Source organism: Achromobacter deleyi (assembly GCF_902859705.1).
GTDB lineage: Bacteria > Pseudomonadota > Gammaproteobacteria > Burkholderiales > Burkholderiaceae_B > Achromobacter > Achromobacter deleyi.
In genome coordinates this window covers 166,959-224,629 of the sequence record NZ_CADIJO010000008.1, presented here as the reverse complement: position 1 = coordinate 224,629, position 57,671 = coordinate 166,959, and the positions used below count along the sequence as shown (strand labels likewise).

General features: G+C 67.5%; 46 protein-coding genes and 1 riboswitch (2 of these 47 cut by a window edge). Of the genes, 24 read left to right on the top strand and 22 right to left on the bottom strand.

Translation table 11 applies throughout. The features are described from left to right. Together HV798_RS14435 and HV798_RS14430 are read left to right on the top strand one after the other, a co-directional pair. Nucleotides 1-285 carry the end of a thiolase family protein gene (locus HV798_RS14435; RefSeq protein WP_175192058.1) on the top strand. 870 nt of this gene lie to the left of the window's left edge, so only the last 285 of its 1,155 coding nucleotides appear in the window; its start codon lies beyond the left edge, outside the window; the stop codon is at nt 283-285. Beyond that, nucleotides 282-923 carry a TetR/AcrR family transcriptional regulator gene (locus HV798_RS14430; protein WP_025136011.1) on the top strand — a complete coding sequence of 214 codons (642 nt, stop codon included), beginning with the start codon at nt 282-284 and terminating at the stop codon, nt 921-923. The genes HV798_RS14435 and HV798_RS14430 overlap by 4 nt, the downstream gene beginning before the upstream one ends. 12 nt (nt 924-935) lie before the next feature. Here HV798_RS14430 and HV798_RS14425 read toward each other — a convergent pair whose 3' ends face one another. Both HV798_RS14425 and HV798_RS14420 read right to left on the bottom strand, forming a co-directional pair. After that, nucleotides 936-1,742, bottom strand: coding sequence for a YggS family pyridoxal phosphate-dependent enzyme (locus tag HV798_RS14425; RefSeq protein WP_175192059.1), 807 nt, complete (start codon nt 1,740-1,742; stop codon nt 936-938). After that, entirely contained in the window at nt 1,742-2,992 is a 1,251-nt protein-coding gene (locus HV798_RS14420; protein ID WP_175192060.1) for a benzoate/H(+) symporter BenE family transporter, read from the bottom strand. Before HV798_RS14420 ends, HV798_RS14425 begins: the two co-directional genes overlap by 1 nt. 195 nt (nt 2,993-3,187) lie before the next feature. Between HV798_RS14420 and pdxR the strand changes: the two genes are divergently transcribed. Next, nucleotides 3,188-4,687 (top strand): MocR-like pyridoxine biosynthesis transcription factor PdxR, encoded by a 1,500-nt coding sequence (pdxR, locus tag HV798_RS14415; RefSeq protein WP_175192061.1) that lies wholly within the window; start codon nt 3,188-3,190, stop codon nt 4,685-4,687. 27 nt (nt 4,688-4,714) lie between these two features. Here pdxR and HV798_RS14410 read toward each other — a convergent pair whose 3' ends face one another. From HV798_RS14410 to prfB, 4 genes are all read right to left on the bottom strand, one after another. Beyond that, entirely contained in the window at nt 4,715-5,038 is a 324-nt protein-coding gene (locus HV798_RS14410) for a preprotein translocase subunit TatB (RefSeq protein WP_175192062.1), read from the bottom strand. Nucleotides 5,039-5,053: 15 nt separating this feature from the next. Next, complete coding sequence (gene lysS, locus HV798_RS14405; protein WP_025136016.1) at nt 5,054-6,577, bottom strand: lysine--tRNA ligase; 1,524 nt, start codon at nt 6,575-6,577, stop codon at nt 5,054-5,056. A 9-nt stretch (nt 6,578-6,586) separates the two neighbouring features. Further along, entirely contained in the window at nt 6,587-7,342 is a 756-nt protein-coding gene (locus tag HV798_RS14400) for an SDR family oxidoreductase (protein ID WP_175192063.1), read from the bottom strand. A gap of 42 nt (nt 7,343-7,384) precedes the next feature. Then, a protein-coding gene (prfB, locus tag HV798_RS14395; RefSeq protein WP_175192064.1) for a peptide chain release factor 2 occupies nt 7,385-8,489 on the bottom strand; the annotation gives its coding sequence in 2 pieces (ribosomal slippage) (nt 7,385-8,407 and nt 8,409-8,489; 1,104 coding nt in all). 265 nt (nt 8,490-8,754) lie between these two features. Between prfB and HV798_RS14390 the strand changes: the two genes are divergently transcribed. Then, nucleotides 8,755-10,065 (top strand): MFS transporter, encoded by a 1,311-nt coding sequence (locus HV798_RS14390; protein ID WP_175192065.1) that lies wholly within the window; start codon nt 8,755-8,757, stop codon nt 10,063-10,065. A gap of 240 nt (nt 10,066-10,305) precedes the next feature. Here the strand turns inward: HV798_RS14390 and recJ are convergent, their stop codons facing one another. Together recJ and HV798_RS14380 are read right to left on the bottom strand one after the other, a co-directional pair. Further along, complete coding sequence (recJ, locus tag HV798_RS14385) at nt 10,306-12,006, bottom strand: single-stranded-DNA-specific exonuclease RecJ (RefSeq protein ID WP_175192066.1); 1,701 nt, start codon at nt 12,004-12,006, stop codon at nt 10,306-10,308. Continuing rightward, nucleotides 11,988-12,929 carry a hypothetical protein gene (locus tag HV798_RS14380; RefSeq protein WP_175192067.1) on the bottom strand — a complete coding sequence of 314 codons (942 nt, stop codon included), beginning with the start codon at nt 12,927-12,929 and terminating at the stop codon, nt 11,988-11,990. Before HV798_RS14380 ends, recJ begins: the two co-directional genes overlap by 19 nt. A 178-nt stretch (nt 12,930-13,107) precedes the next feature. Between HV798_RS14380 and HV798_RS14375 the strand changes: the two genes are divergently transcribed. From HV798_RS14375 to HV798_RS14360, 4 genes are all read left to right on the top strand, one after another. Then, a complete protein-coding gene (locus tag HV798_RS14375) occupies nt 13,108-14,340 on the top strand; it encodes a lipoprotein-releasing ABC transporter permease subunit (RefSeq protein ID WP_246288815.1) in 1,233 nt (410 codons plus the stop codon). Then, on the top strand, nt 14,333-15,016 hold the full coding sequence (locus HV798_RS14370) for an ABC transporter ATP-binding protein (protein ID WP_025136023.1): 684 nt from the start codon (nt 14,333-14,335) through the stop codon (nt 15,014-15,016). Before HV798_RS14375 ends, HV798_RS14370 begins: the two co-directional genes overlap by 8 nt. A gap of 67 nt (nt 15,017-15,083) precedes the next feature. After that, nucleotides 15,084-15,902, top strand: a complete 819-nt coding sequence (locus HV798_RS14365; RefSeq protein ID WP_175192069.1) for a TatD family hydrolase — start codon at nt 15,084-15,086, stop codon at nt 15,900-15,902. A 206-nt stretch (nt 15,903-16,108) separates the two neighbouring features. Then, the gene (locus tag HV798_RS14360) at nt 16,109-18,361 is read left to right on the top strand and encodes a TonB-dependent receptor (RefSeq protein WP_175192070.1); all 2,253 of its coding nucleotides are present in this window, start codon (nt 16,109-16,111) and stop codon (nt 18,359-18,361) included. A 15-nt stretch (nt 18,362-18,376) separates the two neighbouring features. Here the strand turns inward: HV798_RS14360 and HV798_RS14355 are convergent, their stop codons facing one another. Both HV798_RS14355 and HV798_RS14350 read right to left on the bottom strand, forming a co-directional pair. Further along, nucleotides 18,377-19,771, bottom strand: a complete 1,395-nt coding sequence (locus HV798_RS14355) for an ATP-binding protein (protein WP_175192071.1) — start codon at nt 19,769-19,771, stop codon at nt 18,377-18,379. Then, nucleotides 19,772-20,467, bottom strand: a complete 696-nt coding sequence (locus HV798_RS14350; RefSeq protein WP_175192226.1) for a response regulator transcription factor — start codon at nt 20,465-20,467, stop codon at nt 19,772-19,774. A 229-nt stretch (nt 20,468-20,696) separates the two neighbouring features. Between HV798_RS14350 and HV798_RS14345 the strand changes: the two genes are divergently transcribed. From HV798_RS14345 to HV798_RS14325, 5 genes are all read left to right on the top strand, one after another. Beyond that, on the top strand, nt 20,697-22,718 hold the full coding sequence (locus HV798_RS14345; protein ID WP_175192072.1) for a ligand-gated channel protein: 2,022 nt from the start codon (nt 20,697-20,699) through the stop codon (nt 22,716-22,718). A 67-nt stretch (nt 22,719-22,785) separates the two neighbouring features. Then, a complete protein-coding gene (locus HV798_RS14340) occupies nt 22,786-23,739 on the top strand; it encodes a siderophore ABC transporter substrate-binding protein (protein WP_175192073.1) in 954 nt (317 codons plus the stop codon). 30 nt (nt 23,740-23,769) lie between these two features. Then, nucleotides 23,770-24,759: an ABC transporter permease gene (locus HV798_RS14335; RefSeq protein ID WP_175192074.1), complete on the top strand. Its 990-nt coding sequence runs from the start codon at nt 23,770-23,772 to the stop codon at nt 24,757-24,759. Between the two features lie 28 nt (nt 24,760-24,787). Further along, on the top strand, nt 24,788-25,747 hold the full coding sequence (locus tag HV798_RS14330) for an iron chelate uptake ABC transporter family permease subunit (RefSeq protein WP_484456032.1): 960 nt from the start codon (nt 24,788-24,790) through the stop codon (nt 25,745-25,747). Beyond that, nucleotides 25,744-26,502 carry an iron ABC transporter ATP-binding protein gene (locus tag HV798_RS14325; protein ID WP_175192076.1) on the top strand — a complete coding sequence of 253 codons (759 nt, stop codon included), beginning with the start codon at nt 25,744-25,746 and terminating at the stop codon, nt 26,500-26,502. Before HV798_RS14330 ends, HV798_RS14325 begins: the two co-directional genes overlap by 4 nt. Before the next feature lie 52 nt (nt 26,503-26,554). Here HV798_RS14325 and HV798_RS14320 read toward each other — a convergent pair whose 3' ends face one another. After that, nucleotides 26,555-28,666: a 5'-nucleotidase C-terminal domain-containing protein gene (locus tag HV798_RS14320; protein ID WP_175192077.1), complete on the bottom strand. Its 2,112-nt coding sequence runs from the start codon at nt 28,664-28,666 to the stop codon at nt 26,555-26,557. A gap of 249 nt (nt 28,667-28,915) precedes the next feature. On the opposite strand from HV798_RS14320, the gene HV798_RS14315 reads away from it, so the two are divergent. Continuing rightward, a complete protein-coding gene (locus HV798_RS14315; RefSeq protein WP_025136034.1) occupies nt 28,916-31,024 on the top strand; it encodes a TonB-dependent receptor in 2,109 nt (702 codons plus the stop codon). 111 nt (nt 31,025-31,135) lie between these two features. On the opposite strand, the gene thiM is transcribed toward HV798_RS14315, so the two are convergent. Further along, nucleotides 31,136-31,951, bottom strand: a complete 816-nt coding sequence (gene thiM / locus HV798_RS14310) for a hydroxyethylthiazole kinase (RefSeq protein WP_175192078.1) — start codon at nt 31,949-31,951, stop codon at nt 31,136-31,138. Between the two features lie 72 nt (nt 31,952-32,023). Beyond that, nucleotides 32,024-32,163: riboswitch (TPP riboswitch) on the bottom strand. A 234-nt stretch (nt 32,164-32,397) separates the two neighbouring features. Between thiM and HV798_RS14305 the strand changes: the two genes are divergently transcribed. Continuing rightward, nucleotides 32,398-34,773, top strand: coding sequence for a DNA internalization-related competence protein ComEC/Rec2 (locus HV798_RS14305; protein ID WP_246288813.1), 2,376 nt, complete (start codon nt 32,398-32,400; stop codon nt 34,771-34,773). Nucleotides 34,774-34,873: 100 nt separating this feature from the next. Here HV798_RS14305 and HV798_RS14300 read toward each other — a convergent pair whose 3' ends face one another. Both HV798_RS14300 and HV798_RS14295 read right to left on the bottom strand, forming a co-directional pair. Next, a complete protein-coding gene (locus tag HV798_RS14300; protein ID WP_175192080.1) occupies nt 34,874-35,749 on the bottom strand; it encodes an energy transducer TonB in 876 nt (291 codons plus the stop codon). 200 nt (nt 35,750-35,949) lie between these two features. Then, entirely contained in the window at nt 35,950-36,837 is an 888-nt protein-coding gene (locus HV798_RS14295) for a LysR family transcriptional regulator (protein WP_025136041.1), read from the bottom strand. A 145-nt stretch (nt 36,838-36,982) separates the two neighbouring features. Here HV798_RS14295 and HV798_RS14290 point away from each other — a divergent pair, with 145 nt between their 5' ends. Then, nucleotides 36,983-38,590, top strand: a complete 1,608-nt coding sequence (locus tag HV798_RS14290; RefSeq protein ID WP_175192081.1) for a GMC family oxidoreductase — start codon at nt 36,983-36,985, stop codon at nt 38,588-38,590. Between the two features lie 64 nt (nt 38,591-38,654). Here HV798_RS14290 and cfa read toward each other — a convergent pair whose 3' ends face one another. Both cfa and HV798_RS14280 read right to left on the bottom strand, forming a co-directional pair. Beyond that, the gene (cfa, locus tag HV798_RS14285; RefSeq protein ID WP_175192082.1) at nt 38,655-39,830 is read right to left on the bottom strand and encodes a cyclopropane fatty acyl phospholipid synthase; all 1,176 of its coding nucleotides are present in this window, start codon (nt 39,828-39,830) and stop codon (nt 38,655-38,657) included. A 131-nt stretch (nt 39,831-39,961) separates the two neighbouring features. Then, nucleotides 39,962-40,516 carry a hypothetical protein gene (locus HV798_RS14280; protein ID WP_175192083.1) on the bottom strand — a complete coding sequence of 185 codons (555 nt, stop codon included), beginning with the start codon at nt 40,514-40,516 and terminating at the stop codon, nt 39,962-39,964. Between the two features lie 231 nt (nt 40,517-40,747). Here HV798_RS14280 and HV798_RS14275 point away from each other — a divergent pair, with 231 nt between their 5' ends. From HV798_RS14275 to greB, 4 genes are all read left to right on the top strand, one after another. Further along, nucleotides 40,748-41,290 (top strand): AAA family ATPase, encoded by a 543-nt coding sequence (locus HV798_RS14275; RefSeq protein ID WP_175192084.1) that lies wholly within the window; start codon nt 40,748-40,750, stop codon nt 41,288-41,290. Between the two features lie 59 nt (nt 41,291-41,349). Further along, nucleotides 41,350-42,282, top strand: coding sequence for an alpha/beta fold hydrolase (locus HV798_RS14270; RefSeq protein ID WP_175192085.1), 933 nt, complete (start codon nt 41,350-41,352; stop codon nt 42,280-42,282). Nucleotides 42,283-42,410: 128 nt separating this feature from the next. Continuing rightward, nucleotides 42,411-43,256: a 3',5'-nucleoside bisphosphate phosphatase gene (locus HV798_RS14265; RefSeq protein ID WP_175192086.1), complete on the top strand. Its 846-nt coding sequence runs from the start codon at nt 42,411-42,413 to the stop codon at nt 43,254-43,256. A 100-nt stretch (nt 43,257-43,356) separates the two neighbouring features. Next, complete coding sequence (gene greB, locus HV798_RS14260; RefSeq protein WP_025136048.1) at nt 43,357-43,908, top strand: transcription elongation factor GreB; 552 nt, start codon at nt 43,357-43,359, stop codon at nt 43,906-43,908. A gap of 206 nt (nt 43,909-44,114) precedes the next feature. Here greB and HV798_RS14255 read toward each other — a convergent pair whose 3' ends face one another. The 3 genes from HV798_RS14255 to HV798_RS14245 all read right to left on the bottom strand — a co-directional run bounded on the left by HV798_RS14255 (nt 44,115) and on the right by HV798_RS14245 (nt 47,072). Continuing rightward, nucleotides 44,115-45,143 carry a DctP family TRAP transporter solute-binding subunit gene (locus HV798_RS14255; RefSeq protein ID WP_025136049.1) on the bottom strand — a complete coding sequence of 343 codons (1,029 nt, stop codon included), beginning with the start codon at nt 45,141-45,143 and terminating at the stop codon, nt 44,115-44,117. A gap of 82 nt (nt 45,144-45,225) precedes the next feature. Continuing rightward, nucleotides 45,226-46,524: a TRAP transporter large permease gene (locus HV798_RS14250; RefSeq protein ID WP_025136050.1), complete on the bottom strand. Its 1,299-nt coding sequence runs from the start codon at nt 46,522-46,524 to the stop codon at nt 45,226-45,228. Next, on the bottom strand, nt 46,521-47,072 hold the full coding sequence (locus HV798_RS14245; protein ID WP_175192087.1) for a TRAP transporter small permease: 552 nt from the start codon (nt 47,070-47,072) through the stop codon (nt 46,521-46,523). The genes HV798_RS14250 and HV798_RS14245 overlap by 4 nt, the downstream gene beginning before the upstream one ends. Before the next feature lie 364 nt (nt 47,073-47,436). Here HV798_RS14245 and purL point away from each other — a divergent pair, with 364 nt between their 5' ends. Together purL and HV798_RS14235 are read left to right on the top strand one after the other, a co-directional pair. Further along, nucleotides 47,437-51,486 carry a phosphoribosylformylglycinamidine synthase gene (gene purL, locus HV798_RS14240; RefSeq protein WP_175192088.1) on the top strand — a complete coding sequence of 1,350 codons (4,050 nt, stop codon included), beginning with the start codon at nt 47,437-47,439 and terminating at the stop codon, nt 51,484-51,486. 258 nt (nt 51,487-51,744) lie between these two features. Then, nucleotides 51,745-53,370, top strand: a complete 1,626-nt coding sequence (locus tag HV798_RS14235) for a methyl-accepting chemotaxis protein (protein WP_175192089.1) — start codon at nt 51,745-51,747, stop codon at nt 53,368-53,370. A 25-nt stretch (nt 53,371-53,395) separates the two neighbouring features. On the opposite strand, the gene HV798_RS14230 is transcribed toward HV798_RS14235, so the two are convergent. Both HV798_RS14230 and HV798_RS14225 read right to left on the bottom strand, forming a co-directional pair. Beyond that, nucleotides 53,396-54,037 (bottom strand): substrate binding domain-containing protein, encoded by a 642-nt coding sequence (locus HV798_RS14230; RefSeq protein ID WP_175192090.1) that lies wholly within the window; start codon nt 54,035-54,037, stop codon nt 53,396-53,398. 27 nt (nt 54,038-54,064) lie between these two features. Next, entirely contained in the window at nt 54,065-54,838 is a 774-nt protein-coding gene (locus HV798_RS14225) for a MipA/OmpV family protein (protein ID WP_175192091.1), read from the bottom strand. Nucleotides 54,839-54,980: 142 nt separating this feature from the next. On the opposite strand from HV798_RS14225, the gene HV798_RS14220 reads away from it, so the two are divergent. Beyond that, nucleotides 54,981-55,649: a response regulator transcription factor gene (locus HV798_RS14220; RefSeq protein ID WP_175192092.1), complete on the top strand. Its 669-nt coding sequence runs from the start codon at nt 54,981-54,983 to the stop codon at nt 55,647-55,649. After that, on the top strand, nt 55,646-57,019 hold the full coding sequence (locus tag HV798_RS14215) for an ATP-binding protein (RefSeq protein ID WP_175192093.1): 1,374 nt from the start codon (nt 55,646-55,648) through the stop codon (nt 57,017-57,019). Before HV798_RS14220 ends, HV798_RS14215 begins: the two co-directional genes overlap by 4 nt. Before the next feature lie 122 nt (nt 57,020-57,141). Here HV798_RS14215 and HV798_RS14210 read toward each other — a convergent pair whose 3' ends face one another. Further along, nucleotides 57,142-57,671 carry the 3' portion of a Bug family tripartite tricarboxylate transporter substrate binding protein gene (locus HV798_RS14210; protein ID WP_175192094.1) on the bottom strand. It continues 457 nt past the right edge of the window, so 530 of the gene's 987 nt are visible here — the last part of the coding sequence; its start codon lies beyond the right edge, outside the window; the stop codon is at nt 57,142-57,144.

The window sequence follows — 57,671 nt, the reverse complement described above, 5'->3', positions numbered from 1 at the left end:
GCGTTGGCGCGTGCCGGCCTGCGCCTGCAGGACATGGACTGGATCGAGATCAACGAGGCCTTTGCCAGCGTGGTGCTGGCGTGGCAGCGTAGCCTGGATGCCGACCCGGCGCGCGTGAATCCGTGGGGCGGCGCCATCGCCCACGGCCATCCGCTGGGCGCGACGGGCGCGGGCCTGATGGCCAAGATGTTGGCGGGGCTGCGCGCCACGGGTGGCCAGTTCGGCCTGCAGGTCATGTGCATCGGCCATGGCATGGCGACCGCGACGGTGATCGAACGCTTATGAGCCGGCCAGCCAGGGACGTACCGGCCAGCCACGAGGACGGGGCGGAATCGCTGCGCCGCGACGAGGTGATCCTGACGGCCGGACGCCTCTTTCGCCAGCACGGCTACGAACGCACGACGGTGCGCGAACTGGCGCGGGCCGTGGGTTTGCAGTCGGGCAGCCTGTTCCATCATTTCCGCAGCAAAGAAGAAATCCTGGTGGCGGTGATGAACAACGGCATCCAGGAAGTGCTGGATGGTGGCCGCCAGGCGCTGGATCACTACCAGGCGCCAGCCGACCGTCTGGCGGCGCTGTTCCGGGTGCATATGTGGAGCATGCTGCACGGCGCCGGGGGCGACGCGATGAACGCGCTGGTGTACGAATGGCGCAGCCTGTCGGCGCCCAGCCAGGCCAGCGTCAAGGGCTTGAGCGACCGCTATGAAGCGATGTGGCAGCAGGTGGTGGCGGCGGCGGTGGCGGCGGGCCTGCTGCGGGGCGACGCCCGGGTGATCAAGCGTTGCGTGCTGGGCGCCATGAATCTGACGGTGCAGTGGTACAAGCCGGACGGCCGGCTGGCGCCCGCCGCGTTCATCGACGAAATGCTGGTGGCCAGCCTGCCGGGCCTGCCGCCAGAAGCTGGCCGCTGGCCCTTGGGCTAAGGGGCGGTTCGGCTATTCGCCGGTGGGCCAGTAGTGGCTGTCCGGCAAGGCGCGGGCGCCGAAGATGGCCTGGCCCACGCGCACCACGGTGGCGCCTTCTTCGATGGCGATTTCGAAGTCGCCCGACATGCCCATGGACAGCTCGTCCAGCGCGATGCCCGCGGGCGCGTCCTGGCGCAATTGCTCGCGCAGGCTGCGCAGCAGCACGAAACACTGGCGTACCCGCACAGCTTCGCTGGAGAACAGCGCCAGCGTCATCAACCCGCGCACGCGCAGCGCGGTGAATGCCGGCATGGCGCGGACAAAGGCGGCGGCCTCTTCGGGGGGAAGGCCGTACTTGCTGGGTTCGCCGGACGTGTTGACCTGCACGAACACATCCAGCGAACGGCCTTCGGCCTGCAGGCGGCGGTCCAGCGCCTCGGCTACGCGCAGGCTGTCCAGGGCCTGGAACTCGCTCGCGAAACGGGCGACCACCTTGGCCTTGTTGGTCTGCAGATGGCCGATGACGGACCAGCGCAGGTCGGTCAGGTCGGTGGTGGCTTCCCATTTGCGCAGGGCTTCCTGCACCTTGTTTTCGCCCAGCAGCCGGCAGCCCGCGGCGTAGGCCAGCCGGATGCGGGATTCGTCCATGGTCTTGCTGACGGGCAATAGACGCACGTCGCGCGGGTCGCGGCCGGCGCGCTCGCAGGCGGCCTGGATGCGTGCGTGCACGGCAGCGAGGTTGTGGCGGAAGTCTTCGACGGTCAGCGCCTGCGGATAGCGGCCGTGCTGATCATGGCGAGTTTGTGTGTCGTCGGTGGGGGGCAGGTCAGGTTGCATTACTTCACCATGTCCTTGGCGGCCGCGGGGGCGGCGATGGATGTGTCAGTGTAGCGGGTGCGCGTCGGCAGGCGGCCGTTGAGCAGGGCGTGGGCGGCCAGACCGATGAGCAGGCCCCAGAACGCGCCGCCGATGCCGAACAGTTTGATGTTGGCCGCGGCGGCCAGGAAGGTGATCAGCGAGGCCTCGCGCGTCTTGGCATCGGCCAGCGCGCCGGCCAGGCTGGCGCCGATGGTGCCCAGCAAGGCCAGGCCGGCCAGCGTGGTGATGAAGGTGGCGGGCAACGCCATGAAGACCGCCGCCAGCGTGACCCCGAAGACGCCGACGACGATGTAGAACACGCCCGCCGCGATGCCGGCAACCCAGCGCCGGGACGGGTCTTCGTGGGATTCCCGGCCGGTGCAGATGGCGGCCGTGATCGCGGCCAGATTGAAGGCGTGTGACCCGAAGGGCGCCATCAGCAGCGACCCCAGGCCCGTGACCGTGACAATGCCGTTGGCGCGGGTCTTGAAGCCGTCGTTGCGCAGCACCAGCATGCCGGGCATGTACTGGCCCGTCAGCGTAATCAGGAACAGCGGCAGGGCGACGCTGAGCGCGGCATTGAGCGAGAAGGCGGGCGAGGTGTAGACGGGCGCGGCCAGCGTCAGTGTCAGGGCAGACAGGTCGACGCGGTTCTGCAGCAGCAGCAGGGCCAGGCCCGACACCAGGATGCCGACCACGGCGTAGCGGGCAGTGAAGCGCTTGAGCACCACATAGGCCAGGATCAGCCAGCCTGCCAGCAAGGGGTCCAGGCTGATGCCGCCGAAGGCGCCGATACCAAACGGCAGCAGGATGCCGGCCAGGAGGCCCGCCGCCACGCCGGGAGGAATCAGGCGGATGAGTTTCTCGAAGCAGCCGGACAGGCCCAGCACGACGAAGGCGGCAGCAGAGATCAGGTAGGCGCCCACGGCTTCGGCGTATGGCGTGGTGGCCAGGGCCGTGACCAGGAAGGCGGCGGCGGGCGTGGACCAGGCGGTGATGATGGGTTCGCGCGTGGCCCAGCTGAGCAGGATGCCTGTGACGCCCACACCGATGGAAATGGACCAGACCCACGAGGCGGTGTGGGCCGGGTCCAGGCCGGCCGCCTTGGCGGCCTGGAATACCAGAATGAACGTGCCGCCGTAGTTGACGATGACCGAGATGAGGCCGGCGATGACGGGATGCAGAAGGTCGCGCCATTGCAGGGCGGGGCGAGAGACGGGGGAATACATGGCGTAGGGGCCGGCCTGGAGAGGGGAAGGTTGGAGGGAAAGTCGTTTTATAGCGCCGTAATGGACTACTGAAGCCCTATGCTTCTTTAGATACCACCAGACCACTTTTTCCGGCTGTCCACATTGCGGCCGATGTTTCTGTCCCCTAGAATGGCCTGCCGCGACACTTCATTGCGCGGCTTTCAGGCAGACCGCATGAGCAAGGCATTCGAACTGGAAACCCTGAAGATCCGCATGGCCGATGCGGATCTTCAATGGCTGGACCTGCACCAGCGCATCCAGCGTGCGCTGGGGGCGTTGATCCTGGACGGAGCGCTGGGCGCGGGCGTGAAGCTGCCCGCGACGCGTACGCTGGCCCAGTCGCTGGGCGTGGCGCGGGACACGGTCGAAAATGCCTACGTGCAGCTGCACCGCGACGGCTTCATTTCCCGTCGCAAGGGCTCGGGCAGCTACGTGTCCGCCACTCTTGGCGCGGACCTGCGCGGGGCGGCCGGCCGGCGCGCCAAGGCCCCGCCGCGTGCAGCCACGGTGGCCTCGCCTGGGGAAGGCCTGAGCCGGCGAGGCCGTTCGATCTTCGATAGCGGCGGCGTGGCCGACCAGCAGGCGATCCAGCCGTTCGCCACCGGGCTGCCCGAGACGCGGACGTTTCCCACCGAGGTCTGGGAGCGACTGCAACGCCAGGTGCTCAAGGAGCATCGCGGCCATGTGTTGCTGCATGGCGATCCGCAGGGGGCCGAGCCGCTGCGCAAGGCGATTGCCACATATCTGAATCTGGAACGCGGCGCCAAGGTGACGGCGCGCCAGATCGTGGTGCTGAGCAGCACGCGCCAGGCGCTGTTCCTGTGCGCGCAACTGCTGGCCGACGCCGGCAAGCCGATTCTGCTGGAGAACCCCGGCTACTTTGGCGCGCGCAAGGCGTTCGAATTCGCCGAGGCCCGCATCGTGCCGATCGACGTGGACGCGCAGGGCATTCGCACGGACTTGCTGCGCGCCGACCGCAGCGGCGCCGCCTGCGTCTACGTGACGCCGTCGCATCAATACCCCACCGGGGCGACGCTGTCGCTGGCGCGCCGGCTGGAACTGACCCGCTGGGCCGGTGAAACCGGCAAGTGGATCATCGAAGACGACTACGACAGCGAATTTCACTACGACGGCTTGCCGACCGCCTGCGTGCAGGGCCTGGACAAGCACGGCCGCACGATCTATCTCGGCACGTTCAGCAAGACGCTGTTTCCGGGCTTGCGGATGGGGTACATGGCGTTGCCCGAGGAATTGGTGGACGCCTTCAGCCGCGCGCGCAGCATCGTCGACGGGCACACGCCGCAGATCCTGCAACTGACTTTGGCGCGCTTCATGGACGATGGGCACTACAACTCGCATGTGCGCGCCATGCGCAAGCTGTATGCGGCGCGGCGCGAGGTCATGCTGGACGCCGTGGCGCGCCACTTGCAGGGGGTGGCGCGGGCGGTGCGGCCCGAAGGGGGATTGCAGATTCCCTGCCTGCTGGAACCGGGCTGGTCCGAGGTGGACACGATCCGCCGGGCGGCCGCGGCCGGCGTGGCGTTGCCGGGGCTGAGCCGCCTGTATGCGGGGCCGGTGCAACAGCAGGGGTGGCTGCTGGGCTACGCGTCGCTGAGCGCCCACGAAATCGAGACGGCCATGCGGCGCCTGGCCGGGGCCTTGCGCCGCGCGTAGCGGCTTTTGGGAAGGAGATGCGCCGCGTCAGCCGCGGCGCTTGAGGAAGGCGCCGACGCCGCAGGCGATGGCGATGGCCAGCAGGGCGCCGGCAATGGTGAGCAGGAAGTCGGCTTCGCCGTGATAGCCGCCGCCGGTGACGCCACCGGCGACGCTGCCCATCCAGATCACCGCGGTGATCAGCGCGCCCGACAGGCCCAGCGCGGCGGCCAGGCACAGGGCAATGAACAGCGGCGAGCGGCGCACGGGCGCCGGGCCGGCGGCATAGCCGCCACGGCCGCGCCGCGGCTGCATCACCATGTAGAACAGCGCGGCCACGACCGCGGCCAGCATCAGGATCTTGAAGATCATGATGCGGCGCGCGTTTTAGTCTTCACGGCGCAGGTGCGGGAAGAGGATGACGTCGCGGATGCTGGGGCTGTCGGTCAGCAGCATGACCAGGCGGTCGATGCCGATGCCGCAGCCGCCCGTGGGGGGCATGCCGTATTCCAGCGCACGGATGTAGTCGGCGTCGTAGTACATCGCTTCTTCGTCGCCGGCGTCCTTGGCCTCGACCTGCGAGCGGAAACGTTCGGCCTGGTCTTCGGGGTCGTTCAGTTCGGAGAAGCCGTTGGCGATTTCGCGGCCCGTCATGAACAGCTCGAAGCGCTCGGTGATGCCTTCACGCGAGTCGGAGGCGCGCGCCAGCGGCGAGACTTCGACCGGGTAGTCGATGATGTAGGTGGGGTTCCAGAGCTTGGCTTCGGCGGTTTCCTCGAACAGCGCCAGCTGCAGCGCGCCCAGGCCGGCGCGTGCCAGGACCGGGCCGTCGGCGTCGACGCCGAACTTCTTGAGCTCGGTGCGCACGAAGGCGGGGTCGTCCAGTTGGGCCTGGGTGTAGCCGGGCGCGTACTTGAGGATGGCTTCGCAGATGGTCAGGCGGTCGAACGGCTTGGAAAGGTCCAGCTCACGTTCCTGGTAGGTCAGCACGGCGCTGCCGGTGGCCGAGATGGCGGCCTGGCGGATCAGTTCTTCGGTGAAGTCCATGAGCCAGCGGTAGTCCGCGAAGGCTGCATAGAATTCCATCATCGTGAATTCCGGATTGTGGCGCGGGCTGACGCCTTCATTGCGGAAGTTGCGGTTGACTTCGAACACGCGTTCGAAGCCGCCGACGATGAGGCGCTTGAGGTAAAGCTCGGGCGCGATGCGCAGGAACATTTCCATGTCCAGCGCGTTGTGGTGCGTGACGAACGGCTTGGCCGCCGCGCCGCCCGGAATCGGGTGCAGCATCGGCGTTTCGACTTCCAGGAAGCCGGCGTTCAGCATGAACTGGCGGATGCTGCCCACGGCCTTGCTGCGCGCTTCGAACGTGCGGCGCGTGGCGTCGGTCATGATGAGATCGACGTAGCGCTGGCGGTAGCGCAGTTCCTGGTCGGCCACGCCGTGGAACTTGTCCGGCAGCGGACGCAGCGACTTGGACAGCAGGCGCGCCGTGGCGGCGTGCACCGACAGTTCGCCCTTGTTGGTCTTGAAGACCGACCCTTCGATCGCGATGATGTCGCCGATATCCCATTGCTTGAACGCGGCGTAGTTGTCTTCGCCCAGCGTGCCGCGGTCCAGGTAGATCTGGATGCGGCCGGTGCTGTCTTGCAGGGTGGCGAAGCTGGCCTTGCCCATGACGCGCTTGAGCATCATGCGGCCGGCAACCTTGACGGTGACGGCGGCGGCGGCCAGGGCTTCCTGTTCCTCGCCGTCGTACTTGTCGTGCAGGGCGGCGGCGCGGGCGTCGGGAACGAAATCGTTGGGATACGCGACCCCGGTTTCGCGCAGTTTGGCCAGCTTGGCGCGCCGTTCGGCGATCAAGCGGTTTTCATCCTGGGCGGTTGCCGGAGCGGTCGTGTGGTCGGTCATGGTCGGGGATCAGTCGTAATTGCGGATGTCGTCGATTTCGGTGGTGCCGAAATCGTCGCGGTCCAGGTAGGCGAGGATGCGGGAGGCCACGTTGGCGGGCGAGGACAGCTTGCCGGTGGCGTGGAAGTCCTGGAACTTGGCCAGCGCCGGGAAGGCGTCGGGATCGCTGGCGCGGATGGCGGCCTGCATGTCGGTGTCGACGATGCCGGGGGCCAGCGCGACGATGCGCGCGCCGCCTTCGCCCTGTTCCTGCTTGACCACGCGCGAGTACATGTCGAGCGCGGCCTTGGTGGCGCAGTACACGCCCCAGCCGGCGTTGGGATTGCGGCCCGCGCCGGACGAGATGTTGAGCACGCGGCGGTCGGCGGCAAGGTCTTCGACGGCAGCCAGAAAGCGCGCGGTCAGCAGCATCACGGCCGTGACGTTCAGGTTGAAGGCGGCGGCGATGGCCGGGCCGTCGATCAGCGCGTCGGTGCCGGACACGGGGTGCACGGTGCCGGCGTTGTTGATCAGCAGGTAGCGGCGCGCGTCGCGCGGCAGGGCGCCACAGATGCGCTGGGCGGCGGCATCGGCCGCAGCCAGGTCGGAGAGGTCCACGGACAGCTGTTCCAGCTGCACGTCCTGCGAGCGGGCGTAGGCGGCCAGCTCGGGGTCTTCGCGGCGCGCCAGGGTAAAGAGGCGCGTGCCCGGTTTGACCAGGCCGCGCGCCATGGCGGCGCCGATGCCGCGCGAAGCGCCGGTGAGAATTGCGATGGTGTCAGACATTCGTGGACCCTCTGGGTGCGGTGGGCGGAACTAGCGGGAAACTCAGACGCCTTGCTTCAGGCTGGCCTGGATGAAGGGATCCAGGTCGCCGTCCAGCACTTTCTGCGTGTTCGAGATTTCGACGTTGGTGCGCAGGTCCTTGATGCGGCTCTGGTCCAGCACGTAGGAACGGATCTGGTGGCCCCAGCCCACATCGGTCTTGGAGTCTTCCAGCTTCTGCTGTTCGGCCATGCGGTTGCGCATTTCCAGCTCGTAGAGCTTGGATTTGAGCATCTGCATGGCTTCGGCGCGGTTGCGGTGCTGCGAGCGGTCGTTCTGGCACTGCACCACGATGCCGGTGGGCATGTGAGTCAGGCGCACGGCCGAGTCGGTCTTGTTGATGTGCTGGCCGCCCGCGCCGGACGCGCGGTAGGTGTCCACGCGCAGGTCGGCGGGGTTCACTTCGACTTCGAAGGAATCGTCGACTTCGGGGTAGACGAACACGCTGGCAAACGACGTATGGCGGCCGCCCGACGAGTCGAACGGGCTCTTGCGCACCAGGCGATGCACGCCGGTTTCGGTGCGCAGGTAGCCAAAGGCGTATTCGCCTTCGATCTTGATCGTGGCGGACTTGATGCCGGCGACTTCGCCTTCGGATTCTTCAAGGATCTCGGCCTTGAAGCCCTTGCGTTCGGCGTACTTGAGGTACTGGCGCAGCAGCATCGAGGCCCAGTCCTGCGCTTCCGTGCCGCCCGCGCCCGCCTGGATGTCCAGGAAGCAGTTCAGGGGATCGGCCGGATTGGAGAACATGCGGCGGAATTCGAGGCTTTCCAGTTTTTCCTGGAAGGCGTCGGCGTCCGATTCGATGGATTCCAGCGTGGCGTCGTCGTTGTCGGCGGCGGCCAGTTCGAACAGTTCGTTCGAGTCGGCCAGGCCCGTGCCCAGGCCGGTCAGCGTTTCCACGACGTCTTCGAGGGCTTTCTTTTCACGGCCCAGGTCCTGGGCGTGCTTGGGGTCGTTCCAGACGGCCGGGTCTTCGAGCTCGGCGTTTACGACTTGCAGGCGTTCAGTTTTGGCATCGTAGTCAAAGATACCTCCGTAGAGCCTGTTCGCGCTCCGCGTAGTCGGCGAGGCGGGCTGCGAGCTGGTTCTGACGTTCGGCTTCCATGATGATCCTGTCTGATGACTTTTGTGCGAAACCTGGCATTTTACCGTGGATGGAGCCGGCTTGCGGGCCGGGGGGGCAAGAAAGGGGACGGATTGGTCGGAAATGCCTTCTAGGGGTTTGCGCGCAGAGCGGCGAGTTGTTCAGTTTTTTGTCAACTGCGGGATTCTAGGCTTGGTGGCCGGCCCATACGTCCCCTGCCCGGGGAACGGGACCGCGCAAGATGCCGGCGACCAGCCGGCCTATCCCGTTAGAGGAGGAGACGTTGATGGAACACACTATGGCCCCCGGGGTCTCGCCGGCGATCCCGGCGGCTGAGGAGGACCGGATCTACCGCAAGGTGGGGTGGCGGCTGGTGCCGCTTTTGGTGGTTTGCTATGTCGTGGCCTACCTGGACCGCGTCAATGTGGGCTTTGCCAAACTGCAGATGCTGCAGGAGCTTCAATTCAGCGAGACGGTCTACGGCCTGGGCGCAGGGATATTCTTCATCGGCTATTTCCTGTTCGAGATTCCCAGCAACATCATTCTTCATAAAGTGGGCGCGCGCGTCTGGATCGCGCGGATCATGATCACGTGGGGCATCATTTCGGCCTGCATGATGTTCGTGACCAGCGTGCACATGTTCTATTTCCTGCGCTTTCTGCTGGGCGCGGCCGAAGCCGGGTTCTTCCCGGGCATCATCCTCTACCTGACCTACTGGTATCCCGCCGCCCGCCGCGGCCGCATCACGACCTTCTTCATGACGGCCGTGCCGATGTCCGGACTGATCGGCGGCCCGATCTCGGGCTGGATCATGAGCACCTTCCATGGCGACCACGGCCTGTCCGGGTGGCAATGGCTGTTCCTGCTCGAAGGCATTCCGTCGGTGATCATCGGCGTGCTGGTGCTGATCTACCTGGACGACCGCATCAACAAGGCCAAGTGGCTGACCGCCAACGAAAAGGCCGTGCTGATCCGCAATATCGCGGCCGAAGAACAGAACAAGGAAGATCCGCCGATCCGCGCCGCGCTGACCCGTCCGCGGGTGTGGGCGATGGCACTGATCTACTTCTCGTTCGTGATGGGGCTGTACGGGGTGGGGTTCTGGATGCCGACGCTGATCAAGAGCACCGGCGTGCAAAGCCCGCTGGCGATCGGCCTGTTGACCGCGGTGCCGAACCTGTTCGCGGTGATCGGCATGATCCTGATCGCGCGCAACTCGGACCGCAACCGCGAACGCCGCTGGCACGTGGCGATTCCGGCGCTGTTCGGCGCGCTGGGCCTGCTGTTCTCGGCCATCTGGAGCGGCAACACGGTGCTGGCGATCCTGGCGCTGACGGTGGCCAACATCGGCATCTGCACGGTGCTGCCGCTGTTCTGGAGCCTGCCGACCGCCTTGCTGGGCGGCACCGCCGCCGCGGCTGGCATCGCGCTGATCAACTCGGTGGGCAACCTGGCCGGCTTCGTCAGCCCGTATCTGGTGGGCTGGCTCAAGGACATGACCGGCACCACCAACACCGGCCTGTACATGCTGTCCGGCTGCCTGGTGGTGGGCGCGCTGGTGGCGCTGGCGCAACCGGCCAAGCTGGTCAACAAGTAACGCGCGGGGCTTGATGTGGCAAGGACGCTTCCGGAGGGAAGCGCCCTTGCTATGTGGCCGGCGGGGGCTAGGATGTTTTTTTGCCGCCGGGCCGCCCCAAGGCAAAAGCGCCCCCTTGGGGGGCAGCAAGCGCGCGTAGCGTGCGCGGCGTGGGGGCGTTTTTGCCGCCGGGCCGCCCCAAGGCAAAAGCGCCCCCTTGGGGGGCAGCAAGCGCGCGTAGCGTGCGCGGCGTGGGGGCTCTCAACCCGCGTGTTCGATGACCAACTGCACCGACACCATCCCGTTCCACACGTTCTGTTCCAACCGGTACGCCGCCTGGATGTGTTCCGGCAGCGACTGGTCGTGGCCGAACCAGATGGCGTCAAAGCGCTGGTGGCCGCGTTCGAGCGACAGCTTCAGGTGCTTTTCGCCGACCAGGCGCTGGTTGCGCACCACGAATTCGTCCAGGAACAGCGGCGCGGCAAAGCCTGCGCCCCAGACCTGCTGCTGCAGCATGCCGGCCACTTCGGCGTTGGCATAGCCCGATTCCAGCGAGCCGTCGGTTTCGATGACGGGTTCGAAGGTGTCGCGGCCGGTCAGTTCGCGTACAGCGGCATCGAAGGCGGGAGCGAAGGCGGGGAAATCGTCCTTGCCCAGCGTCAGGCCGGCCGCCATGGCGTGGCCGCCGAACTTGCGGATCAGGTTGGGGTGGCGTTTGGACACCAGGTCCAGCGCATCGCGCAGGTGCACGTCGGGAATCGAGCGGCCCGAGCCGCGGATCTCGTCGCCGCCCGCGGGGGCGAAGGCCAGGGTGGGGCGCCAGAATTTTTCTTTCAGGCGCGAGGCCACCAGGCCCACCACGCCCTGGTGCCAGCCCGGGTCGAACACGCAGACCGTGGCGCCGGCCGAGGCGTTGGGTTCTTCCATGGCCGCCAGCGCCTGTTCGCGCATTTCGGCTTCGATGGTGCGGCGTTCGCGGTTGATGTTGTCGAGTTCGCGCGCCATTTCCAGCGCCTGGGCTTCGTCGTCGGTGGTCAGGCAGGCGATGCCCAGGCTCATGTCGGCCAGGCGGCCGGCGGCGTTGATGCGTGGGCCCAGGGCAAAGCCCAGGTCAAAGCCGTTGGCGGTGCGCGGTTCGCGGCCGGCCACGGCGAACAGGGCGCGCAGGCCTGGCTGCAGGCGGCCGCTGCGCATGCGCTGCAGGCCCTGGGTGACCAGCAGGCGGTTGTTGGCGTCCAGCTTGACCACGTCGGCCACCGTGCCCAGGGCCACCAGGTCGGACAGCGCGTCCAGGCGCGGGCCGCCATCGGCCGCGTAGACGCCGCGGCGACGCAGCTCGGCGCGCAGCGCCAGCATCATGTAGAAGATGACGCCCACGCCCGCCAGGTTCTTGGACGGGAAGCCGCAGCCCGGCTGGTTCGGGTTGACGATGGCCAGGGCCTCGGGCAGCGTGTCGCCGGGCAAGTGGTGGTCGGTGATGACCACGCCGATGCCGGCGTCGTTGGCCGCGGCCACGCCGTCGACGCTGGCGATGCCGTTGTCCACCGTGATGATGATGTCGGGCTTGCCGCTGCGGTGGCGGCAGGCCAGTTCGACCACGGCGGGCGACAGGCCATAGCCGGTCTCGAAGCGGTTGGGCACCAGGAAGTCGACGTCGGCGCCCATGGCCGACAGGGCGCGCAGGCCGACGGCGCAGGCGGTGGCACCGTCGCAGTCGTAGTCGGCCACGATTAGCAGTTTCTTGCCGGCCTGGATGGCGTCGGCCAGCACGCCGGCCGCGTGCGCCGAATGCGTCAGGCCGGCGGGCGGCAACAGTGACGGCCAGGCCAGCTTGGTCTGGTCGGGATGGGTGACGCCGCGGGCGGCCCACAGGCGCGCCAGCAGGGGGTGGATGCCCGAGGCTTCCAGGACGTGGCAGGCGGACAGGTCGGCCCGGCGGATGGTTAAGCGGGGTGAGACCACCAGGCGCTCCAGTTTTTCTTGGGGGCGGGCAGCAAGCCCAGCAGGCCCCCGCGCGGTTTCAGGGTGAGGGCGGCGCTGCGGTCGTCGCCCAGCAGCAGCAGTTCGGTGGGCGTGGCGGGCACGCCGTTGGGGCCGGCCAGCGGTTGCAGCTGCGTATCGAGTTCAGCCAGGGCATCGAGCCAGGCGGCCCAGTCGCCCGCGCGTTGCGGAGCGTCCAGGGCGGTCAGCACGTGCGCGCTGGGGGCGGCCGGGCGCTGCGGCCACGGCGTGCCGCCGCCATACAGCCACAGGGCATTGACGGGCGGCAGGCCGCGCGCGGCGCGGGCGTCGTTGACGGGATGCTCGTGCCAGGCCATCTGGATTTCATTGAGCAGGCGGCGCCAGGGGCGGGTTTCGGTGTCCTGGCGCCACCAGTCGTTCAGGCGCTGGCCGGCCACGGCCAGCGGGCTGGCGGTCTGGGGCCGCAGGCCGTCGGGCAGTTGCAGGCGCCAGCGCGCCGCCGACAGCGGTTGGACGGTGAAACCGGTGCCTTCGAACAGCGGGCGGGCGGTGTCCAGCAGCGCGGCGGTTTCTTCGTCGCGCAGGTCCATCTGGGCCGGGTCGAGCAACGTGGCCTGGTCGGTGCCCAGGGCCAGGTGCACCAGCTCGGCCAGCCAGACGGGGCCATTGCCGGCCGAGTCGTCAGCCAGCAGCGGGCCCAGGCCGGCGCCTTGCAGCAGGCCGGGTTCGGGGGCGTAGCCCGCCCGGTCCAGCTGCCAGGATTCGAAGGGAGTACAGCCGTAGGCGCGGATGTCGTGGGCCTGGACCCGGGCGCTGGCGGCTTGCAGCCAGCGGTGCAGCGTGGGCGCGCGCTGGGACAGGAGCTTGGCCAGTTCGGCGGCAACGGGAAGGGCGGGCAAGGCGCCCGGAATGACGATCAGCATGGGCGCGATTGTAGTCGCTGGCCGCCCGGGGAACTAAGGCCGGCCCCGATTGCCATACGTTGACACGGCTGGTCGTCCAATCCCACATCCGCGGGGCGGTTTTCCAGTCGGTTAATGCCATAATGCGCACGTGCTGAAAATACCCTACGAACTCTGGATCGGCGCCCGCTATGCCGGGTTGGCCCGAATCCGCCAGCGACGCGGCCGCCGCGATCGCTTCATCTCTTTCATCGCTGCCAGTTCCATGGCGGGCATCGCGCTGGGCGTCGCCGCCCTGATCGTGGTGCTGTCGGTCATGAACGGCTTCCAGAAAGAGGTCCGTGACCGCATGCTGTCGGTGCTGCCGCACATCGAACTCTACATTCCCGGCGCCGCGCCAGAGCGCGTGCTGGAGCAATGGCAGCAGTTCTCCGATGCGGCCAAGCGCAATCCCGAGGTCAAGGCCGGCGCGCCCTTCGTGGCGGCGCAGGGCATGCTGGTGCGGGGACAGGCGCTGCGCGGGGTGCAGGTGCGCGGCATCGATCCGGGCACCGAAGGCAATGTCTCGGACCTGCCGCGCCAGATGGTCTCGGGCAAGCTGACCGACCTGAAACCGGGCGGCTTCGGCGTGGTGCTGGGCAACGAGCTGGCCGACGGCATGGGCGTCAAGGTGGGCGATACGCTGCTGATGATGGCGCCGCAGGGCTCCATCAGCCCGGCCGGCTTCGCGCCGCGCATGCGCCAGTTCACGGTGGTGGGCGTGTTCTCGTCGGGCCACTATGAATACGATTCGTCGCTGGCCTTCGTGGACAACGACGACGCGGCCAAGGTCTTTCGCGACAGTGGTACCGCCGGTGTGCGCCTGCGCATCGCCGACATGCAGAAGGCGCCCGAAGTGGCCGCCGAACTGCGCAAGGTGCTGCCGCCGTACGTCATGGCCAGCGACTGGTCGCGCAACAACCGCACCTGGTTCGCGGCGGTGCAGACCGAAAAGCGCATGATGTTCCTGATCCTGGCGCTGATCGTCGCGGTGGCGGCGTTCAACCTGCTGTCGTCGCTGGTGATGGCCGTCAAGGACAAGCAATCCGACATCGCCATCCTGCGTACCCTGGGCGCGGGGCCGGGCGAAGTGGCCCGCATCTTCCTGGTGCAGGGCGCCCTGATCGGCGTGATCGGCACCTTCCTGGGCGTGGTGGGCGGCATCATCATCGCCTACAACGTCGATGTGATCGTGCCGTTCATCGAGCGCATGCTGGGCGTGCACTTCCTGCCGCGCGAGGTCTATTTCATCAGCGCCTTGCCGTCTGACCCCCAGATGGGCGACATCATGGTCATCGGCCTGACGTCCCTGGTGCTGTCGCTGCTGGCGACCTTGTACCCCAGTTGGCGCGCTTCGCGCCTGCAACCCGCACAGGTGCTGCGCCATGATTGATTCCCTGACGCCGGCGCTGCATGCCGACAACATCGTCAAGGTCTATGACGAAGGCCCGGCCCGCATCGAAGTCCTGAGCAACGTCACCCTGACGGTGGCGCGTGGCGAAATGGTGGCCATCGTGGGCGCATCCGGGTCCGGCAAGAGCACCTTGCTGCACATCCTGGGCTTGCTCGACGTGCCCACCAGCGGCGCGGTCTCGGTGGATGGCCAGTTGGCCGTCGGCCTGTCCGAAGCCCGCAAGAGCGCGGTGCGCAACCGCAGCCTGGGCTTCGTGTACCAGTTCCACCATTTGCTGCCGGAATTCTCGGCGCTGGACAACGTGGCCATGCCGCTCATCGTGCGCCGCGAAAATCGCGACAAGGCGCGCGAGGCGGCACGCGAAGTCCTGGGCCTGGTGGGCCTGGCGGCGCGTGAAGGCCACTACCCCGGCCAGTTGTCGGGGGGCGAACGCCAGCGCGTGGCGTTGGCGCGCGCGCTGGTGACGCGTCCGGTCTGCGTGCTGGCCGACGAGCCCACCGGCAACCTGGACCGCCACACCGCGCACAACATGTTCGAGCTGCTGACCCGGGTCAACAAAGAATCGGGCACGGCCTTCGCCATCGTCACGCACGATCCCGAACTGGCCGCGCGCGCCGATCGCCAGCTGTTGATGGAAAACGGCCGGCTCGTCTGACGTCTCGGCCCCAGGCAGTATCCGCCCGCCCCATGGCGGGGGATAATCAGCGCCAGGAGGCCCCGCCATGCTGATCGACACCCACTGCCACCTGGACGCTGCCGAGTTCGATGCCGACCGCCGGCAGGTCGCCGAGCACGCCTGCGAGGCCGGCGTCCAGTCCATCGTCATTCCCGCGGTCGAGCGCGCCAATTTTTCGGTGGTGCGCGACCTGGCTGCGCAGGTGGCCGGCGGCGCCTATGCGCTGGGCATCCATCCCCTGTACGTGCAGCGGGCGTCAGAGGACGACCTGGACGCGCTGCGCAGCGCCGTCAAGCAGGCCCTGGGCGATCCGCGCTTCGTGGCCATCGGCGAGATCGGTCTGGACTTCTTCGTGCCCGAGATCGCGTCCGGCGAACCGCGGGCGCGGCAGGAACGCTTCTATGCCGCCCAATTGGCGCTGGCCGCCGAGTTCAAGCTGCCCGTGCTGCTGCACGTGCGCAAATCGCAAGACATCCTGCTGAAGTACCTGCGGCGCCATGACCGCGTCGGCGGCATCGCGCACGCCTTCAACGGCAGCGCCCAGCAGGCCCAGGCCTTTGTCGACCAGGGCTTTGCGCTGGGGCTGGGCGGCGCCATGACCTACGAGCGCGCGCTGCAGATTCGCCGCCACGCCACCGACGTGGGGCTGCAGCACCTGGTGCTGGAAACCGATGCGCCGGATATACCGCCAGCCTGGCTGCACCCGCCCGAGCGGCGCAACCGGCCGGGGGAACTGGTCCGCATCGCCCAGGTGCTGGCGGACTTGCGGGGCATATCCCCGGCGCAGGTGGCACAGGCCACGACCGCCAACGCCCTGCGGGTGCTGCCGCGCCTGTCTGCCGCCATTCTGGCCGACGCCGACTGAATTTCCGTCCCTGTTTGATACGGTGCAATGCATGACGTTGTCGTGCGGATGCATCACTTTTGTCTGAAATTTCGTAATTCTGTCTGATTCCTGAATAAATCCTGACATTTGGTTGAATTGATGAATAGCAATAACTATCATTGCCGTTCCTAAAAAATCAGAACGTTGTCGCGGAGCCTGTCGCGGGGCAGGTTCCCAGGAATCCCATGAAAAAGACTGAATCGGCTGTAGCCAATGCCGGAGGTACCGGCTCGTCCACGATTTATGCCGCCATGTGCGGCGCCGCCTTGATGTCCCCGGGGCTGGCGCTGGCGCAGGGCAGCGCGGCGCCCGGCGCCGTGCACCAGTTGTCGCCCGTGCACGTGCAGGGGCAGGCGGTCAGCGACGGCTATGAAGCCAACGTCGCCTCGTCGCCCAAGATGACGGCGCCGCTGCTGGACACGCCGCGCTCGGTCACGGTGATCACCGAGCAGTTGATGCGCGATCGCGCCGCGACCTCGCTGATGGACGTGCTGCGCACCGCGCCGGGCATCACCTTCGGGGCCGGCGAAGGCGGCACGCCGACGGGCGACCGGCCGTTCATCCGTGGCTACGAAGCCAGCACCGACATGATGGTCGACGGCATGCGCGACCTGGGCCGGTTCTCGCACGAGACCTTCAACCTGGAATCGGTCGAGATCCTGAAGGGCCCCAGCTCGGCCTATTCCGGCCGCGGCTCGACCGGCGGCAGCATCAACCTGGTCAGCAAGAGCCCGAAGCTGGAAGACTTTGTCGAAGGTTCGGTGGGCTTTGGCACCGACGACAACTGGCGCCTGACCGGCGACGCCAACTGGGCGTTCAGCGAAAGCTCGGCCTTCCGCCTGAACGTGATGAAGCAGGGCGGCGATGTGCCCGGCCGCGACCACGTCGAGACCGACCGCTGGGGCGTGGCGCCGTCGTTTGCCTGGGGCTTGGGTACGCCCACCCAGGTGACGCTCAGCTACTACCACCTGCAGAACGACGACACGCCCGACCTGGGCATTCCGTTCAAGAACGAATCGCGCCCGGGCCGCGTGACGCCGCCCAAGGTCGACCGCGACAACTACTACGGCCTGATCGGCCGTGACTACCGCAAGAACCAGGCCGACATGGGCACGCTGATGGTCGAGCACAAGTTCAGCGATTCGCTGAAACTGCGCAACGGCACGCGCTACAGCGAATCGCGCAACGAATACGTGATGACGCGCCCGTCGTTCGACAATTGCGCGGCCCGCGTCAGCAACCGCCCCAATCCGGCCTATGGCAGGGCGCCGTGCTCGACCGAAGCGCCGGGCCTGCAGATCAGCAAGGCCTTGCGCACGCTGAACCAGACCAACCGGTCGTTCATCAACCAGACCGACCTGTTCGGCGAGTTCGCCACCGGCGCCATCCGCCACAGCTACGCGGCCGGCCTGGAATACAGCACCGAAAAGATCATCAAGCGCGACGGCATTTCCAGCGGCGGCTTTGACCGCACGCTGCTCGATGACCTGTACCGCCCGAATCCGCACCAGGCCTACACCGGCAGCCTGGCATGGGGCCCCAAGTACGACGCGGCCAAGACCAGCACGCGCGCGGCCTACGTGTTCGACACGATCAAGTTCAGCGAGCAATGGGAAACCAACGTCGGCCTGCGCTACGACAACTACCGCGTGTCCAGCGGCGGCGCGGATCGTACCGATGACATGTGGAACTACCAATTGGGCCTGGTCTACAAGCCGGCGCCCAATGGCAGCATCTACGTGTCGTACGGCACCTCGTCCAACCCGTCCGGCGAAACCGCCGGGCAGTCGGGCGGCGCGGACGGCGCGGCGGGCGGACGCCTGACCTCGGCCACGGCAGCGCTGGCGCCGGAGAAAAGCCGCAGCATCGAACTGGGCACCAAGTGGGACCTGTTCGACGAGCGCCTGTCGCTGACCGGCGCGGTGTTCGAGACCCGCAAGACCGATGCACGGTCGGCCGACCCGCTGACGGGCGACATCACCTTGGCGGGCAGTAACCGCGTACGCGGCGTGGAACTGAGCGCGGCGGGCTCGATCACCCGCAAGTGGCAGGTGTGGGCGGGCTACAGCTACATGGACCCGACGGTCACGAACTACACCAGCGGCGGCACGGACTTCAGCGGCAAGCAGATGAAGTTCATCGCGCGCCAGAGCGCGAGCCTGTGGACCACCTACAAGTTCCTGCCTGAACTGACCGTGGGGGCGGGCGCAACCTACACCGGCAAGCGCTACGTCGACGATGCCAACGTGTACCAGCTGCCGTCTTACTGGCGCTACGACGCCATGGCGGCCTACCAGTTCAACAAGAACTTCGGCCTGCAGCTGAATCTGAACAACCTGACCGACGAAACGATCTACGAGGCGTCGCACGTGGGCCTGTTCAGCTACGTGGCGCCCGGCCGGTCGGCCATGCTGACCGCGACGTTCCGCTACAACTGAGCGGACGGCGGCGCCTCAGGGCGCCGCGCGCGGCAGTTCGATGCGCACGCTGAGCCCGCGGGGCGCGGCGTTGCGCGCCGAGATGCGGCCCTTGTGCGCGGCCAGCGCGGCGCGCGCGATGCTCAGGCCCAGGCCCGCGCCGCCTTTGGGGGCGGCCGGGCCTGACTGGCTTTGGTAGAAAGGTTCGAACAGGTAGGCCAGTTCTTTTTCCGGCACGCCGGGGCCGCTGTCTTCGATTTCCAGGCAGGCCTCGCCGGCATCGGCCAGGAGGCGCACCTGGATGCTGCCGCCCGCCGGGGTGAAGCGCAGCGCATTGCGCAGCACGTTTTCGATGGCGCTGGCCAGGCTGTCGCGGTCGGCGGTGACCCAGAGCGGCGCCGGGCGCGTCCAGGTGATGCCCAGCTTGCGGTCGCCGGCCTCGAAACGGGCATCCTGCACCACGTCATCCACCACGTCGGCCAGGTCCAGCGTATCGGTGGGCGAGGGCAGCGCGCCCATGCGGGCCAGCCGCAGGGTGCTGCCCACCAGCGCATCCAGCCGTTCGCATTCACGTTCGATGCGGTCCAGCTGCAAGTCCTGGCGTTCGTCCTTGCGGCGCGCCAGTTCCACGCCCAGGCGCAGGCGCGCCAGCGGCGAGCGCAGTTCGTGGGCGATATGGCGCAGCAGTTGTTCGCGCGTATCCACCAGCGCTTGCAGACGGTGGGCCATGGCGTCGAAATCACGTGCCAGCAGGCCCAGTTCGTCCTTGCGTTGCGAGAGCCTGGCGGGCGTGCGGGTATCCAGGCGGCCGGCTGACAGCGTGCGCGCGGCCAGGCGCAACTGGCCCAGCGGCGCGGCCACGTGCCGGGTCAGCGCCCAGCAAAAAGGCGCGGTTACGGCCAGCGCAAACAGCAGCAGCGCCAGCGTCACCGGGGTCAGGCCCAGCACTTCCCAATGCGAAGAGTCATAGGGCAGGAACAGCATCAGCAGTTCGGTGCGGTCCGGCAGCACGAGCAACTGCGGGTCCCACCACGAGACGCGCAGGACGGACGGATCGGCCGGGGTGTCCAGCGCCGCGATCAGGCTGGCTTCGTGCGAACCGCGAAAGGCGGTCAGCCAGTCGTGCAGGCGGGTGGGCAGGCGCCGTCCGAGAATGTCCTGGTCTTGCGCATCGACCACGTAGATCTTCAGCGCCGAATAGCGGCTGTCCATTGCTTCGAGCCAGCGGCGCAGGCCATCGGCGCCTTCCGCACGGGCGATCTGGGCGGCGTCGCGGGTCAGGTTGCCGGGGTTTAGGCCGTCCAGCGAATCGACGCGGTACCAGGCCACGGCCGCGGTCAGCATCATGCCGCAGACCATGATGACGGCCATGGCGCCCCAGAAGGTCAGGAAGGCGCGCCAGAAGAGGGAACGGACGGGCAGCCAGGCCATTCAGGCCGAGCCTGCCAGCACATAGCCCAGGCCGCGCAGGTTGCGGATGGCAGGGGCGTCGTCGGCGTGATCCAGCCGCAGCTTCTTGCGCAGGCTGCTGATGTGGGTGTCGATGCTGCGGTCATAGCGGTCGGCCGTGCGGCCCAGCGCGTACAGGCTGATCTGCTCGCGCGGCACCACCTGGCCGGGGGCGCGCATCAACACTTCCAGGATGCGTTGTTCGGCACCGGTCAGCAGCACTTCCTGGGTGCCCAGCCGCGCGCGGCCGCTGGCGGCATCCAGCGAGAGCGTGCCGACGTTCAATTCGGCCGCGGGCGCCTCGGGCGTTTCCTCGAAACGGCGCAGCACCGCGCAGATGCGCGCCTTGAGCTCGCGCGGGCTGAAGGGCTTGGCCAGGTAGTCGTCGGCGCCCAGTTCCAGCCCCAGCACGCGGTCGGTTTCGCCGCCGTGCGCGGTGAACATGATGACCGGGCGGCGCGAGCTTTGGCGCAGGCGCCGCAGCAGATCCAGGCCATTGCCGTCGGGCAGCATGAGGTCGAGCAGGATCAGGTCATAGCCGTCCTGCAAGGCCAGGGGCAGGCCCTGGGCGCTGCTGTGCGCCAGCGTCAGGTCGACGTGGTGAGGGTCGAGATACTCGCGCAGCATCAATGCCAGGTCGACGTCGTCGTCGATCAACAGGATGCGGCGCGTCACCATTTGGGTAGGAATGGACATGCGCTTGGGTTCTGTTGCCGCCGGCAGCATAGCGGGTGTGTGGCTGCCGAAGTGTCAAGAAGTGCGAAGAAGATAAAAGTTGAGGAAAGCGTGTTGCAGCGTTCCAGACCCCTCAATTCTAATATGAGAATAGTTTTCATTAAAAATACGAAGCGGACGGCGACGCTGTGCACGGGGCGCGGCAACTGTCCGGGACGGGAGAGTCTGAAACATGAGCAGCATCGATCTGGCCGCGCGGCGCGCATTCGGCCCGCGTACCCGCCTGACCGTCGCCTTGTGCGCAGCGGGCCTGGGCATGGGCCAATCGGCCTGGGCGCAATCGGCGGATTCGGCCGCGCCCAAGGTCATGGACACCGTGGTGGTGACGGCCAGCGGTTACGAACAGCAGATCCAGGACGCGCCGGCGTCCATCAGCGTGATCACGCGCCAGGACCTGGAAAAGAAGTTCTACCGCGACGTCACCGATGCGCTGGTCGAGGTGCCCGGCGTGGTGGTGACCGGCGGCGGCGACCGCCAGGACATCAGCCTGCGCGGCATGGGTCCGAAGTACACGCTGATTCTCATCGACGGCAAGCGCCAGAACTCCCGCGAAACCCGCACCAACTCGGATTCGAGCGGCGTGGAAGGCGGCTGGACCCCGCCGATCTCGGCGATCGAACGCATTGAAGTGGTGCGCGGCCCGATGTCGTCGCTGTATGGGTCGGACGCCATGGGCGGGGTGATCAACATCATCACCCGCAAGGTGCCCAGCGAGTGGGGCGGTGAAATCCGCATGGACTCCACCATCCAGGAAAGCAGCAAGTCGGGCGACATCTACCAGGGCAACTTCTACCTGGCCGGTCCGATCAAGAACGACCTGCTGGGCCTGCAGATCTATGGCCAGGCGACCCAGCGCGACGAAGACAGGATCGTCGATGGCTACCGCAAGCGCAACGCCACCAACATCACCGCCAAGCTGGCGCTGACGCCGAACCGCGACCACGACATCGTGCTGGAAGCCACGTCCAGCCGCCAGAAGTACGAGAACACCCTGGGCAAGACCGTGGCGCCGTTGCCGCCGGGGCAGGCTTGCGCGCGCACGGGTTGCCCGGCGTCGTCCGAGACCGATTACCGCAGCAGCAAGTGGGCGTTGTCGCACACCGGCCGCTGGGGCTGGGCGGTGTCCGACAGCTATGTGCAGCAGGAAGAGTTCGACAACCGTTCGCGCCAGATGAAGATCAAGAACCTGGACCTGCAGACCAGCTGGTCGCTGCCGCTGGGTTCGCACATGCTGACGCTGGGCGGCAGCTACCTGTCGCAGCGCCTGACCGACCAGACCGGCAACCAGCTGGCCGGCGGGCCCAGCAAGGTGGACCGCTACCAGTGGGCCGTGTTCGCCGAAGACGAATGGCGCCTGACCGACAGCTTCGCGCTGACCGGCGGCCTGCGCATGGACCAGGACGAGAACTTCGGCAGCCACTTCAGCCCGCGCCTGTACGGCGTGTGGCACATGGCTGAACGCTGGACCCTGAAGGGCGGCGTATCCACCGGGTTCCGCGCACCGGATCTGCGCCAGACGGTGGCCGGCTGGGGCCAGGTCAGCCGCGGCGGCAACATGTACGGCAACCCGGACCTGACGCCGGAAAAGTCGGTGACCGAGGAAATCGGCCTGCTGTATGACGACGGCGAAGGCTTCAATGCCGGGCTGACGCTGTTCAACAACAACTTCAAGGACAAGATCACCCGCGTGGCGTGCCCGCTGTCGCAGTGCACCGAGGGGCCGAACCAGTTCGGTGCCAACCCCACGACCTATATGAACGTGGACAAGGCGGTGTCGCGCGGCGTGGAAGCCAGCATGAAGCTGCCGCTGGCGCGTGACTGGTCCGTGACCAGCAGCTACACGTTCACCAAGTCCGAGCAGAAGTCAGGCCAGTACGCCGGCCAGCCGCTGAACCAGCTGCCCAAGCACCTGTTCACCACCACGGTGAACTGGCAGGCGTCGGACGCCCTGGAAGCCTGGGCCCGCGTCAACTACCGCGGCAAGGAAAGCCAGCCGATCACCGGCCCGTCGTCGTCGTCGCTGGTAGCGCCGTCCTACACCTTCATGGACCTGGGCGGATCGTACGCGGTCAACAAGAAGGTGTCGGTGTACGCCGGCATCTACAACCTGTTCGACAAGCAGGTCGGCTATGACGACTACGGCTACGTGGAAGACGGCCGCCGCTACTGGCTGGGCGTGGGCGTGAAGTTCTAAGCCCTCGGGGAGGGGCAACATCAGCGCGCACCGCCGCCAGGCCGTGCGCGCGCAACATTCAGAGGCAATGACGATGATCAAGCAAGCACAAGCAGGACAAGCCGGCCGTTGGCTGGCGCGCTTTGGCGCCGCCCTGGCGCTGGGCGCAGCCAGCGCGGTATGCGCGGCCCAGACCGTGCCGGTCAAGCACGCGCGCGGTGAAACCGCCGTGCCGCAGAATCCCGCCAAGACGGTGGTGCTGGACCTGGCGGTGCTGGACACCTTGCACGCGCTGGGCGTGGACGTGACGGGCGTGCCCACGGCCGCCAAGCTGCCGCCGCAATTGAGCCAGTACGCCGACAAGCGCTACCTGAAGGTCGGCAGCATGTTCGAGCCGAACTACGAAGTGATCCACGCGGCCGCGCCGCAGGTCATCTTCGTGGCCGGGCGCTCGGCGCCCAAGTACGACGAACTGGCCAAGCTGGCGCCCACGGTCGACCTGACGGCCGACGCCAAGGACCTGGTGGGCAGCGTGGTGCGCAATACCGAGACGCTGGCCGCGATCTACGGCAAGCAGGCGCTGGCCAAGGAAAAGCTGGACGCGCTGCGCGCCTCGATCTCGGCGCTGCACGGCAAGGCCGCCAACGCCGGCACGGGCCTGATCGTGCTGACCACGGGCGGCAAGATGAGCGCCTACGGCCCGGGCTCGCGCTTTGGCGTGATCCACGATGCCTTCGGCATTACGCCCGCCGCCAAGGACCTGAGCGTGTCGAACCACGGCCAGGCGATCTCGTTCGAGTTCATCGCCCAGACCGATCCGGACTGGCTGTTCGTGATCGACCGCGACGCGGCCATCGGGCGCGAAGGCACGTCGGCCCAGCGCATGCTGGACAACGACCTGATCCGCCCGACCAAGGCCTGGAAGCAGCAGCGCGTGGTCTACCTGAATGGCTACAACTGGTACCTGCTGGGCAGCGCGGGCCTGACGGCGATGCAACAGAACGTGGACGATATCGCCCGCGCGCTGTCGGCGGCGAAGTAAACGCATGGTGCGCAACACGGGGTCGGGCAGGTGAAGGCTGGCGGGGCCATCAAGGGCTGGGCGGGGCTGGCGGCGTTGCTGCTGTTGCTGCTGGGGCTGTGTGCGGCCAGCATCAGCCTGGGCGCCGGTTCGTTTTCGTTCGCCGCGCTGACCGGCGGGCCGGACGCCGAGCGCGCCTGGCGCCTGCTGCTGGTCAGCCGCGTGCCGCGCACGCTGGCCCTGCTGCTGGCCGGCATGTCGCTGGCGGTGGCCGGGTTGATCATGCAGATGCTGGTGCGCAACCGCTATGTGGAGCCGACCACGGCCGGCACCGTCGAGTCGGCCACGCTGGGCATCCTGGTGGTGACCCTGCTGGCGCCGGACACGCCGGTCATCGGCAAGATGCTGACGGCCACCGGATTCGCGCTGGCCGGCACGCTGCTGTTCCTGGCGCTGCTGCGGCGCGTGCCGCTGCGCACGCCGTTCATCGTGCCGCTGATCGGCCTGATCCTGGGCGGCGTGATCCATGCGGTGACCACCTTCGTGGCCTACCGCTATGACCTGCTGCAATCGCTGCATGCCTGGACCACCGGCGATTTTTCCGGCGTGCTGCGCGGCCGCTATGAATTGCTGTGGATCGGCTTCGGCCTGGCCGCGGCGGCCTACCTGGCCGCCGACCGCTACACGGTGGCCGGCATGGGCCGCGAGTTTGCCGCCAACCTGGGCCTGAACCACGCGCGCCTGACGCTGATGGGCTTGCTCATCGTGTCGGCGATTTCTGCCGTGGTGGTGGTGACGGCGGGCGGCATTCCCTTCCTGGGCCTGATTGTGCCCAACGCGGTGAGCCTGCTGCTGGGCGACAACATGCGGCGGTCGATTCCGTGGGTGGCGGTGCTGGGCGGCGTGTTCGTGCTGGCCTGCGACATCATCGGCCGGCTGGTGATCCACCCGTATGAAATTCCGTTGGGCACGGTGGTGGGCGTGGTGGGCAGCATTCTGTTCCTGTGCCTGTTGCGCAGCCGCAGGGGGCGTCGTGGCTGACACTGTGCTTCGGACCGCTTTGCGTGCCGTGACCCCGCGTTCGCCCCAGGCGTGGCGCCTGGCTCTGCTGGCCGTGGCGGCCTTGCTGTGCGTGGCCGGCTTCATGACGCTGGGCGCCAACGGCCAGTGGTCGTTCGTGATTCCGTTTCGCGGCGGCAAGCTGGCGGCGATGCTGCTGGTGGCCTACGCGGTGGCGGTGTCGTCGGTGCTGTTCCAGACCATCACGCACAACCGCATCCTGACGCCTGCCATCATGGGCTTCGATTCGCTGTACCTGCTGATCCAGGCGGTGGTGGTGTTCGGCTTTGGCCAGATGGCCGGCGCGGTGAATCATCCCGTGGCGGCCTTCGCGCTGGAAGTGTGCGCCATGACCGCGTTCGCCTGCCTGCTGTTTCGCTGGCTGTTCACCGACGCGGTGCGCAGCCTGCACCTGATGATGCTGGTGGGCATCGTGTTCGGCCTGCTGTTTCGCAGCCTGTCCAGCTTCGTGGTGCGCCTGATCGACCCCAATGAATTCCTGGTGCTGCAAGACCGCATGTTCGCCAATTTCAATTCGGTGCGCACGGGCCTGTTGCCGTTCGCCCTGGCGGCCGTGGCGGCGGCGACGCTGCTGGTCTGGCGCATGCGGCGCCGCTACGACGTGCTGGCGCTGGGCCGAGAGATTGCGCTGAACCTGGGCGTGGACTACCGCCGCACGCTGCTGTTGACGCTGGCCGCGATTGCCGTGCTGGTGTCGGTATCGACGGCATTGGTGGGGCCGGTGACATTCTTCGGCCTGCTGGTCAGCAACCTGGCCTATCAGGCCATGGGGTCGGACAAGCATCGCTACACCGTGCCGGCCGCGGTGCTGCTGAGCGTGATCTTCCTGGTGGGCGGCCAGACGTTGCTGGAACGGGTGCTGGGCCTGAGCACGACCGTCAGCGTGGTGATTGAATTCGTGGGCGGAGTGATGTTCCTGGCCCTGATCTTGCGCAGGGGACGCCAATGATCGATATCCAGCAAGTCAGCAAGCAATACGACGACACCGTGGTGGTGGACCAGGTGACGCTGGCGCTGCCGGCCGGCGGCGTGACCGCCATCATCGGCCCGAACGGCGCGGGCAAATCGACCTTGCTGTCGATGATCAGCCGCTTGTTGCCGATGTCTGCCGGGCAGATCCAGGTCGATGGCCTGGACGTCACCCGCACCGACAGCCGCGAACTGGCGCGGCGCCTGTCCATCCTGCGGCAGGACAACCACTTGCCGCTGCGGCTGACGGTGCGTGACCTGGTGGCGTTCGGGCGCTATCCGCACACGGGCGGGCGCCTGACGCTGGACGACAAGGCGCACATCGACCGCGCCATCGACTACCTTGATCTGGGTCCGCTGGCGGATCGCTATCTGGACCAGCTGTCGGGCGGCCAGCGCCAGCGCGCCTTCGTGGCGATGGTGCTGTGCCAGGACACCCGCTACGTGCTGCTGGACGAACCGCTGAACAGCCTGGACATGAAGCACGCCGTCGCCATGATGGGCACGCTGCGGCGCGCGGCCGACGAGCTGGGCAAGACCGTGGTGCTGGTGCTGCACGACATCAATTTCGCCTCGGCCTACGCGGACCGCATCGTGGCGATGAAGGCGGGCAGGGTGGCGCACTACGGACCGCCAGCCGAACTGATCCGGTCCGAGGTGCTGGGCGCCTTGTATGAACTGCCGATCGACGTGCACGAGATCGGCGGCAAGCGCATCTGCGTGTATTACCGCTGAACGGTCGTCATGGCGGCGGCCTGTGCATGCGCCGCCGCCATGACGCCGCGGCTTAGTGGGTCAGGTCCACCGCGTAGCGCGAGAGCTGCGTCACCGGGTCAGGCGTGGCGTCGTAGACCGACACGTTGCTGACGCCGTGCGCGTTGGCCAGCCCCAGCGTGCCGGGCACCGACGAGAACACCACGGGGCCGGCCAGCGCGGCCAGCGGCTTGAAGCCCCAGCTGCGGGCCAGGCCGTAGGTGGCCAGGTCCAGCACGGGATGCTTCTTGATGTAGCTGATCAGCACGTCACGGCTGGCGTCCGGCGCTTGCAGCACGATGTCGCCCTTGCCGCCTGCCAGGCCCGGGAAGTCGCCGCCACCGCTGGCGCGGTAGTTGTTGGTGACGACAAGGAACTGCGCCGCCAGGTCCAGCGGCGCGCCCTGATACGTCAACCCCGTGATGCGCGAACCTTTGGGTTGCGTCACATCGATCTGGTAGCGCAGCGCGTTGCCTTCGGCGTACAGCACGTCGAAATTGAAGGTCGGGAAACTGGTGTCGACCAGATCCTGCGGCGCGACCTGGGCGGGGTCGATTCGCTTGAACTGTTCGGCGGTCTTCTCCAGCCACTGGCGCACGATGTCGCCGCTGACCCGCACCACCTGCAAGGTGTTGGGATACAGGTACAGGTCGGCGGCGTTGTTGATGGCGATGTTGCCTTGCTGCACGAAGGTGAAGTCACCCGGCCCGTTGCGTCCACCCTTGAACGGCGCGGCCGCCGACAGGATCGGCAGGGCGCCATAGGCGGGGTTGTTGCGGGCGATGTAGTCCTTCAGGTAGTCGATCTGCGCCATGTTCACGACTTGCAGCGCCGACACGTCGCCTGTCAGCGCGTAGTAGGTGGCCATGTCGAACTGGCTCTGGCCGATGGGCGTCTTGACGTAGGCGATGGTGGCCGCGTGTTCCGCCTGCACCAGTTGCTGCGTGGCGCTGTCGGACTCGACGTAGGTGGCCGGGGTGTTGCCGCTTTGCGCGGTCAGGCGCGTGGAAATGCGCTGCACCTGGGTGGCGTCCTTCTGCACCTTCCAGCCCTTGTCATAGGCCAGCTTCAGCTTGATCTGGCCCAGGTTGTTGCCCCATTGGCCGGCCTGCACCGCCGGCACGCCGTTGATCAGGCCTTTTTCCAGGTCGATGCCCGGCTGCCCCGCGAATTGCGACTTGGGATTGGTGTCGGGAAACAGCAGATGCTGGTGGCCCGTGATCAGGGCGTCGATGCCCGCGACCTGGCTCAGGTAGCCGGCGCCGTTTTCCATCGACGGGCTGTAGGGCGTGGTCATGTCGATGCCGCCGTGCGCCAGCGCCACGATCAGGTCGGCTCCAGCGGCCCGCATTTCCGGCACGTAGCGCGCGGCCGTTTCCTTCCAGCCGGCGACGGTGACGTGGCCTTCGAGGTTGGCCTTGTCCCATTGCATGATGGGCGGCGGCGCAAAGCCGATCACGCCCACCTTGAGCGACACGTCGATGCTCTTGCCGGCGGGGTCGGTGGCCTTGAAGGTCTTGGTCAGCAGCGTCCAGGGCTTGAAGATCGGTTGCTGCGTGGCGGCCGACACGACGTTGGCCGACACGAACGGGAAGCCCGGCGCGGCGCATTCCTTGGCGCCGCCCGGGTTGGTCTGGGCGGTGCCCTTGGTGATGCCTGCCAGGCCGAAGTCGACGTTGGTGACCTGCGACAGGAAGGGCAGGCCGTAGTTGAATTCGTGGTTGCCCATCGTGGCCGCGTCGTAGGCCAGGAGCTTCATCTGCTTGTAGATGGCCAGCATGCCCGAGCACTGCACGGGCGCGACCAGCGCCTGGTAGTCGGACAGGGCGGTGCCCTGGATGGTGTCGCCGTTGTCGAACAGCAACGTGTTCGGATTCTGCTTGCGGGCGTTGGCGATCAGCGTCGCGGTGCGGTCCACGCCGTAGCTCTTGTCTTCGGCCAGCTTGTAGTAGTCGTAGCCCAGCACGTTGGCGTGCAGGTCGGTGGTGCCCAGGATGGCCACGTCCAGCGTTGCGCCCTGGGGCACGGAGACCGCGGGCGGGGTGGCGTCGTCGTCATCGTCGTCACTGCCGCCACAGGCGGCCAGGCCGGCCAGCAGCGTGGCGCTGGCGGTCAGTGCAAAGATCCTTCGGATGGGGTGCTTCACCGTCGTTCCTTTTGTGTCGGGAGAAGCAAAATTCTGGGGACAGGGTGTGACCCGGGCATGACATTCAGCCCGCCGACAGCGTCGCGCCCGCGTGCCATGCACAAGCTGAAAAGCATCTGAATTAGACGGGCGTCTTATTTATCGTGGCCTGCCGGCAACGAAACGATAAAACGATTGCGACCGATTCTCATTGTCAAGAGAATGGCGAATCCTTCGATTTCAAACGACTTCAGAAAGACCTCGCTGGCCATGCACGCCCCTCGCTCCCTCTCTGCCGCCTTGCTTGCCCTGGCGCCCCTGGCCGCCTCGGCCCCCGCCCACGGCCAAAGCGCCGCACCCACCGCCACCTTGCCCGCCATCAGCGTCACGGGGCAGGCGGACCCCGAACAGAGCTACAACCCGCCGGCATCCACCAGCGCCACCAAGATCGACGCGCCGCTGCGCGACATTCCGCAGACGGTGAACGTGGTGCCGGCGCAGGTGCTGCGCGACCAGCATGCGATGTCGGTGCAGGACGCCCTGAAGAACGTGCCGGGCGTCAGCTTTTCCACCGGCGACGGCCAGCGCGACCAAGTGTCGATTCGCGGTTTCACCGCCATCGCCGACCAGTTCGTCGACGGTTTTCGCGACGACGCGCTGTACTACCGTGACCTGTCCAACGTCGAGCGCATCGACGTGATCAAGGGCCCCGCGGCGGTGCTGTACGGCCGCGGCTCGTCGGGCGGCCTGATCAACCGCGTCACCAAGAAGCCGGGCGAAGACATCTCGCAGGTGGGCCTGAGCTATGGCTCGTGGAACGACCGCCGGCTGGACGTGGACCTGGGCCGTTCCAACGAAAGCGGCAGCATGTCGTGGCGCCTGACCGGCGCCGTGGAAAAGGGCGACAGCTATCGCGACAAGCAGTTCATCGACCGCAAGGCCATCGCGCCGTCGGCCCAGTTCAAGTTGGGCGAAAGCACCACCTACCTGATCCAGACCGAATTCCTGGAAGACCGCCGCCTGACCGACTTCGGCATTCCGGCCTATCACGGCCGCCCGGTGGACGTGGACCCGTCCACCTACTACGGCGCCGAGAACGCCCGCGATACCGACTACACCCAGACCCGGGTGCAGTCGTACGCCGGCACGCTGACGCACCGCTTCAACGACAACTGGTCGTTGCGCAACGCCACCCGCTACTACCACTACACGCTGAACCGCAACAACACGCTGCCGGGCACGGTCAACGAGGCGGCGCAGACGGTGTCGCTGACCCACGGCAACGTGCTGCGCGACGAACACGGCTGGACCAACCAGACCGAGCTGATGCAGCGCGTGCAGTGGGGCTCGGTGCGCCACGACATTCTGTACGGCGTCGAAGTGGGCCAGCAGAACAAGGACCTGGTGAACTATTCGGCCGCCAACGTCGCCACGGTGAACCTGTTCGACCCGCAATTGCCCACCTTGCAGCGCCAGGTGAAGGGCGCGCCGGGGTCCGACAGCCTGGGCCGTTTCAACACGCTGGGCCTGTACGTGCAGGACATGGTGTCGCTGGGTGAATACTGGAAGGTGCTGGGCGGCGTGCGCCACGACCGCTTCGAGCAGAAGACCGAAGACCGCCGCACGGGCCAGAACCTGTCGCGCACCGACTCGAACCTGAGCCCGCGCCTGGGCCTGGTGTTCCAGCCGGACACGGTGCAGTCCTACTACGTGTCGTGGAGCCGTTCGTACCAGCCGTCGGGCGAAGCCTTTGCGCTGGCCGCCAACAACGTCGACCTGGCGCCGGAAAAGACCACCAACTATGAAGTCGGCGCCAAGTACGACTTCCTGGATGGCAAGCTGTCGACCACCGTGTCCGTGTTCCGCCTGGAGCGTACCGACATCAAGGTCACCAATCCCGTGACCAACACGCTGGTGCCGGTGGGCACGCAGCGCACCGATGGCGCCGAATGGACGCTGTCGGGCGACTTGTCCAACGGCTGGCGCGCGATGCTGGGCTACGCCTACCTGGATGCCCGCGTGACGCAGTCGGTGGCCCGTGACGCCGGCAAGGATGTCGAAGGCAAGCGCGCTACGCTGACGCCGCGCCATGCCGGCAACGTCTGGGTCACCAAGGACCTGGGCGATGGCTTTGGCGTGGGCGCCGGCTTGAACCTGGTGGGTGGGCGTTTCGCCAATCCGGGCAATACGGTCAAGCTGCCGGGCTACGTCACCGCGGACGCGGCGGCATGGTGGCGCCAGGGGCCGTATTCGGTGCAGCTGAATATGTACAACCTGTTTGACGCCGGCTATATCGTGTCGGCGCATGGCAGCAGCCCAAACCTGAACATGCCCGGCGCACCGCGCAATGCGATGCTGAGCTTGCAGTACCGGATGTAGGAAGGGCTACAGCGCCTGCATGATCGCCTGTCGGTCATGCGGGCGTTTGTGTCGTCTGGGTGCCGTCTGCGGCGGGCTGGGCAATGGCGTGGGCAGGCTGCCGTTGGCGCCTTAGCGCAGCGGCGATTCCCGCGTCAGGCTGTCCGTTTCCAGGGCTGCCAGCGCATCCAGGAACCGCCACGCGAACGACCCCGGGCCGTCAGCCAGCGCTCCGGCACGGCGGCCGGCGATGCCGAAGCAGGACAGCGCCGCCACGGCCGCCGTATAGGCGTCTTTTTTCGATACCGCCACGAACGCGCCGACTACCGCCGTCAGCGCGCACCCCGTGGCGGTGACCTGCGGCATCAACGGCGAGCCTCCGGTGACGCGCACTTCCCGCGTGCCATCCGTCACGAAATCCACTTCTCCCGTCACCGCCACCACGGTCTGTTGCGCCCGCGCCAGGTCGCGCGCCGCTTGCTCGGCCAGCTGCACCGGGTCGCGCGCGTCCACGCCCTTGCTGGCGCTTTGGCCGCCGGCCAGCGCGATGATTTCCGACGCATTGCCGCGGATCACCGCCGGGCGCAGGGCCAGCAGCCGCTGCACCGCGTCGCGGCGAAACGCCGTGGCATGGTGGGCCACCGGGTCCAGCACCCAGGGCGTGCCGGCATCCGAGGCCGCCGCCGCGGTCTTGAGCATGCTTTCCAGCCAGGGGGCCGACAGGGTGCCGATATTGATCACGACCGCGCCGCTGATGCGGGCGAATTCCGGGGCTTCTTCCACCGCATGCACCATCGCGGGCGAAGCGCCGATGGCCAAGAGCGTGTTGGCCGCCGTGTTCATGGACACGAAGTTGGTCAGGCACTGCACCAGCGGCGCGTCGCGTCGCACGGCGGCGTAGAGGTCTTGCGAGGCCTGGGCCAATAGGGAAGGGGTCGATTGCGTCATGCCGGCGGGTCCTTGCGTAAGAGAAGGACTGGGCAGGAAGGGCGGGGATGCGTCGCGCCGGGCTTCGGGCGCGCTTGCGGGGCCGCACCATCCCTACGCCAGTATTGTCTGGATCAGGTTCAACGGGTCTACGCGCCGCTGGGGTTGGCGTTTGGACGCCGGCCCCGCTATCGGATTCTCAGCTTCTTGCCGAAGCTCCCCGGGTGGATGGGGGTATGTTCGGAGGGGGCGGGGGGATTGTCAAGGGTGGCGCACTCGGATTGCCGTCACAGGGGCCAGGGAACCGGGGCGGCCAGATTCTTGCGGGCGATCCTCATGGCCAAAGTCGTGCACTGGCGGCATTCAGGGCCGCGCTGGCGACCTACGCTGGTTCGTTTCAGGAGACGGACATCAACGGTCGGCTGTTTTGCCTGGCTTTCGTGGCCGGGGCGGGAGGGGTGCAGCTGCTGCCTGCGCTGCCTGGCGTGGCGGCGTATGCGGCGGCGGCGGGGGCTTGCATCGTGGCGCTGGTGGCCTGGCGGCGTTGGCCGGGGCGCGCCATCGGGCTTTGCTCGGCCGCGTCTGTCGGCCTGTGCCTGGGCGCCCTCAACGCCGCCGCGCAAGCGCAACTGCGGCTGGACGACGCACTGGCCGACGAACACCAGAACGAGGTCGCGCGGCTGGTGCTGCGGGTGGCGGAACTGCCCGATGGCGATGCGCGCGGGCAGCGCTTTGTGGGCGAGCAGGTGGCGCCCGCGCGTGCCGGCATGCCGTCCCGCATCCTGGTGTCGTGGCTGTCGCCGCCCGGTGGGCAGGCGAACCAACCCTTGCTGATGCCCGGCCAGGTATGGCGCATGGCGCTGGTGCTGCGCCGGCCCAGCGGCTTGCTCAACCCCGACGCGCCCGACAGCGAAGCGCGGATGTTCGCGCGCGGCTTGCGGGCGACGGGCACCGTGCGGGGGCAACCCCGCTTGCTGGACGATCAACCTTGGGCCTCGCCGGGCATCGCCATTGAACGCGCCCGCCATCAGGTGCGGCAGGGCCTGCGACTAGCGCTGGGCGAACACCGCTACGCGCCGGTGCTGATCGCGTTGGCGATCGGCGACCAGGCCGGCGTGGCGCGCGAGGATTGGCGCCTTTTCAACCGCAGCGGCATCACGCATCTGGTGTCGATCAGCGGCATGCATGTCACGTCCATTGCCGGCATCGCGGGGCTGCTGCTGGCCGCGTGGTGGCGGCGCGCGCGGTGGCGCGGGACGGGCTTGGCGGAATTCATTCCGTCGCGCATCGCGGGCGGCGCTGCGGCGGCGGTGGTGGCCTTGTTCTATTGCCTGATCGCGGGATGGGGCGTGCCGGCGCGGCGCACGTTCTTCATGTTGTCGGTGGTGCTGGCCGCGGCGGTGTCGCGGCTGAGGATGTCTGCCGGGCGCATCCTGGCCTGCGCGGCTGCCGCGGTGGTGGCGCTGGACCCGTGGGCGCCGATGTCGGTGGGGTTCTGGCTGTCGTTCGGCGCGGTGGCGATTCTGCTGCGCATTGCCGATGCGCCGCGCGATGCGGACGCGGGCTGGCGCAAGCGTTGGGCCACGACGCTGGGGCAGGCGACGCGCTTGCAGCTGGTGGTGACGCTGGGCTTGACGCCGCTGTTGGCGTATCTGGTCCACCAGGTGTCGCTGGGTTCGCCGTTGGCCAATGCGGTGGCGATTCCCGTGGTGACGTTTTTCGTGACGCCGCTGGCGCTGCTGTGTGCGGCCTTGTCGGTGACGCCGGGGTTGGCGGCTGCCGCGGCGCTGGCGGGCCAGGCGGGGCTGTACGGGTTCGACCTGATGATGGTCGTGGTGGCGTGGGTGGGCAACGCGCGCTGGGCCAGTTTTTCGGTGGCGGCGGCGCCGTGGCCCTGGCTGGCGTTGGCGGTGGCGGGCATGGTCTGGGCGTTGCAGGCGCCGGGCTGGCCGGCGCGGCGGCTGGGGTGGCTGTGCATGGCGCCGCTGTTGTGCTGGCGGCCGGATCGGCCCGAGCCGGGGTATTGGCGCATGAGCGCGATGGATATCGGGCAGGGCAGCGCGATTCTGGTGCAGACGGCCAGTCAGGCGCTGCTGTTCGATGCCGGGCCGCGCAGTTTCAGCGGCAGTGATGCGGGCGAACGGGTGATCGCGCCGTTTCTGCAGGCGCGCGGCATAGGTGAACTGGATGTGCTGGTGCTGTCGCACGCAGACACGGACCATGTGGGTGGCACGCGGTCGGTGCTGGCGGCGGTGCCGGTGGCGCGCAGCTATGCGTCCTTTGACCTGGCGGCGTTTCTGCGGCGCGATGCGCGCTTGTGGCCGGATGGTGCTGGCTTACCGACGCCGCAGCCGGGCGAGGTACTGGGCTGCGCGCGTGATGTGCGCTGGGAGGTCGATGGCGTCACGTTCACCTTCCTGCACCCGGCGGGCGGCACCAGCGGGCGGGTCGAGGATCGCAATGCCGATAGCTGCGTGCTGCGTGTCGAGGGCTTCGAGCACGCGCTGTTGCTGACGGGCGATATCGGCGTGGCGCAGGAAAGGGAACTAGCGGCGCGCGGCCTGGCCCCGGCGGATATCGTCATGGCGCCGCACCATGGTTCGGCGTCGTCGTCCAGCCGGGAACTGGTTGCGGCGTCCGGCGCGGCGCATGTGATTGCGCAGGCGGGGTATCTGAATCGATTCAGGCATCCGGCTCGGGCGGTGGAACTGCGCTGGACGCGTGCGGGGGCGGTGTTCTGGCGCAGCGATCGGGATGGCGCGGTGATGGCGCGATCCCGGGCGGGGGCGTTGGATGTGTGGGCGCAGCGGGATGTGGGGCGGCGTTACTGGCATGGCCGTTGATGCGGGGTTCGAATCTGCTGTCCGATGTTCTGCCCCAATGCATCGGCCCCAGATGCATCAACCCCAATGCATTAACCCCGCTGCATCAGCCATCCCCGCATCAACGCCGATCCACAATCACCGTATCCCGAATCGCCCGGAACGTCGCCAATGCATCGGGCATGGCATCGCGCGTGGTGGCGCAGGCCAGGCGGATGCGGCCTTCGGGGCGGACCCAGTCGGCGATGTACTGGCGGGCGTCTTCATGGCCCGGACCGACCCCCGGCGCAACGATGTAGTCGATACCGCGCCGGCCGGGCTGGTCGAAGACGTCGAGTTGTTCGATGGTGCCGCGCAGCTTGCGCTGCTGGATTGTCGCGGCGGCGACCAGGGAGTCATAGGCCTGCGCGCCTTGGGGGGCTTTGGTTTTGGCGGCGTCGGCCGCCGTGGCCGTGAATCCTGCCCGGCACAGGAATTTGGCGCCGGGCGCCACGGGCGGAAAACTCTCGGGGGCGGAAATCTCGATCAGGGCGTCGTAGCGGCCCGACTCACGCGCCGCACCGATCTGAAATGGGGCGGATACGGTTGCCCCAAAGCCGGTGGCCAGGTCGACGTAGCGCCTGGGCGCGGCGGCCGGGGGCGTGGGATCGGCGTCTTCCATCTGGAAGCGCACCGGCAAGGTGAGCGAGGTTTTCTCTTCCGTCATGTCCGCGGAAAACACGGGCAGGGGCGCGGCGCGGCGGACCATGGCGATGGTGGCCTTGTCGACCGCTTCGTAGCCTGACGAGCGCGCGATGGTGACGTCGTAGATGGCGCCGTTGCGCAGTACCGTGATGTTCAACGACAGCGCCAGGCTGCCGCTGATGTGCTCGGCTTCGCGCGGGAAATCCAGGCGGGAGATCAAGCGCCGCTGCACCGCTTTGCTCCATTCGGCCTGGTTGGCAGGCGCGGCCGCCAGGGTCGGGGCAGGGTGGGCCAGTGTGACGGCAAGGATCATGGCAACGCGGGATGCGAGGGACCGCCAGCGCATAGAGAGTTCTCCGGGTGGGGGTGGGCGATGCTGCCCGAGCGTTGTTGCGAGCATACCCGAGGGGCCGCGGCAGGCTGCGCCAGTGCGAAGGCGCCACCGCTTGCGAGCATGCAGGTTGTGCCACCGCTTTGCGCGCATGCGGGTTGCGCCACCGCTTGCGTAAACACCTACGCAAACGCCGCCTGCACCGCCGCGAACGCCGCCGCCACCAAGGGGTCTTCGCGTCGCGACGCCAGGGTGATGAAGGCCAGTTCCGCCTGGATCGCCAGGCCCGGCGCCAGCACCAGGCCATGCGCTTGCGATTCGCGCAGCGCGATGGAGTCCCGCGCCAGCGTCAGGCCGACGCCCGAACGCACCAGGTCCAGCATCGAGGCTTCCTGGTCGACTTCGGCAACCGTATTGGGCGTGACGTCCAGTTCGCCAAATTTTCCGGCCAACAGGCGATGGTGCACGGAGTCGGGCGGCGTCCAGATCCACGGCAAGGCGGCGATTTCACGCCAACCGCGCCCGGCCACCTGCGCGCCCCAGCCCTTGGGCGCCACGACGTAATACGAGAACGCCGCCAGCGGCAGCGCGTGCAGGGCCGGTTGGCCGCGGGTATCTTCTTGCGGCCCCAGGAAAAAGCCCACGTCCAGCTCACCCGTGCGCACCTGTCGCCCAACGGAACCGGACATGCCGTGGCGCAGGGTGGGGCGGATCTTCGGATAGTGTTCGACCAGGTATTGCAGCGTGGCGCCCAGGCGCAGGAATTCGGGGTCCAGGATGGTGCCCAGGCGCAGTTCGCCCTGCACCGTCGTGCGCAGCGCGCCGATGGCGCGTTCGAAGTCGTCCAGCGCGTCCAGCACGCGCTGGGCCGAAGGCAGCAGCGCGCGGCCGTCGGCATTGGGCGCCAGGCCCTGGGCGGTGCGGGTGAACAGCGGCAGGTCAAGCGCTTCCTGGAAGCTCTTGAGCTGCAGGCTCAGCGCGGGTTGGGTCAGGTGCAGGTGTTCGGCCGCGCGGGTCAGGTTGCCCACGCGCGCCACGGCGGCGAAGGTGCGGATGTGCTTGAAGTCCATGGGGCGAGTCCGGCGGCGATGCCCAAGCGGGGCGATACCCATTATTAAAGAGACTTATAAAGCGCTTTTCAACAATTCATTGGACAGCCCCCGCGGGCTGCGCGACAGTGGCGCAGCCACTACACACCTAAAAGAAGAAGCGCCAATGGAGACATACGACTACATCATCGTGGGGGCGGGGTCGGCCGGCTGCGTGCTGGCCAACCGGCTGAGCCGGGACCCGGCCACGCGCGTGCTGCTGCTGGAAGCCGGCGGCCGCGACAACTACCACTGGATCCACATTCCGGTCGGCTACCTGTACTGCATCGGCAACCCCCGCACCGACTGGATGTACCGCACCGGCGCCGAGCCGGGCCTGGGCGGGCGGTCGCTGATCTATCCGCGCGGTCGGGTGCTGGGCGGGTGCTCGTCGATCAACGGCATGATCTACATGCGCGGCCAGCGGCAGGACTACGACGAGTGGGCCGATATCGCGGGCGATCCGTCATGGCGTTGGGACGAAGTGCTGCCGGTATTCAAGCGCAGCGAAGACCACTACCGCGGCGCGGACGATTGCCATGGCGCGGGCGGCGAATGGCGGGTCGAGGCGCAGCGCCTGCGCTGGGACATCCTGGATGCGTTTGCCGACGCGGCCCAGCAGGAAGGCATTCCGCGGGTGCAGGATTTCAACCGCGGCGACAATTTCGGTGTGGGCTATTTCGACGTGAACCAGCGCCGCGGCTGGCGCTGGAATACGGCCAAGGCGTTCTTGCGGCCGGTGCGCCAGCGCCCTAATCTGCATGTGATGACGGGCGCGCACGCCGAGCAACTGCTGTTCGAGGGTACGCGCTGCGTGGGCGTGAAACTGCGGCGTGAAGGCCAATCCATCAGCGTGCGCGCCACGCGGGAAGTGGTGCTGGCGGCCGGCGCGGTGAATACGCCGCAGTTGCTGGAATTGTCGGGCATTGGCGAACCGGCGCGCCTGCGCGAAAGCGGCATCACGCTGCGCCACGCCTTGCCGGGCGTGGGCGAGAACCTGCAAGACCACTTGCAGTTGCGCGTCATCCTGAAGGTGCGGGGCGTGAAGACGCTGAACCGCATTGCATCGACCTGGTGGGGCAAGGCGGGCATCGGCCTGGAATACCTGCTGAACCGCAGCGGGCCGATGAGCATGGCGCCATCGCAGTTGGGGGCGTTTGCCAAGTCGGACCCGGGCCAGGCACGCGCCAACGTGGAATTTCATGTGCAGCCCTTGTCGCTGGGCGCTTTCGGCGAACCGTTGCACGGCTTCGATGCATTTACGGCCAGTGTCTGCAACCTGCGGCCGGTGTCGCGCGGGAGCGTGCATGCGCAGGGGCCCGACGGCGCGCAGCCGCCGGTGATCACGCCGAACTACCTGCGCGAGGAACAGGACCTGAAGGTGGCGGCGGATGCCATTCGCCTGGTGCGCCGGATCAGCGCGGCGCCCGCGTTGCAACGCTATCAACCCGAGGAATGGCTGCCCGGCCCGTCGTACCAGACCGAGGCCGAACTGCGCGAAGCCGCCGGCAAGATCGGCACGACGATCTTTCACCCGGTAGGCACCTGCGCCATGGGCCGCAAGGCGGACGATGGCGCCGTGGTGGATGCGCGGCTGCGGGTGCATGGCTTGCAGGGCCTGCGCGTGGCGGATGCGTCGATCATGCCGACCATCACGTCGGGCAACACCAATTCGCCGACCATCATGATTGCCGAACGGGCCGCGCAGATGATCGCGGAAGATGCCGCCGCATAGCCAGGCGGCGTAACCGGAACGCTTGCGCGGTTCGGCCCGCGCAAGCGCCGCCGGGGCGACAGACTCAACGCAACGACCGGTACATTTCCTGGCGTTGCGGATGCGTCAGGATCACCTGCCACAACTGCCCTTCGCGCGACCGGAAAAAGCCCGCGCAACACATCAGGTAGTACTGCCACATGCGGTAAAAGCGCGTGCCGTAGCGTTCCTGCAGTTGCGGCCATGCACGTTGGAAGCGGTCCCACCAGGCCATCAGCGTGCGGTCGTAGTCGGCGCCGAAGTTGTGCCAGTCTTCGACGATGAAACGGCCTTCGACGGCGGTGGCGATCTCGCGCGCCGACGGCAGCTTGCCGTTGGGGAAGACGTAGCGGTCGATCCAGGGGTCGGTGCTCTGGCTGGTCGAGGCGATGCCGATGGTGTGCAAGAGGAAGATGCCGCCGGGCGCCATCAGCCGCTGCACGTTCGTGAAGTAGGTGTCGTAGTTCTTGGGCCCGACGTGTTCGAACATGCCCACCGACACGACCTTGTCGAAGCTGCCTTGCAGGTCGCGGTAGTCTTGCAGCAACAGTTCCACCGGCAGGCCTTGCACGCGTTCCTGGGCCAGCGCCAGCTGTTCCTTGGACACGGTCACGCCGGTGACCTTGACGCCGTAGCGTTCGGCGGCGAACTTGGCCAGGCCGCCCCAGCCGCAGCCGATGTCCAGCAGCGTTTCGCCGGGCTTGAGCTGCAGCTTGCGGCAGATCATGTCCAGTTTGGCTTCCTGCGCGTCTTCCAGCGTTTCGGCGTTTTCCCAGAAGGCGCAGGAATAGATCATGCGGCTGTCGAGCATGGCTTCGAAGACGTCGTTGCCGGCGTCGTAGTGCTGCTCGCCCACTTCGAAGGCGCGGCTCTTGGATTGCAGGTTGAACAGTTTGTGGCGCAGGTGTTCGGCGATGAGCTTGACGCGGGCCAGGCCGAGCGCGGCGGACCCCATGTCGGCGCGCAAGAGGCGGGTGAACAGCTCGTCGAGCTGTTCGCAGTCCCATTCGCCGTCCATGTACGACTCGCCCAGGCCCAGCGACCAGCTGGCGAAGACCCGTTCGTACATGTGCTTGTCATGAACCTGGATGTCCCAGGGACGCGTCCCGTTGATCTGGACGTCCGCTCGCCCCAGCAGGTCTTGCAATACCTTGGGCGGCTCAGGCGGGGCGGTTTCGGTGTGTTGAGTGCTTAGCTGAGATGACGGACTGCTTTGTTGCATAGTGACTCCAAATCAATTCGGGAATGACTGATGTGGCAATGCTCGAAGCGCATAACTCTCGCCGGACCGGCGCCGGGAATCCAATTTAATGATTGAATCGTGCCGATAGGCAATCTAATTTCAGCGGGCCGTCAGCGCCGCGGACTCGCGGTCGCCGAACCGGGACCCGCCAATCTTAACCAACGTATGCTGCTGCGCAAGGCCCAGACGCATCCTGCCAGCAACAAGGCGGCGGCACCGATAAAAACCATGGAGGCGATGGTGTCGTTCAAGGCGATGGCGGCGTCGTAGCGGTGGCGCGACAGATAGTCCAGCAGGCCGAACAGCGCCAGCGCCAGGATCACCAGCAACCAGGGTTTGCGCGGCAGCGGGGGCAGGGCGGGATGCCGCGCCTTGAACGCGCGGATGCTGCGCCGCAACCACCACAGCGCCGCCACGGCGGGGATGGCCAGGGCGTAGCGGGCGATGGTCACGACGCCGAAGATGTCGCCGTCGGCCGTCAGGGCCAGCAGCCAGGGCGGCAGCAGGATCAGCGCCAGCAGCCAGGCCAGCAGCAGTTGCCGGCGGGTGCCCGGGCGGGCCAGTTTTCCTGCGACAAGGCCCAGCACCAGCACGCCGAACAGCACGGCGATGAAGATCAGGGCCGGGGCGACATAGTCGCCATTGAGCATGTATCCGCCGGGCATGGCGCGAGGGTTCCTGAAGACTGGATTAGGGTAACGGCGCCATTCTAGGCCAGGGCGGCAAGGCGCCGGGGGGGGCTCCTGGTTTGCTCCTGGCTTACGCCTGCCTTGCCCCGGATTCAGGCGTTTCAATGACACAGAAATCGCCATGCGCGCCGCTACACTGGCAGGCTTGCCGGCAGGCTCGATTTGCCCGCCGCGTTCATGTCAGTCCTGTTTCAAGGAGATCGCCCCATGGCCACGCGCATCCACCTGTTCGGCGCCTCCGGCAGCGGCACCACCACGCTGGGGGCGGCCCTGGGCGAGCGGCTGGGCATCCCGCACCTGGAAGCCGACGACTATTACTGGCTGCCGACCGATCCGCCCTTTACCGACAAATACCCCAAGGCCGAGCGGTGGCGCCGCATCCGCGAGCGCTTGCAGGGGCACGACGACTGGGTGCTGAGTGGCGGCTCGGTCTACAACTGGGGCACGGGCCTGATTCCGGAATTCACGCTGGCGGTGTTCCTGCGCCTGCCGCCGGATGAGCGCATGGCGCGTTTGCGCCGACGCGAGGCCGAGCGCTATGGCGCACAGCTGGGCAGCGATGCGGCCATCCAGGAAAAAAGCCGCAAGTTCCTGGCCTGGGCGGCCAGCTACGACACGGCGACCGAGGGCACCCGCACGCCCGGCCAGCACCGGCAGTGGATCAGCACGCTGCATTGCCCGGTCCTGACGCTGGATTCGCGCGCCAGCGTGGCGGACCTGGCGGATCAGGTGCTGGCGACGATCCGATAAGATACCGGCCATGCGCGGCGCCGCCATCTGGGCGGTCGCCGGCCATTTGGAGCACAACGATGTCGGACGCAAGCCTGGAACCCCGTTTGGAATTCGTCACCTGCGCCAGCCCCGCGGGCCTGCACCGCATGGCGTACTGGGAGTGGGGCGATCCGGCCAACGACCAGGTGGTGGTCTGCGTGCACGGTCTGACGCGCAGCGGCCGCGACTTCGATACCCTGGCGCGCCGGCTGGCCGGCCGCTACCGCGTGGTCTGCCCCGACGTGGTGGGCCGGGGCCGTTCCGATTGGCTGGTGAATCCGGCGTTCTATACCGTGCCGCAGTACGTGTCCGACATGGTGACGCTGGTGGCCCGGCTGCGGCCCGCCCGCCTGTCGTGGGTGGGTACGTCGATGGGCGGCCTGATCGGCCTGGGCCTGGCCGGCGCCGCCGCGTTCGCGCGGGCAATGCTGCCGCTGCGCCCGCACGTGGGCATGCTGCCGCCGCAAGCCGGGGTGCGCTTGGAAAAACTGGTGCTCAACGACGTCGGCCCGCGCCTGGAAACCGGCGCGCTGGCCCGCATCGGCCAGTATGTGGGCGAACCGGGCGCATTCGGCTCGTTTGCCGAGGCCGTGGCCAACATGCGCGCCAATTCCGGGACCTTCGGGCCGCATACCGACGAACAATGGGAACACCTGGCGCGCTTCGTCTATCCCGAGCAGGACGGCAAGTGGGTCAAGCACTATGACCTGGCGCTGGCCCAGCCGATGGCGATGACGCCCGAGGAACTGGCCGCGGGCGAACAGGTGCTGTGGCGCTCGTATGACGCGATCGATTGCCCGATCCTGATCGTGCGCGGCGAGCAATCCGACCTGCTGACCCGCGCCACGACCGAAGAAATGCGCCAGCGCAATCCGCGCGCGCAGTTGCTGGAAGTGCCCGGCGTGGGCCACGCGCCGACGCTGATGGCGGACAGCCAGGTGACGCCGGTAGCGGATTTCCTGTTGGCGTGAGGCGGGGGCAGGGCGGCGGCGTCGGGCCAAGCGCTCAAGTGACGCGCCGGCCGCCGGTTCCTGCTAATGGGGACACCGCCGGCCACCCGCGCTATCCAGGGGCACGGGCCTTCTCTACAATAGGCCCTATGAAAACCCCTGTCCTGAACATCGATCTGCATTGCCATTCCACCGTGTCCGACGGCGCGCTGGCGCCGCGCGACGTGGCGCAGCGTGCGCATGCCAACGGCGTCGATGTCTGGGCCTTGACCGACCACGACGAAGTCGGCGGCCTGGCCGAAGCCGCGGCCATGGCACAGGAACTGGGCATGCGTTTCGCCACCGGGGTCGAGATTTCCGTCACCTGGGCCGGCCTGACCGTGCACATCGTCGGGCTGCGCTTTGATCCCGCCAATTCGGCGCTGGTCGAAGGCCTGCGCCAGACCCGCTCGGGCCGCGCTGAACGCGCCAAGCGCATTGGCGACCGCTTGGCCGAAATGGGCATGCCCGGCGCCTACGAAGGCGCGCTGCCGTTTGCCGGCAACCCGGAACTGATCAGCCGCACGCACTTTGCGCGCTACCTGGTCGAAGCCGGCTACTGCCCCGATGTGCAGACCGTATTCACCAAGCACCTGGGCGACGATCGCCCCGGCCACGTGCCCATGCAGTGGGCCACGCTGGCCGAAGCGGTGGGCTGGATCCGCGGCGCGGGCGGCATTGCCGTCATCGCGCATCCGGGCCGCTACAAGTACACGCCCTTGCAGTTCGCCGCGCTGTTCGACGAATTCCTGCAGCTGGGCGGCTTGGGCATTGAAGTCACCACGGGCAGCCACACGGTGGAAGAAGCCCGGCAGTACGCCGACGTGGCGCGCCGCTATGGTTTCCTGGCCTCGCGCGGGTCGGATTTCCACAGCCCGAAAGAAAGCCGGATGGACCTGGGCCGCTTGCCGCCTTTGCCGTCCGATCTCAAGCCGGTCTGGCACGACTGGTTCTAGGGGCGACAGGCCCTATGCGGGCGGTGCGATGCCGCCTGGCTCATGGCACGGTGCGACCGTGCCGCCCTTGATCTGAATGTGCGCCCGAGGCGCTGCCGCCATGAACAAAGCATTTGTCAAAGAATCCGACAACGAGGACGACGACGACCTGCCGCAGGCCCAGGCCTTGCCGGCAGGCACCAAGAACTACATGACGCCCGAAGGCTACGAACGCCTGCGTGCCGAATTGACGCACTTGATGAATGTCGAGCGCCCGTCGGTGGTGCAGGTGGTGTCCTGGGCCGCGTCCAACGGCGACCGGTCCGAGAACGGCGATTATCTCTATGGCAAGAAGCGCCTGCGCGAAATCGACCGGCGCATGCGCTTTCTGACCAAGCGGCTGGACATCGCCGAGGTCGTCGACCCGGCCATCCAGCCCAACCGCGACCAGGTCTTCTTCGGCGCCACGGTGCTGTATTCCGACAAGGCCGGTGAAGACCACACGGTCACCATCGTGGGCGTGGACGAAGCCGAGCCGCTGGCCGGCAAGATCAGCTGGATATCCCCGGTGGCGCGCGCGCTGATCAAGGCCCGCGAAGGCGATACGGTGGTGCTGCGCACGCCGGGCGGCATCGAGGAACTGGACATCCTGGAAGTGCGCTATCCCGAGTAGCGTGGTCTGAAATGACGTGCATGGGATGAGGGCGGCTTCGCGCGCGTTACCCCAATCAGACAGCGGCAATCAGACAGCCGCATCGGGCTTACGCCAAAAAGGCGACGGGCGCCGGCTTGTGGCCGGCGCCCGTCTTTTGGTGGGCGGGATCTGGCGTCCCTGCCTCGGTTGGCGGCTTGCGCCGCCGTTCCCCTGGGGCTTGCTGCTTATTTCTTGCGGGCGGCGATGGACTTCTCGGCCATGTTGACCAGGTCTTCGCCGATCTGCTTTTTCCACTTGTCGTAGACGGGCTGGGTGATCTTGGCGAACGCGTCGTGGTCGGCCTGGCTGAGCGAGGTCACGGTCACGCCGTGGCCTTCGATTTCCTTGAGCAGCGACGGATCTTCCGGCGTGACGCCCTTGCGCGCGATCACGATCTGCTGCTTGCCGGCGTCCAGCGCGGCCTGGCGCACGATGTCGCGGTCTTTTTCCGACCACGAATTCCAGACCTCGCGGTTGACCACGAAGATCAGCGGATCGGCCACGTAGTTCCACAGCGTCAGGTACTTCTGGCCCACGGTGTAGAGCTTGGAACCGGTGTAGATGGACAGGGGGTTTTCCTGACCGTCGACGGCGCCGCTGGCCAGCGCCGGCTGGGCGTCGGCCCAGCTCATCTGCGTGGGATTGGCGCCCAGCGCGGTGAACGTGTCGATGTACAGCGGCGAACCCACCACGCGCAGCTTCATGCCCTTCATGTCTTCGGGGCGCTTGATCTCGCGCTTGGAATTGCTGAGCTGGCGGTAGCCGTTCTCGCCCCACGCCAGCGGCACCACGCCGGCTTTTTCGATGAGCTTGAACATCTCTTTGCCGACGTCTCCCTGCACCAGCGCGTCGATGGCGGCGTAGTCGGGCATCAGGAAGGGCAGCGAGAACAGGTTCAGCTGCTTGACCTGCGGCGACCAGTTGATGGTCGAGCCCACGGCCATGTCGATCACGCCCTGGCGGATGGCGGTGAATTCGCGGGTCTGGTCGCCCTGCACCAGCGAGGTGCCGGGGTAGACCTTGATGTTGATGCGGCCCTGGGTGCGCTCGCGCACCAGGTTGGACCAGATCTCGGCGCCCTGGCCCCACGGGAAGGTGGTGCCCACGACGATGGAGAGCTTGTATTCGGCCTTGTAGTTCTGCGCCAGCGCAGCCGGCGCGCCGACCACGGCGGCGGCGCACAGGGCGGCGCCGATCAGGTTGCGGAATTTCATGTTGCGTCTCCTCTCTTTGCGGGTTTGTCTGTTGTTGTCATGCATGCCATGCCTGCCCGGGCGCATACCCGGCCAGGCGCCCTCAATAGCCCAGCTTGTGCGGCAGCCACAGCGCCAGTTGCGGAAACGCCAGCACCGCCACCAGCACCAGGAACATCGCGCCCAGCAACCACACCACCCAGCGCACCGTGGATTCCATCGGCACGCGCGCAATGCGGCACGACACCATCAGGTTCACGGCCAGGGGCGGGGTGAACTGGCCCAGCGCCACCTTCAGCGTCAGGATCACGCCGAACCACACCGGGTCCCAGCCATAGGCTTTGGCGATCGGCATCAGCAGCGGCACGAAGATCAGGAAGATCGAGATGCCGTCCAGGAACATGCCGACGGTCATCAGCAGCAGGATCAGCAGCGCCAGCACGCCCCATTCGCCCAGCCCGGAATTGACGATGGCATGGGTGATGGGGTCGATCACGCTCAGCGTGGACAGGGCCCAGGCGAAGATGCCGGCCAGCGTCACGACCAGCATGATCACGGCGGACAGCTCGGCGGCTTCGCGCAGGATGGTGTACAGGTCGCGCAGCTTGATGGTGCGGTGGATGCACATGCCCACGAACAGGCCGTAGAACACGGCCACGACCGCGGCTTCGGTGGGCGTGAACCAGCCCATGCGCATGCCGCCCAGGATCAGCACCGGCGCGGCCAGGCCCCACGAGGCCTCGCGCAGGCTCTTCCAGAACGGCGGGCGCGGCAGGTGCGCTTCCAGCATGCCCATCTTGTGCTTGCGGGACAGCCACACGGCCGGCACGATCAGCGCCAGGCCGGCCAGGATGCCGGGCACCATGCCGGCGGCAAACAGCGCCGGCACCGAGGCTTCGGGCACCAGCACCGAATAGATGATGAAGGCGACCGACGGCGGGATCAGGATGTCGGTGGCGGCGCCCGCGGCCACCACGGCGGCCGAGAACGGCCCGGGGTAGCCGGCGCGCGACATGGCGGCGATCATCACCGCGCCCACCGCGGCGGCGCAGGCCGGGCCGGAACCCGAGATGCCGCCCAGGAACATGGCCACGGCAATCGACACCAGCGGCAGCATGCCCGGGCCGCGGCCGACGATGGCGATGGCGAAATCCACCAGCCGCCTGGCCACGCCCGAGCGGTCGAAGATGGAGCCGACCAGCACGAACATCGGAATGGCCAGGAGCGGGTACTTGGCCAGGCCCGCGTAGAAGTTCTGCGGCACGGTCAACAGGCCATACCAGGGCGTATCCAGGTTGGACAGCACGATGGCGACCGTGCCGCCGATGCCCAGCGCCACGCCGACCGGCACGCCGATCAGCATCAGCGCGATGAAGACCGCGAACAGGATGCCGGCGATCATGCCTGGTCCCCTTGGCCCGTTGCGTCCTTGCGCCGGATCAGCCGGCGCAGGGTGCCCAGCGTGCGCAGCGAGATCGCCGCGGCCATGACCGGCAGCCAGATCGAATACCACCAGGTGGGCACGCCGATGGCCGGCGAGGTTTCTTCGTAGATGTATTCGTCGGCCACCAGCTTGACCGACAGCACGGTCAGGAGCACGAAGAACGCCAGCACGCAGCCATTGGAAATCAGCGCCATGATGCGCTGGCGGCGGGGCGAGCCGTTGTCGGCCAGGATCTCGATGCGGATGTGATGGTTGCGCACGAAGGCGACGCTGCCGCCGACCATGGTCAGCACGATCAACAGGAAGACCGAGATTTCCTCGGTCCAGGCGAACGACTGGTCGGTGAAGTAGCGCACCAGCACGTTCAGGAAGGTAATGGTGGCCAGGGCCCCCAGCAGGATCACGGCCAGCCAGTCCTCGATGGCCAGCGGCACTTTCACGGCGGGATCTGTTTCGGCGGGGATGATCGGTTCAACAGGCTCGGCGGGGGCTTCGGGGCGTGACATGTGAGGCAACGGCCAGCGCGGCAGGGCGCTTTCTAGTTATAGGGTCGCTGCATCCTACCGTCGGGGCGCGGGCGCGGGTGTTCGTGTTTTCCCGCGCTGCGGTATGGCCGCAACATGGTGCGTTGCAATAGCGGGGCCGGCGGCGCGCAGGCGGCTGGCGGGAAAAACCGCGCTGGGGGCGGGGGTTTGTTCGCGATATTGCTTTGCAGCAGGGCCGCCGTTGCGTCGCGGAATTCTTTTGTAACATCGGACGGAATGCCGTTGTGAGGGGCCGGATCGGGGTTGCGGTAATCCCGGCTCCGGGAAAACCCCTTAAACAGGTAAAATCCTTTCTTTGCTCCCCTCCTTATACGGCGCCCGCATCGTGTCCCTAGTTCAGCATCTGCCTGGTTCCTCTGTCCTGTCCTCCTTTCGTCGTGATCGCCTGCTGGCGCAATTGAAGGAAGCCGGCCTGCCCGTGGCCGACATTTCCGCCCGCTACGAGCACTTCGTCAGCACCGACGCCGCCCTGACGGCCGAACAGCAGCAGCACCTGGCCCAATTGCTCGACTACGGCACCCCCGCCACCGGCGAGGCCCCCGCCAAGAGCCTGGCCCTGTTGGTCATTCCGCGCCTGGGCACCATTTCGCCGTGGGCCAGCAAGGCCACCGACATCGCCCACAACTGTGGCCTGTCGGCCGTGCACCGCATCGAACGCGGCGTGCGCTACACCATCACCCCCGAACGCGGCCTCTTGGGCACCAAGTCGTTCGATGACGCCATGCTGGCCCGCGCGGCAGACTGCCTGCACGACCGCATGACCGAAACCGTGGTCGACGCCAGCTTCGATGGCCAGGCGCTGTTCCAGGCGCTGGCCGGCAAGCCGATGCGCCAGGTCGGCGTGCTGGCGCACGGCGTCCAGGCGCTGGAAGAGGCCAACGTCACCCTGGGCCTGGCCCTGTCCGACGACGAAATCGAATACCTGGCCAAGTCGTTCACCGACCTGGGCCGCGATCCCACCGACGTCGAACTGATGATGTTCGCGCAGGCCAACAGCGAACACTGCCGCCACAAGATCTTCAACGCCCAGTGGGTGATCGACGGCCAGGAACAGCCCAACACGCTGTTCGGCATGATCCGCGCCACCCACAAGGCGCAGCCCGAAGGCACCGTGGTGGCCTATTCCGACAACGCCGCCATCATGGCCGGCGGCCCGGCGCAGCGCTTCCAGGCCGGCGTGCCCGGCGTCACGGGCGAGGGCGTCGACGGCGCCAGGTACATCCGCCGCGACACCACCGTGCACACCCTGATGAAGGTCGAAACGCACAACCACCCCACCGCGATCGCACCGTTCCCCGGCGCCTCGACCGGCGCGGGCGGCGAAATCCGCGACGAAGGCGCCACCGGCCGCGGCTCCAAGCCCAAGGCGGGCCTCACGGGCTTCACCGTGTCGCACCTGCGTTTCGACGACGCCCTGCAGCCCTGGGAAGCCGACCACCACGGCCTGCCCGAGCGCATTGCCTCGCCCCTGTCCATCATGATCGACGGCCCCATCGGCGGCGCGGCGTTCAACAACGAATTCGGCCGTCCCAACCTGCTGGGCTACTTCCGCTCGTTCGAGCAAAGCGCTGGCGGCACGCGCTGGGGCTACCACAAGCCCATCATGATCGCGGGCGGCCTGGGCAGCATCGACGCCGGCCTGACCCACAAAGACGTCATTCCCCCCGGCGCGCTGCTGATCCAGTTGGGCGGCCCGGGTTTCCGCATCGGCATGGGCGGCGGCGCGGCATCCAGCATCAGCATGGGCAGCAACTCGGCCGAACTGGACTTCGATTCGGTCCAGCGCGGCAACCCCGAACTTGAACGCCGTGCCCAGGAAGTCATCGACCGCTGCTGGCAGCAGGCCGAAAACAACCCCATCATCGCGATCCACGACGTGGGCGCGGGCGGTCTGTCCAACGCGTTCCCCGAACTGGTCAACGACGCCGGCCGCGGCGCCATCTTCGACCTGAAGCGCGTGCCCCTCGAAGAATCGGGCCTGTCGCCCGCCGAAATCTGGAGCAACGAATCCCAGGAACGCTACGTCCTGTCGATTCTGCCGAGCGACCTCGAGCGCTTTGACGCCATCGCCCGCCGCGAACGCTGCCCCTATGCGGTGGTGGGTGTGGCCACCGAAGAACGCCAGCTGCGCGTGGTCGACGGCGAAGGCCTGCCCGGCCTGGATGCCATCCGCCCGCAAGGCGAAGCCGAAGTCCGCCCGGTCGACGTGCCGATCGACGTCATCCTGGGCAAGCCGCCCCGCATGACGCGCGACGTGCGCCGCCTGCCCGGCGTGTCCGAGCCGCTGGACCTGGCCGGCATCGACCTCACCGAAGCTGCCTTGCGCGTGCTGCGCCACCCCACCGTGGCCAACAAGTCGTTCCTGATCACCATCGGCGACCGTACCGTGGGTGGGCTGTCCAGCCGCGACCAGATGGTCGGCCCGTGGCAAGTGCCGGTGGCCGATTGCGCCGTCACCCTGGCCGACTACGAAGGCTTCCGCGGCGAAGCCATGGCCATGGGCGAACGCACCCCCATCGCCATGCTGAACGCGCCCGCCTCGGGCCGCATGGCCGTGGCCGAAGCCCTGACCAACCTGGCCGCCGCCGACGTGGCCCGCCTGGAAGACATCAAGCTGTCCGCCAACTGGATGGCCGCCTGCGGCGTCGACGGCCAGGACGCCGCGCTGTACGACACCGTGTCCGCCGTCAGCGAACTGTGCCAGGCTGCCGGCCTGTCGATTCCGGTCGGCAAGGATTCCCTGTCCATGAAAACGTCCTGGGAACAGGACGGCGAGCAGCGCCAGGTGGTGGCGCCGGTGTCGCTGATCGTCACGGCCTTTGCGCCGGTGGGCGACGTGCGCGCCAGCCTCACGCCGCAGCTGCGCACCGACGCGGGCGACAGCGTGCTGATCCTGATCGACCTGGGCCGCGGCCTGCACCGCATGGGCGGCTCGATCCTCGCCCAGGCCTACAACCAGGTCGGCGAAACCGTGCCGGACATCGATTCGCCCGAAGCCCTGCGCGCCTTCTTCGTCACCATCCGCACGCTGGCCGAAGCCGGCACGCTGCTGGCCTACCACGACCGCTCCGACGGCGGCCTGTTCGCCACGCTGGCCGAAATGGCCTTTGCCGGCCGCACCGGCATCTCGGTCAACCTGGACATGCTCACCTTCGACCCGCAATCGGCCGATTGGGGCGACTACAAGATCCGTCCGGAACAAGTGGCCGTGCAGCGCGAAGAACTCACGCTCAAGGCGCTGTTCTCGGAAGAAGCCGGCGCCGTCATCCAGGTGCCGGCCGCCCAGCGCGACGCCGTCATGCAGGTGCTGCGTGGCGCGGGCCTGTCGGCCCACTCGCACGTCATCGGCGGCCTGAACGGCGCCGACGAAATCGAGTTCTACCGCGATGGCAAGAAGGTCTGGGGCCAGCCGCGCGCCGAACTCGCCCGCGCCTGGAGCGAAGTGTCCTACCGCATCATGTCGCGCCGCGACAACCCGGCTTGCGCGCAAGCCGAGCTGGACGTCTGGAACGACACGAAAGACCCGGGCATGACGCCTGCTGTCGCCTTCAACCCGCAAGAAGACGTGGCCGCGCCGTTCATCAACACCGGCAAGCGTCCGCGCGTGGCGATCCTGCGCGAGCAGGGTTGCAACAGCCAGGTGGAAATGGGCTGGGCGTTCGACACCGCCGGTTTCGAGGCCGTTGACGTCCACATGACCGACCTGCTGTCGGGCCGCGTGGATCTGGGCCTGGTGCAGGGCCTGGTGGCCGTGGGCGGCTTCAGCTACGGCGACGTGCTGGGCGCCGGCGAAGGCTGGGCCCGCACCATCCGCTTCAACAGCAAGCTGTCGGACCAGTTTGCCGCGTACTTCGCGCGCCCCGATACCTTTGCGCTGGGCGTGTGCAACGGCTGCCAGATGATGGCCGCGCTGGCCCCGATGATCCCGGGCGCCGAGCACTGGCCGCGCTTCACGCGCAACCAGTCCGAAAAGTACGAAGCCCGCCTGTCGCTGGTCGAACTGGCCAAGTCGCCGTCGATCTTCTTTGCCGGTATGGAAGGCGCGCGTATTCCGGTCGCCGTGGCGCACGGTGAAGGCTACGCCGACTTCTCCCAGCAGGGCGACGCCGGCCGCGTGCTGGCCGCCGCGCGCTTCATCGACAACTACGGCAATGCCACCGAGGCCTACCCGTTCAACCCGAACGGCAGCCCGGCCGGTCTCACGTCGGTCACCACGGCCGACGGCCGCTTCACGGTGATGATGCCGCACCCGGAACGCGTGACGCGCAACGTCATGATGTCGTGGGCGCCGGAAAAGTGGGGCAATGCGGATACCGGCGGCGCGTACAGCCCCTGGATGCGCATGTTCCGCAACGCCCGCGTCTGGACTGCATAAAAGAAGGCCCCCACGCCGCACGCGCGTTGCGCGCTTGCTGCCCCCCAAGGGGGCTCCCCGGCCTTCGGGCGGCCGGGCGGCCGGGGGGGCTTTTCCCGCCGACAAAAACCTCACCAGTTTCTGGTGAGGTTTTTTTTCGCCTGCTGGGCAAACCACGATGTAACCCAATGAGATATTTAACTTTTCATTGCATTGGGCCGTAAAGCAGGGGGACAGCCCGTCGCGGCTGCCTCATGCAAACCCGGAAAGGCCCCCCCCATGTTCAAGAATCTGAGTATCCGCGCGGTCCTGACGACCGCGCTTGGCGTTTTTTTCGCGCTTTTCCTGCTGACCGGCATTGCCGTCTATCAGCAGTTGACGTCCAACCGCAGTTCCATCGAAGTGCTGCTGGACACCAACCTGGTGCGATCCAACGCCATGGACGACGCAGGCGCCGAACTGTTGCGCGCCCGCCTGGTGCTGCTGGCGGCGCAGAGTGCGTTGCTGGAAGGCAAGCGCATCGACAACCTGGCCAGCATGCAGCGGCTGGACGGCTACACCAAGCGCGCGGCCGACCTGGTGCAGAGCGCGCGCCAGACGCCCGAGACGTCACCGGTGGGCAAGCCGCTCTTCGAGGCCGCCCTGGCCGCCTATGACGTGTACCAGCGCGATGCCATTTTGCCGATGATCGCGGCCATTCGCGCCGGCAATGCCCAGGAAGCCAGCCGGCTGAATCTGGACAAGGTGACGCCGCTGGGCATCACCTTCACGCAGGCCAACCAGAAGTATTCCGACTTTGCCGACGAGGTGGGACGCCGCGTGGCGAACGAGTCGTCGACGCGCATCAATGGCGCCATCGCGTTCCTGATCGGCCTGCTGGTCGTGGTGGCGGTGCTGGTTGTCGGCCTGTACGCCGTGTTCGCGCGCTCGGTGTTCCGGCCGCTGCACGACGCCGGCCGCCTGTTCGACCGCATCGCCAGCGGCGACCTGACCAACCGCATCGAGCAACGCGGCAACAATGAAATCGGCGTGCTCTACGCCGCCGTCAAGCGCATGCAGGACAGCCTGGCGCGCACCGTGGCCGCCGTGCGGCTGGGCGTCGAGGAAATCCATACCGGCTCGCGCGAGATCGCGGCGGGCAACATCGACCTGTCGTCGCGCACCGAGCAGCAGGCCGCCTCGCTGGAGGAAACCGCCGCCAGCATGGACGAGCTGTCGTCCACGGTGAAGAACAACGCCGACAGCTCGCGCAGCGCATCGCAACTGGCCGTGGCCGCTTCCGACGTGGCCACCCGCGGCGGCCAGGCGGTGGGCGACGTGGTGGGCACCATGCGCGCCATTGCCGACAGTTCCAACCGCATCGCCGACATCGTCGGCGTGATCGACGGCATTGCCTTCCAGACCAACATCCTGGCGCTGAACGCGGCGGTGGAAGCCGCCCGCGCCGGTGAGCAAGGCAAGGGCTTTGCGGTGGTGGCCAGCGAAGTGCGCGCGCTGGCTCAGCGCAGCGGCCAGGCCGCCAAGGAAATCAAGGGCTTGATCGACGACTCGGTGCAGAAGGTGTCGATCGGTTCGGACCAGGTGGAAGCCGCCGGCGCCACCATGCAGGAAATCGTGACGTCGGTGCGCCGGGTGACGGACATCATCAACGAGATTTCCAGCGCGTCCGAAGAGCAGTCGCAGGGCATCCAGCAGGTGAATCAGGCCGTGTCGCAGATGGACAGCGTGACGCAGCAGAACGCGGCGCTGGTCGAGCAGGCGGCCGCCTCCGCGGCGTCGCTGGAAACCCAGGCGCAACGCCTGCGCGAAGCGGTGGCGGTGTTCAAGCTGCAGGCCGGCCGGGTGATCGATGCCGATGCGCCCGCGTTGGGCCGGGACGGCGAACCGGTGTTGCTGGGCGCCTGAACCCGCCGCCGACCTGAATAGTGTTTCAGGCCAGCGCCCGCGCCAGCCAGTCGACCAGCGCGCGGGCGCGCGCCGGCAGGCGCCGCGGGCCGCTCAGCGCGTACAGCGTGACCGGTTCCATTTCCCAACCCGGCAGCACCGGCACCAGCCCGGCGGCAAGCGGGGCCGCCGTGCCGGTGGCGTGCAACGCGGCGATGCCCACGCCGCGCGCGGCCAGCTGCATTGCCATGGCGGGCGTGTCGACGCCATAGCGTTCACGCACCGTGACCACCACGCGTTCCGATCCCGACCACAGCCGCCAGCGAGCCGGCCGGCTATCGTGCCCGCGCTGCGGACCGACGTGCAGGCCGACGCAGTCGTGCAGCGCCAGGTCGATGGGATGTTCGGGCGGCGGCCGCTGCGCCAGGTAGCCGGGCGCGGCATACAGGCGGGCACGCAGGGCGCCCAGGCGATGCGCCACCCGGGCGGGGTCCGCCGGGGGTTCCAGGCCGATGGAAAGATCGCAGCGCTCGCGTGCCGCGTCAGTCTCGGCACCGCCCTGGCCCCACAGCACGCGCACGTCCGGATGCCGTTCGGCGAAGGCCGCCAGCGCCGGGGCCAGCGCATCGTGCACGCGGGCATCCGGCAGGGTCAGGCGCAGCGCGCCGGCTCGGGTCAGATCCACCATGGCGAGGTCCGGTGCGATCGCAATCGATCAGAACGCGTAGACCACGCCGACGCTGCCGAACACATTGGCGCGGCGCTCGGTCAGGGGGCTGTCGCGCGCGTCGCCCAGCAGCGTGTTCACGCCGACCGTGGTGATGGTGCTCCAGCTGGGGTTGATGCGATACGACCAGTTGGCGAACACGGCCGCCGACTTGAAGCCGGATGACGGCGAATAGGTCGACAGGCCTTCGCGGCTGCGTGCGGCCTGGCTGGACGTGACGCCGAACCAGGTCTGCATGGCATCGTGGCTGGCCCATTGCGTGCTGGCGCCGACGTTGACGCGGTGGGCGCCTTCCTGCCAGGCGTTATAGGTGGCGCGCAGTTCCAGCGTGCCGCCGTAGCCGCTGCGGGCCGCCTGGCGGTACGCCGCGCCGAGCGACCAGGGGCCGGGCGTCCATTCGACGAAGCCGCCGTAGGTGGCGTGGAAGTCGATGTCGTCCAGCCCCTTGGTGCGGTCGGCATCGCTGGCATCGCGGCCCAACGCCATGCCCAGGAAGACGCCGGCCTTCCAATCGGGCGCCAGGTCGGTCTGCAGGCCCATGGCGGGCAGGCCGGCGCGCGGCGAGATGAAGAAGTTGCCGGAATGGTAGTTGATCAGCGGCACGGGGAGGGCGCGGTAGTCGCGCGAGCCTTCATAAACCGGGACGTATCCCACGCCCAAGCCGATGAAATTGGTGCCGGGTTGATCGGCCTGGGCCTGGCCCGCGGCGCAGGCCAGGACGGCGGCGGTGGCGGCGCCTCTTGCTAACATTGCCAGCTTCATTGCGGGGATCTTCCTTTCTGGTGGGCCTTGCGCGCGGCATCGGCCGCAACGCGATAAGGCGCCCATTGTCGAAGCGCGCTTTTAAAAATTCTTTAAATCCCGGGCGGCACAATGCCGCACCGTGGATAGTCAGGGAGTGTTCGTGCAAGTCTTGCTGGTGGAAGACGACGCCATGCTGGGGGACGCCTTGCGCGCCAGCCTGGCGGGGTCGGGTATGCGGGTCGACTGGGTCCGCGACGTACCGGCTGCGCGCCTGGCGCTGGTCGAGCACAGCTACGGCGCGGTGCTGCTGGACCTGGGCTTGCCCGGGGGCAGCGGCCTGGCGGTGTTGAAGCACCTGCGGTCGCGCTACGACGCCACGCCGGTGCTCATCATCACCGCCCGCGACCGCCTGACCGAGCGGGTGCAGGGCCTGGATGCCGGCGCGGACGACTACATCGTCAAGCCGTTCCAGCTCGACGAACTGCAGGCGCGGTTGCGTGCGGTGGTGCGGCGCAGCCGCAATTCGGTGGTGTCGGCCCTGCGTTGCCGCGATGTGCTGCTGGACCCGGCCCGGCGGGTGGTCACCAAGGCGGGCGCCGAAGTCGTGCTGAGCGCCAGCGAATACCGCACCCTGCTGGCGCTGATGGAACGGGCGGGCCAGACCGTCAGCCGCGAACAGCTCGAATCCGCCGTGTACGGCGGCAGCGGCACCATCGAAAGCAATACCGTGGCGGTGTATATCCATCAACTGCGGCGCAAACTGGGTGACGACCTGGTGGCGACCGTGCACGGCCTGGGCTACCGCATCGCCACGGCGGACGCACCATGAAGACCCTGCGTCGACGTCTGACCATCACCTTGTTGCTGACGCTGCTGCTGACGTGGGCGGCCGTGTTCTTTTGCCAGCAGCACGCCATGAACGAGGCGCGCACCGGCATACGCGACCAGGCCTTGATGGACAGCGCCAACCAGACCATCCTGTCGCTGCGGCGCAATCTCTTGGCCGAAATGACCGATGAACGCTTCGAGCTGCCTCCCTCCAGCCTGTACCGGGGAGATCGCAGCCTGGTTCAGATCTGGTCCCTGCAAGAGCGCCGCCTGGTGCTGCGATCCCCGGAGGCGCCGGCCCAGCCCCTGAATCCGGGCTTCGAGGACGGTTTCAGTGACGGCCAGGGAGAGGGAGAGGGCCTGCGCGTGTATACGCTCAGCGATGCTTTCGGCCAGGTACAGGTGCAAATGGCGCGCGCTGACAGCGTGTTGCGGGCCGAGGCCGTGGCCGCCTTCAAGCGAGGCCTGCTGATCGTATCGGCGTTGTTCCTGCTATTGGCGGCGGCGATCTGGATCGTGGTGCGCCAGGCCTTTGCCCGGGTGGACCAGGCCGGCGAGGCGATCCAGCAACGCGCGCCGTTCGACCTGGCGCCCTTGCCGCTGGACGGCTTGCCCGGCGAGCTGCATCCCTACGTGCAATCCATCAATACTTTGTTGTTGCGTCTGCAAGCCGCCATGGACCATGAACGGCGCTTTCTGGCTGACGCCGCGCATGAACTGCGTACGCCTCTGGCCGCGCTCAGCGCCCAGACCGAACTGCTGTTGCAGGGCATTGCGGGGACGCCAGCGGCCGAAGTCGGCGTCAAGCTGCGCGCCGTGGCACAGCGCACCGCGCGGCTGGCCGAGCAATTGCTGGACCAGGCCCGGATGGACGCGGTCAGCGAAAAAGGCGCCGATCTGGAAGCCGTGGCGTTGGACCAACTGGTGGTGCTGCTGGTGCGCGACAGCGAATCGGCCGCCTCTCGCAAGCGCCAACGCATTCAGCTGGATGTACAGGCCTGCGAGGTGCGGGGGCGCATGGACAGCCTGGGCATGTTGGTGCGCAACCTGCTGGACAACGCCTTGCGCTACACCCCGGAAAATGGCCAGATCGCGGTGGCCTGCGGTCCCGCGCAAGATGGCGGAGCCTGGCTGCGCGTGGCCGACGATGGCCCGGGCATCGCGCCGCGGGAACGGGTGCGGGTGTTCGATCGCTTCTATCGCGGCGTGGGGGCGGGCGCGGGGGACGGCGGCAGCGGCATCGGCCTGTCGCTGGTGGCGCAGATTGCGGCGCGTCATGGCGCCACGGTGGCCTTCGCGCCGGGGCTGAATGGCCGCGGCGTGGCGCTGGTGGTGACTTTTCCCGGCGATGCGGCGCCAGCCAATACATGAAAACACCCCAAGGGGGGGCCGGCGTGTCCCACCCTTGAGGTGCGTTCATCGCATGGCGTCTGCCTGACGGCCCACCGCGCGGTCAGGCGCCGCCCCAGATCCGGTCCAGGGGCGCCAGAGGATTATTGATCCAGCTGGATCTTGGCGTCGGCCGCCACGTTCTTCCACTTCTTCACGTCGCTGGCGATCACGTTCTTGAACGCTTCCGACGTGCCGGCCACCACCGTGCCGCCCAGGCTGGCCATCTTGGCCTTCACCTCGGGATTGTTCAGCGCCTTGACCGATGCGTCGTGCAGCTTCTGCGTCACGTCGGCGGGCAGGCCCTTGGGGGCCAGCAGGCCATTCCAGGCATTGGCTTCATAGCGCGGCAGGCCGGCTTCCTTGAAGGTCGGCGTGTCGGGCAGTTCGGGCGAACGCGTGTCGGCCGCAATGGCAATCGGGCGAATCTGGCCGCCCTTGATGTACGGCAGCGAGGCCGGCACGGGTTCCCAGATCATCGAGACCTGGCCGCTGATCACGTCGGTGAATGCCGGGCCCGCGCCGCGGTAGGCGATGTGCATGAGCTTGGCGCCCGTCATCGACTTCATCAGTTCCATGGCCAGGTTGCCCAGGCCGCCCGCGCCCGACGAGGCGTAGGTGTATTTGTCCGGGT

Coding starts and splice junctions, on each gene's coding strand:
- HV798_RS14430 (WP_025136011.1), top strand. CDS start 282: ATGAGCCGGCCAGCCAGGGACGTACCGGCCAGCCACGAGGACGGGGCG.
- HV798_RS14425 (WP_175192059.1), bottom strand. CDS start 1,742: ATGCAACCTGACCTGCCCCCCACCGACGACACACAAACTCGCCATGAT.
- HV798_RS14420 (WP_175192060.1), bottom strand. CDS start 2,992: ATGTATTCCCCCGTCTCTCGCCCCGCCCTGCAATGGCGCGACCTTCTG.
- pdxR (WP_175192061.1), top strand. CDS start 3,188: ATGAGCAAGGCATTCGAACTGGAAACCCTGAAGATCCGCATGGCCGAT.
- HV798_RS14410 (WP_175192062.1), bottom strand. CDS start 5,038: ATGATCTTCAAGATCCTGATGCTGGCCGCGGTCGTGGCCGCGCTGTTC.
- lysS (WP_025136016.1), bottom strand. CDS start 6,577: ATGACCGACCACACGACCGCTCCGGCAACCGCCCAGGATGAAAACCGC.
- HV798_RS14400 (WP_175192063.1), bottom strand. CDS start 7,342: ATGTCTGACACCATCGCAATTCTCACCGGCGCTTCGCGCGGCATCGGC.
- HV798_RS14390 (WP_175192065.1), top strand. CDS start 8,755: ATGGAACACACTATGGCCCCCGGGGTCTCGCCGGCGATCCCGGCGGCT.
- HV798_RS14380 (WP_175192067.1), bottom strand. CDS start 12,929: ATGCTGATCGTCATTCCGGGCGCCTTGCCCGCCCTTCCCGTTGCCGCC.
- HV798_RS14370 (WP_025136023.1), top strand. CDS start 14,333: ATGATTGATTCCCTGACGCCGGCGCTGCATGCCGACAACATCGTCAAG.
- HV798_RS14365 (WP_175192069.1), top strand. CDS start 15,084: ATGCTGATCGACACCCACTGCCACCTGGACGCTGCCGAGTTCGATGCC.
- HV798_RS14360 (WP_175192070.1), top strand. CDS start 16,109: ATGAAAAAGACTGAATCGGCTGTAGCCAATGCCGGAGGTACCGGCTCG.
- HV798_RS14355 (WP_175192071.1), bottom strand. CDS start 19,771: ATGGCCTGGCTGCCCGTCCGTTCCCTCTTCTGGCGCGCCTTCCTGACC.
- HV798_RS14350 (WP_175192226.1), bottom strand. CDS start 20,467: ATGGTGACGCGCCGCATCCTGTTGATCGACGACGACGTCGACCTGGCA.
- HV798_RS14345 (WP_175192072.1), top strand. CDS start 20,697: ATGAGCAGCATCGATCTGGCCGCGCGGCGCGCATTCGGCCCGCGTACC.
- HV798_RS14340 (WP_175192073.1), top strand. CDS start 22,786: ATGACGATGATCAAGCAAGCACAAGCAGGACAAGCCGGCCGTTGGCTG.
- HV798_RS14325 (WP_175192076.1), top strand. CDS start 25,744: ATGATCGATATCCAGCAAGTCAGCAAGCAATACGACGACACCGTGGTG.
- HV798_RS14315 (WP_025136034.1), top strand. CDS start 28,916: ATGCACGCCCCTCGCTCCCTCTCTGCCGCCTTGCTTGCCCTGGCGCCC.
- thiM (WP_175192078.1), bottom strand. CDS start 31,951: ATGACGCAATCGACCCCTTCCCTATTGGCCCAGGCCTCGCAAGACCTC.
- HV798_RS14300 (WP_175192080.1), bottom strand. CDS start 35,749: ATGATCCTTGCCGTCACACTGGCCCACCCTGCCCCGACCCTGGCGGCC.
- HV798_RS14295 (WP_025136041.1), bottom strand. CDS start 36,837: ATGGACTTCAAGCACATCCGCACCTTCGCCGCCGTGGCGCGCGTGGGC.
- HV798_RS14290 (WP_175192081.1), top strand. CDS start 36,983: ATGGAGACATACGACTACATCATCGTGGGGGCGGGGTCGGCCGGCTGC.
- cfa (WP_175192082.1), bottom strand. CDS start 39,830: ATGCAACAAAGCAGTCCGTCATCTCAGCTAAGCACTCAACACACCGAA.
- HV798_RS14280 (WP_175192083.1), bottom strand. CDS start 40,516: ATGCCCGGCGGATACATGCTCAATGGCGACTATGTCGCCCCGGCCCTG.
- HV798_RS14275 (WP_175192084.1), top strand. CDS start 40,748: ATGGCCACGCGCATCCACCTGTTCGGCGCCTCCGGCAGCGGCACCACC.
- HV798_RS14270 (WP_175192085.1), top strand. CDS start 41,350: ATGTCGGACGCAAGCCTGGAACCCCGTTTGGAATTCGTCACCTGCGCC.
- HV798_RS14265 (WP_175192086.1), top strand. CDS start 42,411: ATGAAAACCCCTGTCCTGAACATCGATCTGCATTGCCATTCCACCGTG.
- greB (WP_025136048.1), top strand. CDS start 43,357: ATGAACAAAGCATTTGTCAAAGAATCCGACAACGAGGACGACGACGAC.
- HV798_RS14255 (WP_025136049.1), bottom strand. CDS start 45,143: ATGAAATTCCGCAACCTGATCGGCGCCGCCCTGTGCGCCGCCGCCGTG.
- HV798_RS14250 (WP_025136050.1), bottom strand. CDS start 46,524: ATGATCGCCGGCATCCTGTTCGCGGTCTTCATCGCGCTGATGCTGATC.
- HV798_RS14245 (WP_175192087.1), bottom strand. CDS start 47,072: ATGTCACGCCCCGAAGCCCCCGCCGAGCCTGTTGAACCGATCATCCCC.
- HV798_RS14235 (WP_175192089.1), top strand. CDS start 51,745: ATGTTCAAGAATCTGAGTATCCGCGCGGTCCTGACGACCGCGCTTGGC.
- HV798_RS14230 (WP_175192090.1), bottom strand. CDS start 54,037: ATGGTGGATCTGACCCGAGCCGGCGCGCTGCGCCTGACCCTGCCGGAT.
- HV798_RS14225 (WP_175192091.1), bottom strand. CDS start 54,838: ATGAAGCTGGCAATGTTAGCAAGAGGCGCCGCCACCGCCGCCGTCCTG.
- HV798_RS14215 (WP_175192093.1), top strand. CDS start 55,646: ATGAAGACCCTGCGTCGACGTCTGACCATCACCTTGTTGCTGACGCTG.